Below are 57,045 nucleotides of genomic sequence, written 5' to 3' on the forward strand. Positions count from 1 at the left end.
ACCCTGGCGGTTGTTTCACCCGCCCCCCCACCCCCCTTTTAACCCCCGGGCCTTTCCCAAAACCCCCGCTCGCCCGGGGGGGCGGACGGCGGGAGTTTGACGACAGGCCCCTGAACACAGCGCACCCCATTGATCCATTAGGAGCCGTCGTGACCCAGCGCACCCTCGTCCTGCTCAAGCCCGACGCAGTCCGCCGTGGCCTGACCGGCGAGATCATCAGCCGTATCGAGCGCAAGGCCGGCTGGCAGATCACCGCGCTGGAGCTGCGCACGCTGGACCAGGACACGCTGGAGCAGCACTACGGCGAGCACAAGGGCAAGCCCTTCTACGAGCCGCTGGTTCAGTTCATGGCCTCCGGCCCGGTCGTCGCCCTGATCGTCGAGGGTGAGCGGGTGATCGAAGGCGTGCGGGCGCTGGCCGGACCGACCGACCCGATCGCCGCCGCCCCCGGCTCCATCCGCGGCGACTACGGCGTCATCGTCCGGGAGAACCTGATCCACGCCTCCGACTCCGAGGAGTCCGCGGAGCGCGAGGTGAAGATCTTCTTCCCTGGCCGCGCGTAACCCCCGCGGCAGCACGTCGGGAAGTTCGGTGTATTGTCCCCGGACTTCCTGCATATGCACCGGCGATCGAGGGAACGAGTGCCCCCGAACGCCCGTCTCCACAAGCGGAGCCGCGCATCATCTGCTGACAATGGCGAAGACCCTCCCGCAGTGTTCGCGAAGGCGCGTCTACGATGGAAGCCTTCACGTCACAGCACCCACTTCGCCTACCTGACAAGCCCTCAAAAGCTCCCAGGAAGGCCAGACGAATCCTGATGGGGAACTCAATGTCGTTCATCGGCCGTGACATGGCTGTCGACCTCGGGACCGCCAACACGCTGGTGTACGTCAGGGGTCGCGGGATCGTACTCAACGAGCCGTCCGTCGTCGCGATCAACACGAACACCGGTGGAATTCTCGCGGTCGGCGCGGAGGCGAAGAAGATGATCGGGCGCACGCCCGGCAACATCGTCGCCGTGCGACCGCTGAAGGACGGCGTGATCGCCGACTTCGAGATCACCGAACGGATGCTCCGCTACTTCATCCTGAAGATCCACAAGCGGCGGTATCTGGCCCGTCCGCGGGTCGTCGTCTGTGTGCCCTCGGGCATCACCGGCGTCGAGCGCCGCGCCGTCATCGAGGCGTCGTCCCAGGCCGGCGCCCGCCAGGTGCACATCATCGAGGAGCCCATGGCCGCGGCCATCGGCTCCGGCCTGCCGGTCCACGAGGCCACGGGCAACATGGTGGTGGACATCGGCGGCGGCACCACGGAGGTCGCGGTCATCTCGCTCGGCGGCATCGTCACCGCCCAGTCCATCCGCGTCGCGGGCGACGAACTGGACAACGCGATCATCCAGCACATCAAGAAGGAGTACTCCCTCCTCCTCGGTGAGCGGACGGCCGAGCAGATCAAGATCACGATCGGTTCGGCGTACGACCTGGACTCCGACGAGCACACCGAAATCCGCGGCCGGGACCTCGTCTCCGGGCTGCCCAAGACCGTCGTCATCTCGGCCGCCGAAGTGCGCAAGGCGATCGAGGAGCCGGTCAACGCCATCGTCGACGCCGTCAAGACGACCCTCGACAAGTGCCCGCCGGAGCTGTCCGGCGACATCATGGACCGGGGGATCGTCCTCACCGGCGGGGGCGCGCTGCTGCGCGGACTTGACGAAAGGCTTCGCCGCGAGACGGGCATGCCGATCCACATCGCCGAGGACCCCCTGGACAGCGTGGCGCTCGGCTCCGGCAAGTGCGTCGAGGAGTTCGAGGCGCTCCAGCAGGTCCTGGACGCCCAGCCGCGCAGATGACGTAACTCTTCGATTCCGCCGTACGAGATGATCTCCTCTCGTGCGGCGGATCGTTGATATAGAGGCATAAGCTCGCATAAGCCTCGGCATCACGAATACCTGAACACCCGCACATTCCTATGAGGAAGGCACGGCCGCCGCACGTGAGGGACACGAGAGAGAGCCGGCTGCTCCTGGTGCTGCTGATCGCCGTCGCGTTCGCGCTGATCACGGTGGACATCCGCGGCGGGGAGGACTCCCCGGTCGACGGTGCCCGACAGGCCGCCGCCACCGTCTTCGGGCCCATCGAGAACGGCGTGTCGTCAGCGGTCGACCCGGTCGGCAACGCCGTCTCCGCGATCCGCGACTCCGGCACCAAGCACGACCGGCTCGCCCGGCTGGAGCAGGAGAACGCGGCCCTCAAGGCCAAGCTGGGCAGCGACGACCGCAACGCCAGCCGGCTCAAACAGCTCGACAAGATGATGCGGATCGCCGGCGAGGGCCAGTACGGCATCAAGGGCGCCGAGGTCATCGCCATAGGGGCGGCCCAGGGCTTCTCCTGGACCATCACCATCGACGTCGGCGCCAACGACGGCATCAAGCGGGACATGACCGTGCTCAACGGCGACGGTCTCGTCGGCCGCGTCACCACCGTCGGCCCGAACACCTCGACCGTCCTCCTCGCCAACGACCCCGACTTCACCGTCGGCACCCGCATGGAGGCCAGCGACGAACTCGGCTTCGCCTCCGGCCAGGGCGACCGGCCGCTGCGCGTCGAACTCCTCAACGGCAAGGCCGACGTGAAGAAGGGCGACCGCCTGGTCACCTTCGGCTCCGAGGCCGACAAGCCCTTCGTGCCCGGTGTCCCGGTCGGCGTGGTCTCCCGCGTCGAGCCCTCCGAGGGCGGCCTGACCCGCACCATCTACGTCACGCCGTACGTCGGCTTCACCAAGCTCGACATCGTCGGCGTCGTCGTCGAGGCCCCGAAGAAGGACCCGCGCGACACAGTGCTGCCGCCCAAGCCCAAGCCGACCCCGACGCCGACGGTCACCGTCACGGTCACGCCCTCGGCGACCGCGTCCCTCGACGGCCAGACCCAGCAGCAGTAGGAGCTGAATCCCCATGCGCGTCAACCGGATCCTGCTCTCCTCGGCGCTGGTCGTCGTCGCCCTGGTGATCCAGGTGAGCGTCCTCGCCCGGCTCCATCTCCCGGGCGCCGTCCCCGACTTGCTGCTGCTGACCGTCCTCGGCCTGGCCATGGTGTACGGCCATGTGGGCGGCGCCCTCGTCGGCTTCGCCGCCGGTCTGCTCGCCGACCTCGCGCCCCCGGCCGACCACGCGGCCGGGCGCTACGCCCTGGTGCTGTGCGTCACCGGCTACCTCGCCGGGCTGATCAAACCGGAGAACGGCAGACTCAAGTCGGCCACCGGCCCCATGGTCGTCGTGGTCGCCGCGGCGATCGGCTCCACCCTGCTGTACGCCGGTGTCGGCGCCCTCGTCGGCGACACCGCCGCCCGCCATGTCGGCCTGGTCAGCCTGCTGTTCACGGCCGCCCTGTACGACCTGCTGCTCGCCCCGTTCGTGGTCCCCGGGATCATGGCGCTGGCCCGGCGCGCGGACAACGACCCGCTCGCCGAGACCTCCTCCGCCGGCAAGAAGGCCACCGACATCTCCACCGGCTGGATCTCCAACGGCACCGGCCTGAAGATCGGCGGCCAGCGCGGCGGCCTCGGCGCCCTGAAGACCCGGGCCCGGACCCGCACCGCGCGGGTGGGCCGCATCAAGGGGGTCAAGCGGCTGTGAGGGCGGCGGAGTTCCCGGCCGGCGTTCACAGCTCGGTCGGATATGACACACCTACACGCTGAGAGGGGGAGGCAGCCGCAGTGACCAACATTCCCGAGACGGGTCGGACCCCACGGGTCCAGATCAGGCTCGTCGTCATCCAGATCCTCGTCCTCTCCCTGCTCGGCACCCTCGGCGGCCGGCTGTGGTACCTGCAGATCCGGGAGGGCTCCCAGTACCAGAAGGAGGCGTCGGGCAACCACGTCCAGCAGGTCGTCCAGCCCGCCGTGCGCGGCTCGATCCTGGACGCGCGGGGCGTGCCCCTCGCGGACAACGAGACCCGGCTGGTCGTCTCCGCCTCCCGCACCGACCTGCTGAAGATGAAGGACGACGGCAGGGCCGTCCTCACCAAGCTGGCCGGGGTCCTCGGTATGAAGCCCGCGGAGGTCATGCAGAAGGTCCGGCTGTGCGACGCCAAGACGCCCCAGCCGTGCTGGAACGGCTCGCCCTACCAGCCGATCCCGATCACCGACGAGGCGACGCCCCGTCAGGCCCTGCAGATCCGTGAGCGCTCCGAGGACTTCCCCGGCATCACCGCCGAGCCCGAGGCCGTGCGCCGCTACCCCTCGCCGGGCAAGGCCAACACCGCCCAGGTCCTCGGCTACCTCTCGCCGGTCACCGACAACGAGATCCAGCAGGCCAAGAACACCGACTCGCCCTATCTGCGCTCCGACCAGGTCGGCCGCTCGGGCCTGGAGCGCGAGTACGACAAGGCGCTGCGCGGCAAGGCCGGCGTCACCCGCTACGAGGTCGACAACCTCGGCCGGGTCATCGGCAAGGCCAAGTCCGACGCCTCCGAGCCCGGTTCGAACCTGGTCACCAGCATCGACTCCCGCGTCCAGCGCGTCGCCGAGTACGAGCTGAACACCGCGATGAAGAAGGCCCGCGAGCAGTTCGACTCGATCACCGGCGAGAACTACAAGGCCGACTCCGGTGCCGTCGTGGTGATGGAGGCCAAGACCGGCCGTATCGTCGCCATGGCGTCCGCGCCGACCTACGACCCGAACGTCTGGGTGGGCGGCATCTCCGCCAGGGACTACAAGCAGCTCACCGGCAAGGACTCCGACTACCCGCTGCTCAACAGGGCCATACAGGGTCAGTCCGCGCCCGGTTCGACCTTCAAGGTGGTCTCCACGGCTGCCGCGGTCGAGGCCGGCTACGCATGGGACGGCGGCTACCCCTGCACCAGCTCGTACTCGGTGGGCGGCCAGGTCTTCAAGAACTTCGAGGGCGAGAACTTCGGCCCGATCTCCCTCGGCCGCGCCCTGGAGGTCTCCTGCGACACCGTCTTCTACGGCCTCGCCGACCAGCAGTGGAAGAAGGACGGCGGCATCAACCCCAGGAAGGGCCAGCCCAAGGACTACTTCTACAAGGCCGCCCACCAGTTCGGCCTCGGCAAGGAGACCGGCGTCGACCTGCCCAACGAGGTCACCGGCCGCGTCCCCGACCGCCAGTGGAAGGAGTCCTACTGGAAGGCCAACAAGGACGCCTGGTGCAAGTCCGGCAAGAAGGACGGCAGCTACGTCGAGAAGATCGCCTACGAGAACTGCCTCGAGGGCAACAAGATGCGCGAGGGTGACTCGATCAACTACTCCATCGGCCAGGGCGACACCCTCGTCACGCCGATCCAGGAGGCCATGATCTACGGCGCCCTCGCCAACGGCGGCACCGAGTACGTGCCCACCATCGGCAAGGCGGTCATCAGCGCCGACGGCAGGACCGTCCAGGAGATCAAGCCCAAGGTCAAGGCCAAGCTGCCCGTCACCCAGGCCACCCTCAAGGGCATGGACAAGGCCCTCGCCGGCGTCATCACCAGCGGTACCGCCGCCTGGAAGTTCCAGGGCTGGCCCCAGGACAGGATCGAGCTGCACGCCAAGACCGGTACCGCGGAGGTCTACGGCAAGCAGACCACCTCCTGGCTCGCCACCTACTCCAAGGACTACACGATCGTCATGACGATCGCCCAGGCCGGTACGGGTTCCGGCGCCTCCGGTGAGGCCGTGCGCAACATCTACAGCGCCCTCTACGGCGTCCAGCCCGACGGCTCGATCGACAAGGGCAAGGCGCTGCTGCCCACCCCGCAGAAGGGCCTGCCGAAGGTCAAGGCGGACGGCACGATCGCCTCCCCCAAGGTCGCCAAGGACCCCGTCAAGGACCTGCAGAAGGCCACCGAACAGAGCACCACCTCCCCGGACGGCACCCAGCCCGCCGGGACCACCCCCTCACCGACGGCCACCAACCGCACCACCCGCAGGCGACCTCGTAAGAGGGGGAGCCGGAGGATGCCGACATGACCGGAGCCAACAGCTTCTCCGTCTCCGGGTACGGGCCCCGGCCCGCGGGCTGGACCCGGCTGTTCGCCCGCGACTCGCTCACCCGCCGGCTGGACTGGCCGATGCTGCTGTCGGCCCTCGCGCTGTCCGGGATCGGCTCGCTCCTGGTCTTCTCCGCGACCCGCAACCGCACGGAGATCAACCAGGGCGACCCGTACTACTTCCTCATCCGGCACATCATGAACACCGGCATCGGGTTCGCCCTGATGGTCGGCACGATCTGGCTCGGCCACCGCACCCTGCGCAACGTCGTGCCCATCCTCTACGGCATCTCCCTGTTCGGCGTGCTGCTGGTGCTCACCCCGCTCGGCGCCACCATCAACGGCAGCCGCAACTGGATCGTCCTCGGCGGCGGCTTCTCCCTGCAGCCTGCCGAGTTCGTGAAGGTCTCGATCATCCTCGGCATGGCCATGCTGCTCTCGGCCCGGGTGGACGCGGGCGACCGGCCCTACCCCGACCACCGCACGGTCCTGCAGGCGCTGGGCCTGGCCGCCGTACCGATCATGATCGTGCTGCTCATGCCCGACCTCGGCACGGTCCTGGTCCTGGTGACGATCATCCTGGGCGTGCTGCTCGCCTCCGGTGCCTCCAACCGCTGGGTCTTCGGCCTGCTCACCGCCGGCATCGTCGGCTGCGTCGCCATCTGGCAGCTGCACATCCTGGACGAGTACCAGATCAACCGCTTCGCCGCCTTCGCCAACCCCAGCCTCGACCCGGCCGGTGTCGGCTACAACACCAACCAGGCCCGTATCGCGATCGGTTCGGGCGGACTGACCGGCGCCGGGCTCTTCCACGGCTCGCAGACCACCGGCCAGTTCGTCCCGGAACAGCAGACGGACTTCGTCTTCACGGTCGCGGGGGAGGAGCTGGGCTTCGTCGGCGCGGGACTGATCATCTTCCTGCTCGGCGTGGTCCTGTGGCGGGCCTGCCGCATCGCCCGCGACTCCACCGAGCTGTACGGCACCATCGTCGCGGCCGGGATCGTCGCCTGGTTCGCCTTCCAGTCCTTCGAGAACATCGGCATGACCCTGGGGATCATGCCGGTCACCGGCCTGCCGCTGCCCTTCGTGTCGTACGGCGGCTCATCCATGTTCGCGGTGTGGGTGGCCGTGGGACTGCTGCAGTCGATCAAGGTACAGAGACCCATGTCGGCATAGGACACCCAGGACACCCCGTGTTACCCCTGGGTCCACCCGGCATTCATGCCCCATGGGCCCTGCCGCCGGAAGCGGAATCCCACTAGATTCAGGTCATGGCGGACACAAAGCGCGAGATCGAGCGAAAGTACGAATCCGACGACAGTGGCCTGCCGGACCTGACCGGCGTGGCCGGTGTCGCGGCCGTCATCGACAAGGGTGTCGCCCACCTCGACGCCACCTACTACGACACCGCCGACGAGCGTCTCGCCCGGTCCTCCATCACCCTGCGCCGCCGCACCGGAGGCTCCGACGCCGGCTGGCACCTGAAGTTCCCCGTCGCCCCCGGCGTCCGCGACGAGATCCACGCCCCGCTGTCCGACACCGTCCCGCGCGCCATCGCCGGCCTGGTCCGCTCCCGGATCCGCGACGCCGAACTACTGCCAGTGGTCCGCCTGCGCTCCGACCGCGACCTGCGGGACCTCGTCGACGCCGACGGCCGCCTGCTCGCCGAGGTGAGCATGGACGCCGTACAGGCCGAACGGCTCACCGACGCCGGCGGCAGCGCCCAGTGGACCGAACTGGAGGTCGAACTCGCCGACGACGGCGACCCCGCCTTCCTCGACAAGGTCGACAAACGGCTGCGCAAGGCGGGCGTACGGCCCTCGAAGTCCGCCTCCAAGCTGGCCCGGGCGCTCGCGGATACGGCACCCGGCGGCAAGAAGAAGCGCAAGCAGGCCACGCCGCAGGCCCCCGTGACCGCCGGCGACCACGTCCTCGCCTACCTGCGCGAACAGCGGGACGCGATCGTCGAACTGGATCCGGCGGTACGGCAGGACGCGTACGACTCCGTGCACCGCATGCGCGTCGCCACCCGGCGCATGCGCAGCGCCTTCCGCTCCTACGGCAAGGTCCTCGACCGCGAGATCACCGGCCCACTCGGCGAGGAGCTGAAGTGGCTGGCCGGCGAACTCGGCGTGGACCGCGACCGCGAGGTGCTGACCGAGCGCCTCACCGCCGCCCTCGCCGAGGTGCCCCGCCCCCTGATCCACGGCCCCGTCCGCACCCGGATGCGCCTGTGGGCGAACGCCCGCCGCGGCGGCTCGCGCCGCAGGCTGACCGGCGTCCTGGACTCCAAGCGCTACCTCGCCCTGCTCGACGCCCTGGACGCGCTGGTCGACGCCCCGCCCCTGCTGAAGGCGGCCGCCGGCAAGCCCGAGAAGGTGATCTCCAAGGCCGTACGGAACGACTTCGGAAAACTCACCGAGCTCGTCGAACGGGCCGTGGCCCTGCCGCCCGGCCAGGACCGCGACCTCGCCCTGCACGAGGCCCGCAAGAAGGCCAAGCGGACCCGCTACTCGGCGGAGGCGGCCGTCCCCGCGCTCGGCGACCCGGCGACCGCCCTGCTGAAGTCGATGAAGTCCCTCCAGACCCTGCTCGGCGACCACCAGGACAGCGTCATGACCCGCCAGACCCTGCGCGAGCTGTCCGCCGTGGCGCACGCGGCGGGGGAGAGCTCCTTCACGTACGGCCTGCTGTACGGGCGAGAGGAGCGGCGGGCGGAGCTGGCGGAGACGGAGCTGCCGGGGATGTGGGCGTCGGTGAGGGACGGTGCGGAGGTCTGAACGTACGGAGGGATGCCCGGCCCGCGTTAGGCTAGATGGTCACCCCTGTCAGATCACTGCTGTCAGTCCAGTCAGTCCTGTCAGATCCGTCCGACCCACGAAGGTTCGCGAGATGCCTGCCGAAGTCACTGCGGCCGCCGAGTCTGTGTTCCCGCAGCTCGAAGCTCTGCTCCCGCACGTGCAGAAGCCGATCCAGTACGTCGGCGGAGAACTCAACTCCACGGTCAAGCCCTGGGAGTCCTGTGACGTCCGCTGGGCGCTGATGTACCCGGACGCCTACGAGGTCGGCCTGCCCAACCAGGGCGTCATGATCCTCTATGAGGTGCTGAACGAGCAGGAGGGCGTCCTCGCCGAGCGCACCTACAGCGTGTGGCCGGACCTGGAGGCGCTGATGCGGGAACACGGCGTCCCGCAGTTCACCGTGGACAGCCACCGCCCCGTGAAGGCCTTCGACGTGTTCGGCCTGTCCTTCTCCACGGAGCTCGGCTACACGAACATGCTCACCGCCCTGGACCTGGCCGGCATCCCCCTGGAGTCGAAGGACCGTACGCTCGACGACCCGATCGTCCTCGCGGGCGGGCATGCCGCCTTCAACCCCGAGCCGATCGCGGACTTCATCGACGCGGCGATCATCGGCGACGGCGAGCAGGCCGTCCTCGACATGACGAAGATCATCCAGGGCTGGAAGGCGGAGGGCCGCCCCGGCGGCCGCGAGGAGGTCCTCCTGCGCCTCGCGAAGACCGGAGGGGTCTACATCCCGGCGTTCTACGACGTCGAGTACCTCCCCGACGGCCGCATCGCCCGCGTGGTCCCCAACCGCTCGGGCGTGCCCTGGCGCGTGTCCAAGCACACGGTCATGGACCTCGACGAGTGGCCGTTCCCCAAGCAGCCCCTGGTCCCGCTGGCCGAGACCGTCCACGAGCGCATGTCGGTGGAGATCTTCCGCGGCTGCACCCGCGGCTGCCGCTTCTGCCAGGCCGGCATGATCACGCGCCCGGTCCGTGAGCGTTCCATCACCGGCATCGGCGAGATGGTGGAGAAGGGCCTGAAGGCGACGGGCTTCGAGGAGGTGGGCCTGCTGTCCCTGTCCTCGGCGGACCACTCGGAGATCGGCGACATCGCCAAGGGCCTCGCCGACCGCTACGAGGAAGACAAGATCGGCCTCTCCCTCCCCTCCACCCGCGTCGACGCCTTCAACGTCGACCTGGCGAACGAACTGACCCGCAACGGCCGCCGCTCCGGCCTGACCTTCGCCCCCGAGGGCGGCTCGGAGCGCATGCGCAAGGTCATCAACAAGATGGTCTCGGAGGACGACCTCATCCGGACCGTCGCCACGGCCTACGGCAACGGCTGGCGCCAGGTCAAGCTCTACTTCATGTGCGGCCTGCCCACCGAGACCGACGAGGACGTCCTGCAGATCGCCGACATGGCGACCAAGGTGATCGCCAAGGGCCGGGAGGTCTCCCGCTCCAACGACATCCGCTGCACGGTCTCCATCGGCGGCTTCGTCCCCAAGCCCCACACCCCCTTCCAGTGGGCGCCCCAGCTCTCCGCCGAGGAGACGGACTCCCGCCTCGAGAAGCTCCGCGACAAGATCCGCGGCGACAAGAAGTACGGCCGCTCGATCGGCTTCCGCTACCACGACGGCAAGCCGGGCATCGTCGAGGGCCTGCTCTCCCGGGGCGACCGCCGCATCGGCGCGGTCATCCGCGCCGTCTACGAGGACGGCGGCCGCTTCGACGGCTGGCGCGAGCACTTCTCCTACGACCGCTGGATGGCCTGCGCCGACAAGGCCCTGACCCCGCTCGGCGTCGACGTCGACTGGTACACCACCCGCGAGCGCTCCTACGAGGAGGTCCTCCCCTGGGACCACCTCGACTCCGGCCTCGACAAGGACTGGCTCTGGGAGGACTGGCAGGACGCCCTCGACGAAACGGAGGTCGAGGACTGCCGGTGGACGCCGTGCTTCGACTGCGGGGTGTGTCCGCAGATGGACACCCACATCCAGGTCGGCCCGACGGGCAAGAAGTTGCTGCCGCTGACGGTCAAGAAGGACGCTCCGACCAGCGGACACAGCCACTGAGGTGAAGCGAGGCTCTGGCGCGGATCGCTGACGCCCTGGCGGGGGCTAGCGAGGACGATGTGGCCGCAACGCTCGGGCCTCTCGGGGTCCTGAAGGCGCGGCCGGTTCCTCAGGACGTCCCGAGAACGCCGCTGCCGGGGCGTGGGAGCGGTGTGGGCATCCAGTCCTGGAGTGGGTTTAGCGGCGTGCTCTTCTGGCAGCGGCGCTCAGAGGCCGCCGTTGGATCTGATGTCTTGAGTCACCTGCTTCCAGTAGTCCGGGCAGTAGACGTTCACGGCCGTTACCAGTAGCTCGTTGGCGTCGGCCTGCTTCAAGCCCCAGTGCTGGCCAGCTGGGTACAGGTCGTCCCCGTGCAGATCAAAGAGATCTCCCACGCTGTGCCCTTGCGCCAGTCCGTTGCACCACTTCGGCGGGAAGTCGAGAAGCTCCTGATCCGTTGGCTTGCCCTCGGTGTACGGCATGTCTTGGGCTACCTTGAGGTAACGGTCCCCTTGGCTGGCGGTTGGCCTGCTCTTCGGGTGTGCGTCGTGGTGTCTGGCGTCGTCTCTGCTTCCGCAGGCGGTGAGACTGACGAGTAGGACGACGGTGAACAGCATGGCGGTGCGAGTCATAGGTCCCCCCAGATCTATTGATGCTGACGAGGATCATGCCGTGAAAGCGTCGCCTGGCACGAGTGACGAGAATGGTGCCGCTGGGCGAAGGCACCCCGGATCGAAGGCTGACGGCGTGCGTTGCCCCTTCCGGAATACCCCCCGCGCTGGGGGATTTCCCTAGCGCCGTGCCCGCAGATGGACCCGGCCCTACAAATCGGCCCGACCGGGAAGAAGCTGCTTCCGGTGACGGTCAAGAACGCTGGTCCGGCGCCTGCTTCGAGCGATCACACGCACTGGACCAGCCGGTTGCGGCGGTGATCTCGGGATTCAGCACAGGGAAGGCGTAGTAGACGATTCCCCAACTGGTGATCCGTGTGGCGCAGAGTGCCGGTAGGGCGGCGCCAGGCCGCGACCGGTTCCCCCGTACCGGCCGCGGCCTCAGCTCCGTGGACGTCCGTCATCGGCAGGTCGTCAGCAGCCACCGGAGGCGGTCGGTGCGCCGATGCCGATCTGGAGAGCGGCCGGGGCGGCGCAGCAGCCTCCGCCTTCACCGCTCCGGCCCGCGTCGGGGTCCTCGTAGAGACCCGCGCCGCCGCAGACCCCGGTTTCGGGCAGGGTCAGTTCGACGCGCTCAGCGGCTTCGGGGTCGCCGGCGATGGCGGCGGCGATGGAGCGGACCTGTTCGTAGCCGGTCATCGCGAGGAAGGTCGGGGCGCGGCCGTAGGACTTCATGCCGACCAGGTAAATGCCCTCTTCGGGGTGGGACAGCTCGTTCACGCCGTGCGGGTAGACGGTGCCGCAGGAATGGACGTTGGGGTCGATGAGCGGGGCCAGTGCGGTCGGGGCCTGGAGGCGCTCGTCGAGGCCGAGGCGGACCTCGGAGAGAAAGGACAGATCGGGGCGGAATCCCGTGAGCACGATGACCTCGTCGACCGGGTCGAGGCGGCGGCCGTCTTCGGCGACCAGGGCAAGCCGGTCACCGTCGCGCTCTACTGCCCGGGTGCGGAAACCCGTGACCGCGCTGGCGTGTCCGGCCTCGACTGCGGCCTTGGCGCGTAGGCCCAGGGCGCCGCGAGCGGGGAGCTGGTCGGCTTCGCCACCACCGTAGGTGTTCGCGCCGATGCCCCGACGCAAAATCCATGCGGTGTGCGTTCCCGGCTCCTCTGCGGCCAAGTCGGCGAGGTAGGCGAGTGCGGTGAAGGCAGAGGCACCGGAGCCGACGACGGCAATGCGTTTGCCTGTGTACCGGGCCCGGACCGCCGGGTCCCTGAGGTCGGGTACCCGGTAGGAGATCTGGGCGGTCGCCGCCTTCTCGCCGAGAGCGGGCAGGCCGTCGGCGCCCATGGGGCTGGGGACGCTCCAGGTGCCGGAAGCGTCGATGACAGCACGGGCCGTGATGCGTTCCTCGCCCCCGTCGGCCGTTTGGATGTGGACAGTGAACGGCTGCTGGTCGCGGTCGGCGTCGACGATGCGATCCCGCCCCGCGCGAGCCACGCCCGTGACGGTCGCACCGTAGCGGACCTTGTCGCCCAGGACATCGGCGAGAGGCTGGAGGTAGTGCTCCGCCCAGTCGCCGCCGGTGGGGTAGATGGCGCCGTCGGGGCGGGTCCAGCCGGTGGGGGCAAGAAGCTTTTCGGCGGCGGGGTCCGTGACCTCCGCCCACGGGGAGAACAACCGGACGTGCGACCAGTCGCGTACGGCGGTGCCGGCTGAGGGTCCGGCCTCCAGGACCAGCGGTTCAAGGCCGCGCTCGACGAGGTGAGCAGCAGCGGCCAGGCCGGCGGGGCCAGCCCCGATGACCACGACGGGTAGCTGATCGGTGGTGGGCGCGTTCACGGTGTCCCCCTTTGATTCGACGTCTGTCGATGTCTCGCTCGCCAAGGATGACACTTGCATCGATGAGCGTCAATATAGACATTCATCGAATCAGTGGCGAGCCGTGATCGCTCCATGTGGCCCTCACTGATTCGACATATGTCAACATAGAAGCATGTCGAACATGAAGGCGCTGCCGCTGCTTGAGCCCGAGGCGCCGGAGGGCGGGGCCCAGTGCTGTCCGCCACTGACCGAGCGTCCGTTCACTGCGGAAGAGGCGGAGACGGCCGCACGGATGTTCAAAGCGCTGGGTGATCCGGTGCGATTGCGGCTCTTCACCGCGGTCGCCTCGCATGAGGGAGGCGAGGCGTGTGTCTGCGATATTTCCGATGTCGGTGTCTCGCAGCCGACCGTTTCCCATCATCTGAAGAAGCTCAAGGATGCCGGGCTGCTGAGCTCCGAGCGGCGTGGCACCTGGGTGTACTACCGGGTTGAGCCCTCGGTGCTGGCGGCGATGGGCGCATTGCTGACGATCGCGCCGACAGCGGCTTGAGCGGCGGGGCGGGAGCCTGACCACAGTCAGTGGTGTTCAGCGCCGAGCGTGAGCTGAGCGCGGTGGAAGTCGTAATGCTGAGTGGGGTAGCGGTACAGGTCGGCGCGCGTCATCCAGCCCTGGAAGTACGGGTCCCAGCGGGGCGGGTAGGGCATGCCGTGCCGGAGCGTGGTTTCGTCCTCGCGGTCGAGACGCCGATGCAGCGCAGAGAGAGTGCGATCCATTTTTGCCCCCATGCGGCGGCGGTTGAAGTAGAGCGTGCCGAGCACGGAGGTGACGTAGTTGACGACATGAAATGGCTGGTCCGCGGCGTCCAGCAGACGGGCGAACGTCCTGCCAATTGCGCCTGGCAACCGTGTGAAGACGCCCACCAGGGACAGGAGAATGCGGACGAGCATGTAGCCGAAGAGCATGTGGAAGAGCAGCTGCTCGTTGGTCCACCGTGTCCCGTCCGTCGGACGCGACAGATCGGCGTGGCTCGCCTCTGTGAGGAGTCGGTGGAAGTCGACCCGCACACGTTCCCACTCGGCGCTGACGGCCTGCCGATCCAGTGGACACTCCTCGTCCATGGCTGCCACTTCCCCTTCGCTTCTCAGGCTCGGCCGCGCCGAGATACCTGGGAGAACGATGGTCCTCGCCTTCTGGCTCCTGAACCAGCTGCCGGACTCACGAGGAGCGATGGCGAGTACGGCTGGAGGTCTCCCCTCTTCGCATGTTTGCTGGGGGTCGTCTACAAGAGGGCATCGGCGATCTCGCGGGCTGCGTCACGCGCCGGTCGGCCGACGCCGACGAGGGTGGCGGAGGCGGGGCCGGTCCAGTCGCCGTAGCCGAGCAGGTGCAGGCAGGGCTCGTCCACTGCGCGCGTGCCGTCGGTGGCGATGTGGCCTCAATGATCGCGTCGGCCTCGGCTCTGGTCCCATCGGCCCACTCGACGTCTCCAGGGACGAGACGGGTGGGTATCGGGCTCGCGGTGAGCAGACGTCGGTCACGGGCTTCGCGGACGGGTGAGACGGCGACGATGTCGCGAGTCCCAGGTGTGCTGCCAGGCACCGCCGGCAGCACTCTGGGCGTCGAGGATTACGAAGTCGAGGCCCTGGCGGCGCAGTTAGTAGCCGGCGGCGAGCCCGGATTGGCCGCCGCCGATCACCAGCACCTGGGGCGCGCGTGTTACTCGGCGGTCTGCCGTGCGGGCGGGAAGATCAGAGCCGCCAATACCAGTCCGACCACGGCGCCGATCAACTGCATGCCGATGAAACCGACCAGGGAGCCGGGCGCGATGCCCGCGAAGGTGTCGCTGAATGTGCGGCCGATGGTCACAGCCGGGTTGGCGAACGACGTGGACGAGGTGAACCAGTACGCGGCGCCGATGTAGGAAGCGACGGCAATGGGGGCGAAGCGCAGTTGGTCGGTGCGGGCCAGGCCGAAGATCAACAGGATCAGGCCCGCCGTCGCCACCACCTCGCCCAGCAGCAGATGCCCGGCGGACCGGTCGTGCGTGGACCACTGCACCAGTGGTTTGCCGAACATCGCGTCCGCCAGGATCGCGCCTGCGATCGCGCCGAGGATCTGTGCGGGGACGTAGGCGGCTGCCTCGCGGATCGCCACACCTGCGCCGCCGCGTCGGGCGGTCCACCACTCGGCGAGTGTGACCACGGGGTTGAAGTGCGCGCCGGATACGGGGCCGAGCAGGAGAATCAGGACGCCGAGGCCGAAGACGGTGGCCAGGGAGTTGGCGAGCAGCTGCACTCCGACGTCCTTGGTCAGTTCGGTGGCCTGGACGCCGGAACCGATGACGACTGCGACGAGGGCCGCAGTGCCGATGAGTTCGGCGGCGGCGCGGGCAGTCAGCGGCCTGCGGGGCGGGGTGGCACCTGGCGCGGGCTGAGGTTCGGCGGCTGGTATCGGTGACTCGGCGGCGGCCTCGTGCGTGGCGGTCAACAGAACTCCTTCATGCAGTCGCCGACTGACGGCGAGGGATCAGGGGCAGGACCGCTTGTTCTCTGCGGCGGTACGGGCGGACTCGGCCAACTCGGCGAACTGGCCGGCGAGCGATGCGATGACATCCGCGCGCAGCTTGTAGTAAGTGAAACGGCCGCACGGCTCCGTCTCGACGATGCCCGCCTCGCGCAACACCTTCAGATGGTTGGAGAGATTGGTCTGCCGGGCACCGGTCTCCGCCACGAGGTGGGTGGTGCACAGCGTCTCTTTCGCGAGCAGGGTGACGATCTGAAGCCTGAGCGGGTCGGCCAGAACCCGGATCAGATCAGCGTCGACTGACGTCAGCATGCACTTATACTTACACATCAGTGGTGGCTGACATCACTGGGTGCTGATGTGTGAGTGCCCTTTTGTGCCGCCGTACAGGCGCGAGATCAAGAGAGACTCCTGATGTCCGACAAGCCCTCTGTGCTCTTTGTCTGTGTCCACAATGCCGGCCGCTCGCAGATGGCCGCGGCGTGGCTGAGCCACCTGGCCGGAGACCGCGTCGAGGTCCGCTCCGCTGGCTCCAACCCGGGCGATCAGGTCAACCCCGCCGCCGTAGCCGTCATGGCCGAGGTGGGCATCGACATCTCTGCCGAAACGCCGAAGATCCTTACTGTGGATGCGGTCAAGGAATCGGATGTCTGCATCACCATGGGATGCGGTGACACCTGCCCGGTCTTCCCTGGCAAGCGGTACTTGGACTGGCAGCTGGATGACCCGGCAAGTCAGGGCGTGGAGGCGGTCCGTCCCATCCGTGACGAGATCGAGCGCCGAGTCCGCGGCCTCCTCGAAGAACTCGACGTCCCGGCCGAGCGCTAACCCGTTGCGCCGTCTCGGAGCGGGCGGTGATGTCGAGACGAGACGGGCAACGGGCTATCCGTGCCTGGACGGGCGGGACTCTCTCGCGGCGAACGGGCGATCACCTCTCCCGGGTGATGCCGACGGCGCCGAGCCGCGGTCTCCTGAAGGTGCTGACACTGCCGCCCGGAAGGAGAGCGAACCATGGTGGAAGGCAAGACAGGGGCAGAGGGCGTGGCCGCCCTCGCTGAAGCCGACGCTCCGGTGTTCGAGACGCTCGTCCAGATGAACCTCGACACCTTCGAGCGTTCGGGACTGGACCAGGAGACGTATCTGCTGGCACGCATCGCGGCCCTGGTGGCCATGGATGCGTCCGCTCCCTCCTACCTCCTCAACATCGGCACCGCCGCGGAAGTCGGCGTGCCACTGGAGAGGATCCAGGGCACGCTCGTGGCGATCGCCCCCGTGGTGGGCAGCGCCCGGGTGGTCTCCGCGGCCCGCGCCATCGGCGAGGCCTTCGGGCTCGAACTCAGCGCCGAGGACGAGTAACCCCCACCAACCGCAGCGGCCCGTGAGCGCCTGCTCCTGGGCAGGACTCACGGTGTCGCGGCCTCAGCGATCTCAAGGCGACGACTCACAAGGGACAAGCGATGGGCGGCAACGTGTACCTGGCATACGACTACCCCGTTCTGGGGGCCTTCCTGACGATCATGTGGATCGCCCTGTGGATCCTGTGGTTCGTCCTGCTCTTCCGCGTCATCGTCGACATCTTCCGGGACGACCGTCTGAGCGGATGGGCCAAGACGGGATGGCTCGTCTTCACGGTCGTCCTTCCGTTCCTGGGCGTGTTCGTCTACCTCATCGCCCGGGGCAAGGGCATGGGCGAGCGCGAACTTGCCCATGCCAGAGCGCAACAGGAGCAGGCCGATCGCTACATCCGGGAGACGGCCCGCAGCACGGGCACCAGCGAGGTGGACGAACTCGCAAGGCTTTCCGAGATCCGCACCCGGGGCGACATCACCGACGAGGAATACCAGCGGGCCAAGGAGAAGATCCTCCACTGACTCGCGCGGTGGTCGGCCGGCGTCCCGCTCAGGGCTGCTCGGCGTCCCGCTCAGGGCTGCCGGCCACGCGAGCGTTCTAAGCGTCGGACGCGGAATGCCAGGCTTCCATGCCTGCTCGGGAGGCCTCCTTGGCCTGCCGCCACTTCATGGCCGCCTGCTGGGAGGGAGGCACGTCCATGTTGCGGATCATGCGTTTGCCTGCCGTGACCGCGGCGAATGTCATGACGGCCATGCCGGCGCCGGCCAGCAGGGCCCCGGCCGCCGTGAGTACGGCACCCATCGTGATGAGCCGGTTGTCGATCTGGAGCGCCTGCTCGGGCTGGTGGTGCGGGTTCATTCCTCCACCATTCACCGGAGGGGGCAACATCGCATTCCGGGCAACGTCGCACCATGTCAGGAACACCCGATTGGTTGAGCACACGGGGCTCTTGCGGTCGCGGTTGCCGGTGACGTCCTAGTGGAGTGAGGCTGCGCGAGCCCTTGTACCCGTCGCTGCCGCTGGACCACGGCGTGCCCGCCCTCCGAGCTGCCGTCCCCCGCGCTCCGTGCGACGCTGGATATGTGCTGGTCGCCGACCCTGTCGGGTCGACGGCGACGACCTTTGCAGAGGAGTCCACATGGCCACGCACACTCACCGCCACGACACGGCCGTTCGTGACAGCGCAGCGGCCACCGGCTGGACGGTCTTCGCCGGGATTGTGATGATCTTCGGTGGTGTCATGGCGATCTTCCAGGGGATAGCCGCCATCGCCAATGACGACGTCTTCGTCTCCACCCGCAACTACACGTTCCAGTGGAACCTGACGGGGTGGGGCTGGCTGCACCTCATTCTCGGTGTCGTCGTCGCTGCCGCGGGCTTCGCCCTGTTCCGAGGCATGACCTGGGCCCGTGTCGTCGGTATCACGGTGGCGGGTCTGTCGATGCTCGCCAACTTCGCCTGGCTCCCCTGGTATCCGCTGTGGGCCATCACGTTGATCATCGTGGACGGCTTTGTGATCTGGGCTCTGAGTGTCGGCCCCGCGAGGGGCGTGGAGACCTGATCCAGGGGGCTCTTCTGCGCCCTCAGGGCGTGAGGACGACCTTCTCGCAGTGGTCCTGCTTGTTCTTGAAGAGGTCGTAGCCGGTCGGTGCCTCGGTCAGGGGCAGCTGGTGGGTGATGATCCGGGTGGGGTCGATCTTGCCCTGCTCGATCAGGCCCAGCAGCGGCTTCATGTACTTCTGAACGTGGCACTGGCCGGTGCGCAGGGTGAGGGACCTGTTCATCCAGGCGCCCGCCGGGAATGTGTCGATCAGCCCGCCGTAGACGCCGATGACCGACACCACGCCACCGCTCCGGCAGGACAGGATGGCCTGGCGCAGGGCGTGCGGCCGGTCGGTCTCGGAGCGGACCGCCTGCTTGGCGCGGTCGTAGAGGTGGACGTGGGAGGCACCGTGTGTGGCCTCCAGGCCGACCGCGTCGATGCACTTGTCGGGGCCCCGGCCCCCGGTGAGTTCGAGGAGGGCGGACCGTACGTCGGTGTCCTCGAAGTTGACGGTGGTGTAGCCCTGGGCGGCTGCCATGTCGAGCCGGTAGGTCTCCTTGTCGATCGCGATGACCTTCTCCGCGCCCAGGACCCGGGCGCTGTCCATGGCGAACTGGCCGACCGGACCGGCGCCCCAGACGGCGACGACGTCACCGTCCTGGATGTCGCACATCTCGGCGCCCATGTATCCGGTCGGCAGGATGTCGGACAGGAACAGCACCTGCTCGTCGGTGAGGTCCGATTCGATCTTGAGGGCGTTGGTGTCGGCGAGCACCACGCGGGCGTACTCGGCCTGGCCGCCGGCGAAGCCGCCGGTGAGGTGGGAGTAGCCGTAGATGCCGGCGGTGGGATGGCCGAACATCTTCTCCGAGATACCGGCGTTGGGGTTGGTGTTCTCGCAGCACGAGTACAGCTCCGCGCGGCAGGACGCGCAGGCGCCGCAGGCGATGGGGAAGGGCACGACGACCCGGTCGCCGACGCGGAGTTTGCCGTCGCTGATGCCGGGGCCGACCTCGATGACCTCGCCCATGAACTCGTGGCCCATGATGTCGCCCTTTTGCATGGTGGGGACGTAGCCGTTGAGTAGATGGAGGTCGGAGCCGCAGATCGCCGTGGAGGTGATCTTCACGATGGCGTCGCGGTTGTTGAGGATCGACGGGTCCGGTACCTCCTGCACCTCGACCGAGTTGCGTCCCGTCCAGCAGTTCGCCTTCATGCCAGGGCCTCCTTCAGTTCGTCCTCGGTCAGCGGTCGGGCCGGGTGCTGCGGGAACTCGCCGCGGGCCCGCTTGCCGCCGGGTGCGCCCTCGGAGCGGACGACCTCCCCGATCTCCACGATCTGCTTGAAGCGGCGCAGGTCGTCGTCCAGTTGCTGGTGCGGTTCCTCGCCGAAGTAGCGCGCCGCGGCCTTGCCCAGCGCCCCGCCGGGCAGGTCGTAGCGCAGGGTCACCCGGATCTCCGTGCCCTGGCCGCCGGGGGCGGGCTCGAAGCGGACCTCGCCGGAGTTGTCGATGTCGGCGCCGTCCACCGACCGCCAGGCGATCAGCCGGCCGGGGATGTCCTGGGTGGTCTCGGCGTCCCATTCCACTGCCTTGCCGAACGGCGCGCCGGCCCGCCAGTGACTGGTGCGCGGACCGGTGACGCGCACCTCGTCCAGGTGCGCCATGAAGTCCGGCAGTCGCTCCACATCCCGCCAGAGGGCGTACACCTCATCCGGGGGCCGGACGACGGTGGTGGCCGCAGTCAGTTCCATGGGGCTGCTCCTACGGGTGCGGGTCACGGCCGCGTAGACGTCCGTGGCGGTGATGGCGGTGACCGCGGCGGTCGCGGCCACGGTGCGGCCCAGGCCGCGACCGTCGTGGTTCTTCAGGGCCCGGGTCAACATGGTCAGGTCCATGAGGTCGCCACCGACGCGGGCCCAGAGCCAGGCGGGATGCGGCCGCCCCAACAGCCCGGCCGCCGCCGTCAGTTCACGCACACCGACGGCGGTCGTGGCCGAGCGGTGCCGGAGGGCGTCGTCCACGCCCAGGGCCCGCGCGAAGCCGGCCGGGGCGGCGACCTGGGGCACGCCCAGGAGCGCACTGGCCCAGCCGAGGCCACGCACGAGCGGGTCGTGCCGGAGGCGGGAGGCGGAACGGGTGTGCGTCGTCATAGGTGCTCCCCACGGGGGGTCAGGTGACGGGTGGTCAGGTGAAGGGGTGAAGGGAAGGCGGGTTTACTCGGGTGAGAAGGTGGGGGGCGTATGGCGGTCAACGCCGGGGTTACCGCGTGGCCCGCGTTCAATCCTCAGCTCCTGCCACTGAACCGGCGGCGCGGTCGTCCGGTCGTGGCATGGACGGGAAGCGCGCCACGGCCTGTCAGATGTCAACCCCCAAGTCCGTGACCTGACTTCACGAGGGGGTGCGGCTCCGGTCTGGCCCGTGGGCGCGCGTCAGGCTGGGCGACGGGGTCAGCTGTCCGTTCTACCGGGCCGGGATCGGGCGATCGCCGCCGCCCAGGTATGACGGGAGGTCAGGCGACGGCTGCGCGTCCACCCCGGACCGAAGCCGGGGGTGGACGTCACCGGTCAGCCGGCCCGGTCCGGGAGCGGGCATGCCAACGTCTTTGGTCGCCTTACTGTTTGTGGCCGTTGCCGTGTCCGTTGGGATGCAGAACCACCTTGGTCCAGCCCTCGTCACGGGCGTCGAAGTGCTCGTAGGCGGTGGGGGCCTCGTCCAGGCTGAGTTCGTGGGAGACGACGAAGCTCGGCTTCGCCTTCCCGCCGGCGATCAGGTCTCGCAGCGCCCGGTTGTACTTCTTCACCGGCGCCTGTCCGGTGCCCATGCGCTGGCCCTTGAACCACATCCATCCGAAGTCGATCGGGATCTTTCCCTGCGCCTCCAGCTCCCCCTGGGCCTCCTCGCCGCCGGGGTCCTGGGGCAGGAACACGCCCACCACGCCGATGTCGCCCGTGAACCTGACCGAGTCGATGAGGCCGTTGAGCGTGAGGCCGGCGTCCTCTTTACCCTCGGGGTCGTGTGCCTGGTAGCCGACGCATTCGCAACCGTTGTCGGCGCCCAGACCGAGGGTGGCCTCCTTGACGACCTCCGCCGGGTTCTGCTCGGCGGTGTTGATGGGGATGGCCCCGATCTCCTCCGCCTTGCGCAGCCGGTCGGGCTGGTGGTCGGCCACCCAGACGCGGCCGGCGCCCTTGAGCAGAGCGGAGTAGGCCGCCATCAGCCCGACGGGACCGGCCCCGAAGACGATGGTCTGGTCGCCGGGTTTGACGTTGGCCATCTCGGTGGCGTGATAGCCGGTGGGGAAGATGTCGGCGAGCATCACGTAGTCGGTCTGCCGCTCGGCGGCGTCCTCGCCCAGGCGCAGCGCGTTGAAGTCGCCGTAGGGCACGCGCAGCAGTTCCGCCTGGCCGCCCTGGTAGGGGCCCATGTCGGCGAATCCGTAGGCGGCTCCCGCGAGAGCCGGTTCCGGCTGCATGGTCAGGCAGTAGTTGGTCAGACCCCGCTCGCACTGCTTGCAGAAGCCGCAGGCGATGTTGAAGGGCAGCACCACGTACTCGCCGACCTGGACCTTGCGGACGGCCGGGCCGACCTCCACGACCTGGCCCATGTTCTCGTGTCCCAGGGTGCGGCCGGGCTCGAAAGAGGTGCGGCCCTCGTACATGTGCAGGTCCGAACCGCAGATGTTGGTGGTGGTGATCTTGACGATGATGTCGCAGGGATGCTCGATCTTCGCGTCCGGTACGTCCTTCACCGTGACCGTACGCGGTCCTTCATATACCGCTGCTTTCATGATGACTTCCCTCGGTGCCGCGGCATGACGGCGGCACGGCGATGATGGGGCGCACAAAGAGCCGATTCTCGGAAGCGCCAGGACGGGGACGTGGCTCCGGCACGTCTCTGCGGGCCGTTCAACCGGGTCGGCGGAACGGTGGTTTGGGCCGCCGGCCCGCTGGGCCGAGCTTCAGCGCTCCGACGGCGTTGGGTGCGGGTCCCCATCGTCCTTCGACACGAAACGACCCTTTTTACACTGTCCGTCGGAAGGAAAGGCCGAGCCGGGGAGTGGCTGTCGCAGGTGGTCGCGGTGCACGCGCTGATTCTCTGCGCGCTACGTGGAACTGGTCCGCAACTGGGCCCGCATCAGCCGGGCACCGCCCTCACCTGACGCAGGCGGAGCCTTGCGCTTGATCGGTGAAGCATGCGCCGAGTCGGGGGACCGGCCGCCAGTAGCCTGCGGGGATGCCCGATTCATCGTCCTTCGGTGTCCCCACTCGCTACGCCGGCGCCTCCGACCGGGTCGCGGTCGTCGTTCCGGGGGTTGGTTACTCGCCCGCAAGGCCACTGCTGCACTTCGCTCGGGCCGTGCTGCTGAGCCACGGGTGGACGGTTCAGGAGGTGTGGTGGCGGATTCCCGGGGATTTCTCGGAGTTCAGCGTCGAGGAGCGGGTCGCGTGGGTGGAGGGGCAGGTCGCGGGGGCTGTCGAGGCGGAGGGCGGCGCCTGCGGGCTGCTGGTCGGGAAGTCCCTGGGCTCGCTCGGATCCGGTGTCGCGGCTGAGCGGAATCTTCCGGCGGTCTGGCTCACGCCCGTTCTGACGCTCGAGCATGTGGTGCGTTCCCTTCGGCGGACTCATGCGCCGACCCTCCTCGTCGGGGGGACCGCGGACAGGATGTGGGACTCGGGGGTCGCCGGCCGCTTGGCGCACGACGTGCTGGAAGTGCCCTCGGCGGATCACTCGCTCGAGCTCGGTGACGACGTCGCGGGATCGGTGGAGGTGCTGCGGCGGGTCGTGGCGCGGCTCGACGGGTTCGTCGGCTCGCTCGGGTCCGGGGTGGCGCCGCCGCAGTGAGGGCGATGTCCGTGGTCCGCCGAGACCGGCTGCATCCGTGGCGCGCCCGGGCGCGTCTACGCAGGTATGGATCTGGAGCAGCGGGCGCCGCAGTCTCGGGAACCCGAAGGCTGTCTCGTGGTGGCGCTTCGGGCGCCGGTGCGGATCGTCGTGTTCGTGCTGGTCGTGCCCCTGCGGATGGTGTGGGACGCGCTCGTCGTCGCCGGAAGGTTCCTGCGGGACACCGTGCTGCGGCCGGTCGGGCGGGTGCTGGCGTGGGTCGGTCGGGCCCTGTTCGTATGGCCCTTGGTGGGGCTGTGGCGATACGTCGTCGTGCCGGTCGGGCGGGTGCTCGGGTGGCTCGGGAACGTGATTGTCGTGGTGCCCATGGTGTGGCTGGGTCAGTCCGTGGTGGTTCCCCTCGGGCGGGCTGTGCGGGACGCCCTGGCGTGGGTGTACGCGCGCGGGCTGCTGCCTGTGCTGGTGCCGCTGGGACGGGCGGTCGTGTGGTGTGCGGCCGGGCTCGTACGAGGCCTGGGCCTGGTGCTTTCGGGGGTCGGGACCGTTCTGTACTGGGTCGGCCGGGTGCTGATCGTGCTGCCCGCCCTCGCGCTGTGGCGCTGGGTGCTCGCTCCCGTGGGCCGGGTCCTCGCCGTCGTCGGGCGTGAGGTGGGGGACGCGCTGGGGCACGCCTGGAGGGTCGCGGGGCGCGTCTCGCTCGCCGTGGGGCGTGCGCTCGGGACCCTCTTGCGGTGGATCTTCGTGGAGCCCGTGCGATGGTTCTGGCGGACCGTGCTCACACCCCTCGGACAGATCGTGCGGGACGTCGTGCTGCGGCCGGTCGCCGCGGTGGCCCGCGGTGTGGGACGGGTGGCGCGCGAAGCGCTGGCCTCGGCCCGCGAGTCGGTACGGCAGGCCCGGGCCGACGTCCGGCGGATGCTGTTCGGCGAGCGCGCGCGAATCCCCTCCGTGGACCGGCGGGAACCTCTGGGCGCCGAGACACGTACTCTAGGTAGCAGTACGACCGCTCTCACGAAGGACTGAACGACACTGGGCAAGCGACAGCCCGAAGGCCCGCCGCCCGCACCCGCGGTGCAGCGCATCCGACTGCGCTACACCAAGCGCGGCCGCCTCCGGTTCACCAGCCACCGTGACTTCCAGCGCGCTTTCGAGCGTGCGTTGCGCCGTGCCGAGGTGCCGATGGCGTACTCGGCGGGGTTCACGCCGCATCCGAAGGTGTCGTACGCCAATGCCGCACCCACCGGCACGGGCAGTGAGGCGGAGTATCTGGAGATCGCCCTCACCGAGGCGCGGGACCCGGAGAAGCTCAGGGTCCTGCTCGACGAGTCGCTGCCCGCCGGGCTCGACGTCGTCGACGCCGTCGAGGCGCGGACCTCCGGTCTCGCCGACCGGCTGACCGCTTCCGTGTGGGAGCTCAGGCTGGACGGCATACGGCCCGAGGAGGCCGAGCGGGCCGTCACCGCCTTCAACTCCGCCGGGGCCGTCGAGGTCCAGCGGACGACGAAGAACGGTGTGCGGACCTTCGACGCCCGCTCCGCGGTCGTACACCTCGAAACGCATAGTGATCCGGCTGATAGGCCGACCGACCAGCCCTGTGCGATACTGCGGCTGGTTGTTCGGCACGTGACGCCTGCCGTACGACCCGACGACGTCCTGTCCGGTCTCCGCGCCGTGGCCGACCTGGCGCCGCCGGTCCCCGCAGCGGTGACCAGGCTGGCGCAGGGGCTGCTCGATGAAGAGACCGGCACGGTGACCGACCCGCTCGCGCCCGACCGCGAGGCGGCGACGGCCCTGGTGGCCGATTCCGCTGCCGCCGCGAAGGCGCCGGCGTAAGGAAGGTCCCGCGAAGGACGGACGTCGTAGCGTCGCCCTCGTACTCGGGAGCCACCTGGGTCGGGCAGCGCACCGACCAGAAGACTTTCGCCAGGCCGTACCCAACAGGGTGTACGGAACCGGCGAGACAGGACACAGAGAGCTCCCGTGCGGCGCCCGCGCCCCGGACGGCGGCACCGCGCACAGCGCGAGCCGCGGACGTCAACGGCGATCGAGTCATCGACGCCGGGCCAGGCGCGGCGCCCGGGAGCCTGACGGGAGACAAGCCCGCATGCTCGAACCGACCGAACCCACCGAGGGTTCCGAAGACCTGAACACCCCCAGCGACACCCTGCCGCCGCGTCGTCGGCGCCGTGCCGCTTCACGCCCCGCGGGACCGCCGGTCGCGGCCGCCGGGACGCCGGAGGAGATCACCACGCCGGCCATACCGGCCGCCAGCACCGAGAACCTCGTGGCCGAAGAGGTCTCCGTGGCCGAAGAGGTCAAGGAGGGCGAGGAGGCCGCTGAGGTTGTCGAGGCGGCGGAGACCGCTGAGACTTCCGGCGCCGACGTGACCGCAGAGGAGCCCGAGGCTCCCGCGCCCGCCGCGCGTACGCGCCGCCGTGCGACCCGCCGTGCCTCCGCGCCTGCCGCAGCCCCCGCGTCGGCCGAGGCCGCCGAGACCGTGGTGCCCGCCGCTCCGGCGCCCGCTTCACAGGAGGCCACGGCTGCCGCCGCCGAGCAGTCCGAGGCCGTCGCGTCCGACGAGGACGCCGCCCCGCCGCGCACGCGTCGCCGTGCCACGCGCCGCGTGTCCGCGCCCGCCGGGGTGCCGACGTCCGCGGCGACGGCCCAGAGCGTGGTGCCGGCGGATTCCGCCGAGGGCGCCGGGGAGGCCGCCGCGGCAGCGCAGGAGAGCGAGCCCGTCGAGGCGCCGGCCCTTGCCGAGGTCGCCGAGACGCCCGCTGAGGACACGGCTCCGCGCCGTACCCGCCGTCGGGCCACCCGCCGCGTGTCCGCGCCTGACGCCGAAACGTCCGTTGCCGGTGGTACGGACGCCGAGACGTCCGCGGCCGCCGAGACGTCCGCGGCCGCCGAGACCGCCGAGACCGCAGAAAGCTCGGTCAGCGCGGACACCGCCGGTCAGGCCGCCGGAGGCTCCGCCGCCCCCGAGGCCGTCGCTGCTCCCGAGGGATCCGCCGCGCGTACCCCCGAGGCCCCCGCCGCCCAGGCCGACGACGACGCCTCCCCGCGCCGCGCCCGGCGTCGGGTGGTCCGGCGGGCCGCCGTTGGGTTCTCCGAGCCTGCCCGGTCCGGCGAGGCCGGTGAGGACGAGGGACCGCGCAAGCCCGCTCGCCCCGCCGTGGCCGTGTTCCAGGCGCCCGTGTTCACCGAGCCGCAGTTCCAGACCCCGCAGCGGGCCGCCGCTGCCGCTGCCGCGGAGGCCGCCGAGGCCGTCGAAGAGGTCGAGGAGCCTGCCGAGGAGCAGCCCGCCGGTACGCGCCGTCGCCGTCGCCGCCGGGGTGAGACCGCCGAGGTCGAGACGCCGGCCGTCGTCGAGGACGACGAGACGGAGGAGGCCGAGGAGTCGGCCGAGGGCGCCGGTGACGGTGAGGACGAGGCCGAGGAGACCGGGTCGCGGCGCCGTCGTCGGCGCGGTGGCCGTCGTCGCCGTCGCGGCGAGTCCGCCGAGGCCGGGGGCGAGGACGAGTCGGAGGAGTCCGACGAGCTCGCCGCCGAGCAGGCCGCGCAGGACGCCGAGGACACCGCCGAGCAGGAGGAAGAGGACGACGAGGCCCACGACGAGGCCGGCGGGTCCAGCGCCAGCAGCCGCCGTCGCCGTCGTCGTCGCCGTCGCGCCGGTGACTCCTCCGTCGACACCGAGCCCGGCGAGGGCGACCCCGAGCGCACCGTCGTCAAGGTACGCGAGCCCCGTAAGCCGTCGGAGCCGTCCGACGAGGTGCAGTCGATCAAGGGTTCGACCCGTCTCGAGGCCAAGAAGCAGCGGCGTCGCGAAGGACGGGAGCAGGGGCGCCGGCGCGTCCCGATCATCACCGAGGCCGAGTTCCTGGCCCGTCGTGAGGCCGTCGAGCGGGTGATGGTCGTCCGGCAGAGCGGTGAGCGCACGCAGATCGGCGTCCTGGAGGACGGCGTGCTCGTCGAGCACTACGTCAACAAGGAGCAGTCGACCTCGTACGTCGGCAACGTGTACCTGGGCAAGGTGCAGAACGTGCTGCCGTCGATGGAGGCCGCCTTCATCGACATCGGCAAGGGCCGCAACGCGGTGCTCTACGCCGGTGAGGTCAACTTCGAGGCGCTGGGCATGGCCAACGGGCCGCGCCGCATCGAGTCCGCCCTGAAGTCCGGGCAGTCCGTGCTCGTCCAGGTCACCAAGGACCCGATCGGGCACAAGGGCGCCCGTCTGACCAGCCAGGTCTCCCTCCCGGGCCGCTACCTCGTGTACGTCCCCGAGGGCTCGATGACCGGCATCAGCCGCAAGCTGCCCGACACCGAGCGCGCACGGCTGAAGACCATCCTCAAGAAGATCGTCCCCGAGGACGCGGGCGTCATCGTGCGCACCGCCGCCGAGGGGGCGAGCGAGGACGAGCTGCGCCGTGACGTCGAGCGGCTGCAGGCGCAGTGGGAGGACATCCAGAAGAAGTCGAAGAACGGCAACGCCCCGACGCTGCTGTACGGCGAGCCGGACATGACCGTCCGGGTCGTGCGGGACATCTTCAACGAGGACTTCTCCAAGGTCATCGTCAGCGGTGACGAGGCCTGGCAGACCGTCCACGGCTATGTGTCCCACGTGGCGCCGGACCTCGTCGAGCGGCTGCAGAAGTGGACCAGCGAGGTCGACGTCTTCGCCACCTATCGGATCGACGAGCAGCTCGCCAAGGCGCTGGACCGCAAGGTCTGGCTGCCCAGCGGCGGTTCGCTGGTGATCGACCGGACCGAGGCGATGGTCGTCATCGACGTCAACACCGGCAAGTTCACCGGTCAGGGCGGCAACCTCGAGGAGACGGTCACCAGGAACAACCTGGAGGCGGCCGAGGAGATCGTCCGCCAGCTGCGGCTGCGCGATCTCGGCGGCATCATCGTGATCGACTTCATCGACATGGTGCTGGAGTCCAACCGGGACCTGGTGCTGCGGCGCCTGCTGGAGTGCCTGGGCCGGGACCGTACGAAGCACCAGGTCGCGGAGGTGACCTCGCTGGGCCTCGTGCAGATGACCCGCAAGCGGGTCGGGCAGGGGCTGCTGGAGTCCTTCTCCGAGACCTGCGTCCACTGCAACGGCCGCGGTGTCATCGTCCACATGGAGCAGCCGTCCTCCGCCGGTGGCGGCGGCAAGCGCAAGAAGCGCGGCCGGGGTGGTGACGGGCACGAGCAGGAGCACGTGCACGAGACCGCCGCGGTGGTCGTGGAGAGCGGCGAGGCCGTCGAGCCGGAGATCGAGACCGCGGCGGAGATCGCCGCCGAGGCCGCCGAGCCGGTCGAGCTGCCCGCGCCGGTCTTCGAGCCGGACGAGGAGCTGTACAGCAGCGTCGCCGAGGCGGAGGCCGCGGTGTCCCGTGGTGGCCGCACCCGGCGCCGGACGAGCCGGCGGGCCTCGGCCCCGGCGGGCGCGCCGCAGGGTCGGACCCGCCCGGAGACGGAGCGGTCCGACGCGGCCGACGGCAAGGGCGCCGGGCGCGCCGACGCCGTCAAGGCCGCGTCCGACACCGAGGTGGCCGATGTGCCCACCGCCCAGGTCGTGCCGGCCGAGGTGGAGGCCGAGCGGCCCGTGCAGCCGGAGACGGCCGCCGAGGCGCAGGCCCGGCCCGTCGCCGCGGAGGACCCGGTGGTCGGCGCCGAGCCGGCCGAGGAGGCCGCGCCCAAGGGCCGTACCCGCCGTCGCGCCACCCGCAAGGTGTCGGCGCCCGCCGGTTCGCCGGCCGGGGCCGAGGCGGCGGTGGTGACCGTCAGCGAGACCGTGACCGTACCCGCGGCCGAGGCTCCCGCGGCTGCCGAGCAGGAGGCCGGGGCGCCCGCCGAGAGTGCCGCTCCGGCCCGTCCGCGCCGCCGTGCGGTGCGCAAGGAGACCGCGCCCACCGCGCCCGAGGAGACGGCCGTCGTGGTCGTTCCGTCGGCCACGGAGGCCCCGGCCGCCGAGGACGGCGCCCAGGACACGGCTCCGGCCAAGAAGACGGCCCGTAAGACGGCCAAGAAGGCCACCGCGAAGAAGGCCGCCACCAAGAAGACGGTGGCCAAGAAGACGGCTGCGAAGAAGACCGCCGCCAAGAAGACGACCGCCAAGAAGGCGGCGAAGAAGACGACGGCCGCCGAACAGCGGCCGGTGTCGTCCGTCTCCACGGCGGCGGACGAGGGCTGACAGCCCGGCCTGCCGACAACGCGATCCGTCCCCGGTCCTCGGACCGGGGACGGATCGCGTTTGGGTGGCTTCTGACGGCCCGGTCAGTACCCACGGTGAACCGGAGGAGTGCGGGCAAGGTTATGATGCTTCTCAAAGTTAACCTTAAATTCAGACAAGTTGGGCTTTTCGGTCCAGCGAAGAGTGCAGTGATGGGGACCAATAAGTGAAGGCTCTCGTGCTATCCGGGGGAGCGGGTACCCGTCTCCGTCCGATCACCCACACCTCGGCCAAGCAGCTGGTGCCCGTCGCCAACAAGCCGGTGCTGTTCTACGGCCTCGAGGCCATCGCCGAGGCCGGCGTCCGCGAGGTCGGCATCGTCGTCGGCGACACCGCGGACGAGATCCGCGAGGCGGTGGGGGACGGCTCCCGGTTCGGGATCGAGGTCACCTACATCCCTCAGGAAGCACCGCTGGGCCTCGCGCACGCCGTGCTCATCGCCCAGGACTTCCTCGGCGACGACGACTTCGTCATGTACCTCGGCGACAACTTCATCGTCGGCGGCATCACCGGCCTGGTGGAGGAGTTCCGCGCCGAGCGGCCCGACGCCCAGATCCTGCTCACCCAGGTGCCCAACCCCACCTCCTTCGGTGTCGCCGAGCTCGACGCCGATGGCCGGGTCGTGGGCCTGGAGGAGAAGCCGAAGGTGCCCAAGAGCGATCTGGCGCTCGTCGGCGTCTACCTCTTCACCCCGGCCATCCACGAGGCCGTCCGCTCCATCGAGCCCTCCTGGCGCGGCGAGCTGGAGATCACCCACGCCATCCAGTGGCTGATCGACGACAAGCGCGACGTCCGCTCCACCACGATCTCGGGCTACTGGAAGGACACCGGCAACGTCACCGACATGCTGGAGGTCAACCGCTCGGTCCTGGAGACCGTGGAGCCGGTGACCGAGGGCACGGTGAGCGATGACAGCGAGATCATCGGCCGGGTGCGGATCGAGGCCGGCGCGCGCGTCAGTGGCAGCCGGATCGTGGGCCCCGTCATCGTCGGCGCCGGTACGGTGGTGGAGAACGCGTACATCGGCCCCTTCACCTCCGTGTCCGAGGACTGCCGGATCGAGGACAGCGAAATCGAGTACTCCATTGTGCTGCGCGGCTCGTCCGTGACCGGCGTGCGCCGGGTGGAGGCCTCGCTCATCGGGCGGGACGTCGAGGTGACGCCCGCTCCCCGTAACCCTTCGGCCCACCGGCTCGTGCTCGGTGATCACAGCAAGGTGCAGATCTCTTCATGACATCCCCCGCCACCCGGATCCTGGTGACCGGCGGTGCCGGTTTCATCGGCTCGCACTACGTCCGTACGCTCCTCGGCCCCGAGGGCCCCGGTGACGTCGCGATCACCGTGCTGGACAAGCTGACGTACGCGGGCAACCCGGCCAACCTCGACGAGGTGCGCGAGCACCCCGGCTTCTCCTTCGTGCAGGGCGACATCTGCGACGTCGAGCTCGTCGGCAAGCTGATGGCCGAGCACGACCAGGTGGTGCACTTCGCCGCCGAGTCGCACGTGGACCGCTCCATCGACGGCGGCGCGGAGTTCGTCCGCACGAACGTGGTGGGCACGCACACGCTGATCGACGCCGCGCACCGCGCCGGGATCAAGACCTTCGTGCACATTTCCACGGACGAGGTCTACGGCTCCATCGACGAGGGCTCCTGGCCCGAGACGCACCCGCTCCAGCCCAACTCGCCCTATTCCTCCGCGAAGGCCTCCAGCGACCTGATCGCGCTGTCGTACCACCGCACCCACGGGCTGGACGTGCGGGTGACCCGCTGCTCCAACAACTACGGGCACCACCACTTCCCCGAGAAGGTCATCCCGCTGTTCGTGACCAACCTCCTCGACGGCAAGAAGGTCCCGCTGTACGGCGACGGCGGCAACGTCCGCGACTGGCTGCACATCGACGACCACGTCCAGGGCATCGAGCTGGTGCGCACCAAGGGCCGTCCCGGTGAGGTCTACAACATCGGCGGCGGCACCGAGCTGTCCAACCGCGAGCTGACCGAGCTGCTGCTGAAGGCGTGCGGCGCGGACTGGGACACCAGCGTCGAGTACGTCCAGGACCGCAAGGGCCACGACCGCCGCTACTCCGTCGACTGCACCAAGATCCGTGAGGAGCTCGGCTACGAGCCCCGCAAGAGCTTCGAGCAGGGCCTCGCGGAGACCGTGCAGTGGTACCGCGACAACCGCGCCTGGTGGGAGCCGCTGAAGGAGCGGGCGGCGCTGTGAGCGGCGACCGCACCTGGCTGGTCACGGGCGCGGGCGGGATGCTGGGCCAGGACGTCCTGGCCCGGCTGGCCGAGGCCGGGGAGACGGCCGTCGCGCTGGACCGGGCGGCCCTGGACCTCACCGACGCCGACGCCGTCATCCTGGCGCTCGAGGAGCACCGGCCCTCCGTCGTCGTCAACTGCGCGGCCTGGACCGCCGTCGACGACGCCGAGACCCGTGAGGACGAGGCGCTGCGGATCAACGGGGACGGCCCGCGCCACCTCGCCGAGGCCTGCGCCCGCAGCGGGGCCGTGCTGCTGCACGTCTCCACGGACTACGTCTTCGCCGGCGACGCCGACGAGCCGTACGCCGAGGACGCCCCCACCGCCCCGCGCAGCGCGTACGGCCGCACCAAGCTGGCCGGCGAGCAGGCCGTGCTGAAAAGCCTGCCGGAGCGCGGCTACGTGGTCCGCACCGCCTGGCTCTACGGCGCCGGCGGCCCCAATTTCGTCCGTACGATGATCAAGCTGGAGGGCGTCAAGGACACCCTCGACGTCGTCGACGACCAGCGCGGACAGCCCACCTGGAGCGCCGACCTCGCCGCGCTGCTGTACGAACTGGGCCGCGCCGCCCTGGCCGGCGTCGCACCGGCCGGGGTCTACCACGGCACCAGCTCCGGCGAGACGACGTGGTTCGGGTTCACCCGGGCCATCTTCGAGCGGCTCGGCGCCGACCCCGAGCGGGTCCGTCCGACCACCAGCGAGGCCTTCGTACGCCCGGCCCCCCGGCCGGCCTACAGCGTGCTGGGCCACGACCGGTGGGCCGCGGCCGGTATCACGCCGATCCGTGACTGGCGGGAGGCGCTCACCGAGGCGTTCCCCGCGCTGCTCAAGGCCGAGCGGGGCTGACCCTCTCCGTTCCTGTGCAACCTCGGACCGCTGTCGGCGGTCCGAGGTTGCATGAAAAGAGCGCTCGGCGTGGTCGCTGTCCTGCTCCTGCTGCTGTCCGCCTGCGGTTCCGGCGGCCCGGACGGGGGAAAGGCACGTCATCCGGGGGTCCGGTCCGACTTCGACGGGGACGGGTACGGCGATCTCGTGGTCGGCGACACGACCGCGACCGTGCACGGGAAGTACGCCGCCGGGTATGCGGCCGTCCTGCGCGGATCGGCGCACGGCCCCCGGACCGGGAAACCGCAGGTCGTCACCCAGGACGATCTGGGTTTCGGCAAGGCGGGCGAGGGCGGCGCCTTCGGCAGCCCGGGCACCACGGTGACCGCCGACCTCGACGGCGACGGGCGGGCCGATCTCGTCACCCAGGCGGGCCGGAAGACGCTCTTCGTCGTCTGGGGCAGCGACAAGGGGCTGTCCGGTGCCGCGGCGGCCCGGCTGACGGGTTCGGCGCCCCTCGCGGGGGACGTGAACGGCGACGGACACACCGATCTGGTCGTCGGTCCGGGGGAGGGGGCGCGTGGCGAGAACTCCTTCCGGCTCCTGCTGGGACCGTTCAGCCGCGAGGGCACACCGCGCCGTACGACCTCCCTCGACCTGACGCCGAGTGACCCGCAGTACCCCGTCGGGGTGCCCGCCGCCCTGGGGGACGTCACGGGCGACGGCAAGGACGACCTGCTGGTCAGCTGGTCCATCCTCGCGGACTACGCGCCGGTCGCCCGCGCCACCGTCCTGTACAGGGGGAGCGCTGACGGGAACCTGGTCAAGGGACCTCCGCTGCCCGACGGCTTCTACGGTTCCTCCCTGCGCACGGTGGACGTGAACCACGACGGCCACGACGACGTCGTGGCCGGACTCCCCTGCGAGATGCTCGGCGACGAGATGGTCCCGGAAGGGGGCAGCCGGCTGTCCGTCCTGTACGGCGGGACGCTGAAGACGTCACGCGTCACCGAGAAGACCGCCGGCCTGCCGGTCGGCGGCCCCTTCATGCCCTGCACGTTCGGCGCCGCACCGGCGGTCGGGGACACGGACGGCGACGGCTACGCCGACGTGGTGTTCTCGGTCCGGCCCCGGACCGGGCCGGAGGAGCTCATCGTGCTCAGGGGGAGCGCCGGGGGGCTGACAACCGAGGGGGCGGGGGCGGTGCCCGGCGGTTCGGCGGAGCTGCTGTACAACCACGGCGACAGAAGGGCCGAACTCGTGGTGGCGGACCGGGGACAGGTCCGGGTGTGGCGCGGCGGATCCCTGTTGCTCGCGTTCACCCCCTCCGCCCTGGATCTCGGGCCGGGTATCAAGAGCGGGTACGGCGGCGCCTGGCCGGTCGGCTGACACGCGCAGGGGGGCCTCGCGGACGGATCCGCGAGGCCCCCCTGGGGTGGCCGGCTCAGCCGCGCAGCTGCGCGTAGTAGGCCTGGCAGTCCTCGTACGACGGCAGCAGGCCCTGGGCCTCCGCCTCGGCCAGGGTCGGCGCCGCGGCGTCCTTGTCGGACAGGACGGGCGTCAGACCGGACGGCCACTCGATGCCGAGTTCCGCGTCGAGCGGGTGGATGCCGTGCTCGCGCTGCGGGGCGTACCCCTCGGAGCACAGGTAGACGACCGTCGCGTCGTCGCTCAGCGCCATGAAGGCGTGCCCGAGCCCCTCGGAGAGGTAGACCGCGTGGTGGTCCACGTCGTCCAGACGCACCGCTTCCCACTGCTTGTACGTCGGTGAGCCGACGCGGATGTCGACGATGACGTCCAGCACGGCGCCGCGTACGCACTTGACGTACTTCGCCTGGCTGGGCGGCACGTCCGCGAAGTGGATGCCGCGCAGCGTGCCGCGGCTGGAGACCGAGCAGTTGGCCTGGGCCAGGTTCAGCGGGTGGCCCAGGGCCTTCTCGAACTCGCCCCCCTTGAACCACTCGTGGAAGCTCCCGCGGGCGTCCGGAAAGATCTTCGGTTCGAGTATCCAGGCGCCGGCGATGCCGAGCTCCCGCATGGTGATCACATCCTCTTGCTTGTTCGCCGGGTCGAGACCGTGACGCCGGTCAGCCGACCAGCTTCTTCGCCAGTCCCCGGAGCTTCTTGCGGGCCGGCGAGGGCAGCCGGCGGACGACGGGGCCGCCCACGGCGCTCAGCCTGCGGCGGACGTTCTCCTTGCGCCGCCTGGCCAGCGCCGAGCGCACGAGCTCCGGGTCCACGACGGGCAGATCGCTGCTGATCTGCACCTTGCCGTTGCCGCGGACCGTCACCTCGCACAGGTCGAGCGCCTCGTTCTTCTCCCCGTCCAGCTTCGCCGAGAGGCTCCACTCCCCGGCGGGGACGCCCGCCGCCCGCTCGGGCAGCACGATGTGCCCGCGCTCCGCGACCGGACGGACCTCGCCGGGCAGCGTGTAGGAGCGGCCGCTGTCGGAGGTCAGGACCAGGTCGGTCTTGTACGGGGCGGTCACCGCGCGGGTGAACAGGTCGAGCCGCAGCTCCGGCCGCTCGCCGGGCATCCGCTGCACGGGGCGGTTCTCCAGGTACGTGGCCAGCCTCTTGCTGCGGCGGTCCACGTCGAGCGTGAGGTTGCCGTGCGGGTCGGTGAAGTACGGGATGACCGCGCGGGAGGGGGAGCCGAGGAGCGCCGGGCGGCAGTCCTGGTCGACGTGGGGCGCGCGGTCGGCGCCGAGGCGGGCCTTGCGGACCACGCCGAGGCCGCGGACCGGCACCCAGATGTCCCAGAAGCCGCGGGATACCGGACCGCGGCCCTTGACGCCCTGGGGGCTGACCTGGCCGGTGCCGCGCAGCACGACCTCGCACACACCGTCGCCCAGGTCCTGCACGGCGGCCGTGTACTTCGCGGCGCACGGCCACTCGACCGCGGTCTCCCGGTTGCGCAGCGACATCTCGGCCTTGAAGCCGTCCAACTCGTCGGTGACGTCGACCAGTTCGCCCTCCCTGAGGTAGCCCTCGGTGAGGTCGGGGTGCAGGTGGAGCCGGTCGTCGCGGCGCAGCAGCCGCAGCGGCTCGGCGTCGTCGCCGACGACCAGGCGGGCGCTGACGGTGACGGCGAACTTGCCGTCGTTCTGCCAGGCCACGTCCTCCAGGCGGGCCGCGCCCTTGATGGAGCTCATCAGCCGGGCGAAGCGCACCAGGCCCTGCCGGTCGTCGCGGCGCAGCAGGGTGGAGCGGACGCGGGCGAGCGCACCGAGCCCGTTGTGCACACCGTCGGTCATGTAGGTCTCGGCCAGCGGCTTCACGGCGTCGACCATCTCGTCGAGGTAGGCCTCGTCGTACTTCAGGACGCTGGGCTCGCTCAGCCGGCCGAGCATCTCCACCCGGTAGAAGCGCCGCAGCAGCAGGTCGCGGAAGTCGCCGGGCTCGGTGTTGGCGACGACGACGTCGAGGACCTCGCGGAGGTTGCCGTAGTAGCCGGAGGGGACGATGCGGGCCGAGCCGGCGTTGTTGCCGTCGTCACGCTTCGAGTAGTAGTAGCAGGTGTAGCTGCCGAGGATGGAGACGACCTTCGCGGGGAAGTAGGCCTCCATCATGTACAGCTGGTCCTCCAGGCGCCGCTTGCCCTCGGGGTAGGCGATCTTGTTCTCGCGCAGGAACTCCGTGCGGAACATCTTGTGCGGGGTGAGGCTGTCGTACAGCGGGGCGTTGTGGATGGTGCACTTCTCGCGGTCCACCCGGAAGACGCCGTGCGGGACGCCGCGGAAGTTGCTGGCCACCTTGCCGATGACGATGTCCGAGCCGTTGCGGTGGCCCATCTCGTAGAGCCGGCGCAGGGCGTCGGAGGCGAGGTAGTCGTCCTGGTCGAGGAACTGGACGTACTCGCCCTTCGCCTCGCCCACACCGATGTTCCTGGGTTTACCGGGCCAGCCGGAGTTCGGGATGCTTATGACCCGGAAGTGCGGGTGCTCCTTCGCGAGGGCCTCGAGCTTCTCCGGGGTGTCGTCGGTCGAGCCGTCGTTCACGAACAGGACTTCGAACTCGTCGGCGGGCAGGGTCTGCCGCACCAGCGAGTCAATGCAGGGCTGGATGTACTTTCCCGGGTTGTACACCGGGATGATGACGCTCACCTTGATCGACATCTGCTGTACCTGTCTCCTGTCCGGAAGCCCTGCGTAGTGTGGCCACGGTGTGTACGGCCGGTGGCCCGTGGGTGTATGTCTGGGGTCACAGCGTAACGGCAGCCGATCCGGGTAGACGCGGCGGCTTCCGGCCCCCCGGAACGCCGTCCTCCCGGCCTGTCCGGACCTGGTTTGACCGTCTCAGGCGCGTCCCCGTACTCTTGACCGTCGGCGTGTCTGTGGACAAGGCCACGCCACATCCCCGTAAACCTCTTCCTCTGTAGCACAGAGTGCCGCGGAGAGGCTGCCCGCGTGCCGGACGGCTGGACTGCGGGGGTGCCGTTCCCGAGCGAGAGAGTGAGATCCGCGTGTACGCCATCGTGCGCAGCGGTGGCCGCCAGCACAAGGTTGCTGTCGGCGACATCGTTGAGGTTGACAAGATTTCCACCGCCAAGGTTGGCGACACGGTCGAGCTCTCGACCCTGCTCGTTGTCGACGGCGACGCCGTGACCAGCGACCCGTGGGTGCTGGCCGGCATCAAGGTCCAGGCCGAGGTCGTGGACCACCACAAGGGCGTCAAGATCGACATCCTTCGCTACAAGAACAAGACGGGTTACCGCCGTCGCCAGGGCCACCGCCAGCAGTACACGGCGATCAAGGTCACTGAGATCCCCGCGGCTGCGAAGTAAGGGACTGAGGAGAGATGGCACACAAGAAGGGCGCATCGTCCACCCGGAACGGTCGCGACTCGAACGCCCAGCGGCTCGGCGTGAAGCGCTTCGGCGGTCAGGTCGTCAACGCGGGTGAGATCCTGGTCCGCCAGCGCGGCACCCACTTCCACCCCGGCGCCGGCGTCGGCCGTGGCGGCGACGACACGCTGTTCGCGCTGCAGGCCGGTGCGGTGGAGTTCGGTACCCACCGTGGCCGCAAGGTCGTGAACATCGTTCCGGTCGCCTGAGCCCAGGCTTGGACGCCCAGGCTTAGACGCAGACCGAACGCTTCGCGAGGCGGACCTCACTTCCCGTGCGGGAAGGCGGGTCCGCCTTTCGCGTGTTACGTAAGAGACATCCCCGTTCTTCTGGAGGCACCCCCCATGACCACCTTCGTGGACCGCGTCGAGCTGCACGTCGCCGCGGGTAACGGAGGCCACGGCTGTGCCTCCGTCCACCGTGAGAAGTTCAAGCCGCTCGGCGGACCCGACGGCGGCAACGGCGGACGCGGCGGCGATGTGATCCTCACCGTCGACCAGTCCGTCACCACGCTGCTCGACTACCACCACTCCCCGCACCGCAAGGCCACCAACGGCAAGCCCGGCGAGGGCGGCAACCGCTCCGGCAAGGACGGCCAGGACCTGGTGCTGCCCGTCCCGGACGGCACCGTCGTCCTCGACAAGGCGGGCAACGTCCTCGCCGACCTGGTCGGCCACGGCACCTCGTACGTAGCCGCCCAGGGCGGTCGCGGCGGGCTCGGCAACGCGGCGTTGGCGTCGGCCAGGCGCAAGGCGCCGGGGTTCGCGCTGCTCGGTGAGCCGGGGGACCTGCAGGACGTCGTCCTGGAGCTGAAGACGGTCGCGGACGTGGCGCTGGTCGGCTACCCGAGCGCGGGCAAGTCCTCGCTGATCTCGGTGCTCAGCGCGGCCAAGCCGAAGATCGCGGACTACCCCTTCACCACGCTGGTCCCCAACCTCGGTGTGGTCACGGCCGGTTCGACCGTCTACACCATCGCGGACGTGCCGGGACTGATCCCCGGAGCCAGCCAGGGCAAGGGCCTGGGCCTCGAGTTCCTGCGCCACGTCGAGCGGTGCAGCGTGCTGGTGCACGTCCTGGACACCGCGACGCTGGAGTCCGACCGTGACCCCGTCTCCGACCTCGACGTCATCGAGGAGGAGCTGAAGCAGTACGGCGGGCTCGACCGGCGGCCGCGGATCGTCGTCCTCAACAAGATCGACGTACCGGACGGCAAGGACCTCGCGGAGATGGTGCGGCCGGATCTGGAGGCCCGCGGATACCGGGTCTTCGAGGTGTCCGCGGTCGCCCATCTCGGCCTGCGGGAGCTGTCGTTCGCGCTCGCGGACCTGGTGGCGACGGCCCGGGCCGCGAAGCCCAAGGAGGAGGCGACGCGCATCGTCATCCGCCCGAAGGCCGTCGACGACACCGGCTTCACCGTCACCCGCGAGGACGAGGGACTGTTCCGGGTGCGCGGCGAGAAGCCCGAACGCTGGGTGCGGCAGACCGACTTCAACAACGACGAGGCCGTGGGCTACCTCGCGGACCGGCTCAACCGGCTCGGTGTCGAGGAGGAGTTGATGAAGGCCGGGGCCCGCGCGGGCGACGGCGTCGCCATCGGCCCCGAGGACAACGCGGTCGTCTTCGACTGGGAGCCGTCGATGACGGCCGGGGCGGAGATGCTGGGCCGGCGCGGCGAGGACCACCGCTTCGAGGCCCCGAGGCCCGCGGCACAGCGCCGCCGGGACCGCGACGCGGAGCGGGAGTTCGACGACTTCGAGCCGTTCTGAGCGAAGCCAGTGTGACCGGCGCCCGGGACTCATCCGCGTCCCGGGCCTCATCCGTGTCCCAGGCGTCATCCATGTCCCGGTCGGCTGCCGCGCATCGGGCCGCGCAAGACCGGGACCACCGCGATCCAGGGCGCGCTGTTCGCCGCGGAGGAGCAACTTTCCGCGTACGGCGGGGACTTCCCCGCGCACACCCGGCACCCCATGGAGGCCGCGCCGGCCGCCTGCTCCCGGCCCGCGTTCTTCGCCGACGCCGAGGACGACGCAACCGCCGCGCGGATCGTGGAGCAGCTCGGCGGCGACCGGGTGCACGTCCTGGTCACCCTGCGCCTGCTCGCGAAGATCATGCCCTCGCGGTGGGCCCGGGCGGCTGGGACCGAGCGGGTCACCGTCGTCGGGTCGACGACCGCGAGCGGGGTCCGGGAATCTGCTCCGGCCGGTCCCCGGCACCGCCCATCGGTCCCTCACCCTCGCCGAGACCGAAATGCTGCGGAATCTTAACAAGGAATTCCGCGGCAATGGCCTCCCGGACGGGCTGTATTCCAGACTCGTACGAAACGGGGCGGTGATGCATATGAAGAATTTGTGCAGCCCCACCCCGCTCGGTCGAGGCCCCCGTCGGGATCGGCGCCGAGACGGCGGCCCGGATCACCTGCATGGACGTATGGGTCCTGTGCCGTTACTCACAGCAATTCCGCGGGCGCTCTCGGCGGGGTTCCGGCGGTCACCAGCAGTGCAAGGTGAATGCCAGGTAGCGCGTACATATGCAGCGAAGGGCGCTCACCTTGCACTGCGGTAACCGCAAGTGGGACCATTTCCCCGTTCCCTGTCGCCCCAAGGTAGGTCCTCTGTGTCCCAGCACATAGCCAAGCCCCGTACCACCGCAGTGATCCTGGCCGGTGGTACCGGCCAGCGGGTGGGTCTTTCGATCCCCAAGCAGCTGCTGAAGATCGCCGGCAAGGCAGTCATCGAGCACACCCTGACCACCTTCGAGAAGGCGGACTCGATCGACGACATCATCGTGCTGATGGCGCCGGGCTACGTGCCCGACGTCGAGAAGATCGTCGCCAAGGCCGGGTTCACCAAGGTCAAGAAGATCATCGAGGGCGGTTCCACGCGGAACGAGACCACCGAGCGCGCCATCGAGGCCCTCGGCGAGGGTCTGGCGCAGGGCGAGGACCTCAACGTCCTCTTCCACGACGCCGTACGCCCGCTGCTCTCGCAGCGCGTCATCGACGACTGCGTGGTGGCGCTGGAGCGTTACGAGGCCGTCGACGTGGCCATCCCGTCCGCGGACACCATCATCGTGACCCGCACGCACGGCCAGGACGGCGAGTTCATCACGGAGATCCCGGACCGCTCCCGGCTGCGCCGCGGCCAGACCCCGCAGGCCTTCAAGCTCTCCACCATCCGCCGCGCCTACGAGGTCGCCGCCGGCGACCCCAACTTCCAGGCCACGGACGACTGCTCGGTCGTGCTCAAGTACCTGCCGGACGTGCCGATCCACGTCGTCGCGGGCGACGAGTACAACATGAAGGTCACCCAGCCGGTCGACGTCTTCATCGCCGACAAGCTCTTCCAGCTCGCCTCCACGGCGGCCCCCGAGCAGAACGGCGACGAGGCGTACCGCCAGCTGCTCACCGGCAAGACCGTCGTCGTCTTCGGTGGCTCGTACGGCATCGGCAAGGACATCTCCGAACTCGCCGAGTCCTACGGCGCCACGGTGTACCCGCTGGGCCGCTCCACCACCGGCACCCACGTCGAGAACCCGGAGGAGGTCGACGACGCGCTGTCCAAGGCGTACGCGGAGACCGGCCGGATCGACTACGTCGTCAACACCGCCGGTGTGCTGCGCATCGGCAAGCTCGCCGAGACCGACAACGCGACCATCGAGGAAGCGCTGAAGGTCAACTACCTGGCGCCGGTGCAGATCGCACGTTCGAGCTACAAGTACCTCGCCGAGACCAAGGGCCAGCTGCTGCTGTACACCTCCAGCAGCTACACCCGCGGCCGCGCCGAGTACAGCCTGTACTCCTCGACCAAGGCCGCGATGGTGAACCTCACCCAGGCCCTGTCCGACGAGTGGGCCGGTGACGGTGTCCGCGTCAACTGCATCAACCCGGAGCGCACCGCCACGCCGATGCGCACCAAGGCCTTCGGCCAGGAGCCCGCGGGCTCGCTGCTGTCCTCCGAGGCGGTGGCCCGCACCTCGCTGGACGTGCTCCTTTCCGAGCTCACCGGCCATGTCATCGACGTACGCCAGCAGGACCCGACGGCGGGTGCCGCCGAGGCCACCGGCTTCGACCAGGCGCTGGCCTCGGTGTTGGACCGTCAGGACGGCGTGTAATAATCGACCACAATTAGCCTTCCGTTATTCAGGCCTCTGCTTTCCGGCGTTAATGCAGTGCATTGACCGGCGTTCGCAGGGGCCTGAATCCGTAAAGAACAAAACCGGCACTTCCCCTCCCAGAGCAGGTTTTACGTGATATCCACCGCTATTCGCGTCGCCCGGGTGGGCAGCGCGTCGGAGCTGGCCGCAGCGGTCCTCCTGATGCTGGGCTTCCCGGCGATCATGGTGGCCGCGCTCATCCCGAGCGTCTACGCCTTCGCGGCAGCGGCCGCCGTGACGTACCTGGCCGACCACTACCTGCACCGCAAGGGCAGCTATCTGGTCAACCGGCTGAGCAAGGTGAGAGCCGGTCTCTCGATCCGCTTCCTGATCCGGGAGCTGCTGCTGATCCTGCTGCTGGCCCGGCTGGACCTCGCGAACAACCTGATCTACTACGGCGCGATCGGCTGCTTCATCGCGTTCTACGGCCTCCAGGCACCGCACGGCGCCGTGGTCACGCTGATCCGCAACCGCCGCCGGATGCCGGTCGCCACCCGCAACGTCGACCTGAAGTCGCGGATCAACATCCCGGACGCGCCGCCGCTGGGCCTGCTCGACCGGTCGGCCGAGAAGATGCTCCACCTCGACCTCGCGGCCGTCGTCGGCATACTGATCTCCGCCGAGGCGGGCTCCTCCGTGGCCGGCTTCATCGGCATCGGCCTCACCCTCGGCCTGGGCAGCCTGTACGTCCTGGCGCTCCTGCCGTACGTCCGCGGCGGCAAGATCCCGCCGAACGCCGACAAGGTCCTGGTGGCCGTCGACGACTGGCTGCGCGAGTACAAGCCGGAGACGGTGCTGTACTTCTCCGGCTCCAAGGACTCCGCCTACCAGGTCAACATGTGGCTGGAGACCATGGAGCAGCTGGACTCCCGGCCGCTGATCATCCTGCGCGAGCGGGTCATCCTGCAGAACCTCGCGCCCACCACGGTCCCCGTCATCTGCGTGCCCGGAGGGGTGCACCTGATGAACATGGACCTGTCCACGGTACGGGTCGCGCTGTACGCCGCGAACGTCGGCAAGAACATCCACCTGCTGCGCGTGCCCACCATGAAGCACGTCTTCATCGGTCACGGCGACAGCGACAAGCTGGCCAGTGTCAACCCGTTCAGCAAGGCCTACGACGAGGTGTGGACCGCCGGCCGCGCGGGCCGCGACCGCTACGCCATCGCCGACGTCGGCGTCCGCGACGAGGACATCGTCGAGGTCGGCCGCCCGCAGCTCGCGCCGATCCGGGGCTGGGAGGGCGTGCCGGAGGGCCGCGTCCCGACCGTGCTCTACGCCCCCACCTGGGAAGGCTGGGACGGTGACCCGGGCAACACCTCGATCATGCTCGCCGGCGAGAACATCGTGAAGAAGCTGATCAAGGCCGACCCGCCGGTGCGTGTCCTGTACAAGCCGCACCCCTTCACGGGCACGGTCCTGCCGAAGGCCGCCGCAGCCCACCGGCGCATCGTCGCCCTGGTGGAGAAGGCCGCCGCCGAGCGCGCCGCCGACTCCCGCTTCACCGCCGACGCGGCCGGGCAGGAGAAGGCGAAGGCCGACCTCGCTCGCATCGAGGCCCGGATCGCCGAGCTGGTCGGCGTCGGCGGCGACAAGGCCGACGAGGCCGAGGCCACCCGGGACGGCGTCGTCGACGTCGACCGGTACGAGGAGGTCGCCCGGCTGCGCGGCGAGTGGAACGAGGCCTACTGGCGCTCCTTCCCGGAGTGGGAGCACCGCGTCATCGAGGGCGCCGAGCCGCGCCTGTTCGACTGCTTCAACGTCTCCGACGCGATGGTCTCCGACATCTCCTCCGTCGTCTCCGACTTCATCGCGAGCGGCAAGCCGTACGCGGTCACCGACTCCGCCGAACTGGGCGTGGAGGAGTTCAAGCGGCAGAACACCGCCGTGCGCGCCGCGGTGATCCTCAACAACAAGGCCGCTCGGATGGGCGAGCTGCTGGCCGCCGTACGCGATCCGAAGGCGGACCCGCTGGCCGAGGACCGCAAGGAACTCAAGCAGTACCTCCTCGGTCCTGACGTGCCCACCTCCATCGAGCAGTTCAACACCGCGGTGAAGGAGCTGGCCCTCAAGGCCGACACCCGCAACCTCGGCCAGGAGTCCCGTGCCTCCGCGGCCGGAATCCCCGGCGCCGACGAACTCTCGGACGCGCTGTCCGCCCCACAGCCGGCCCCGCAGCCACCGACCGTGTGAAACAGGTGAGAAGGGCCCGGTTTTCGAGGAGTGATCCTCGAAAACCGGGCCCTTCTTACGTATGTCCAGGCAACCGCCCCGAGCGGTCGTCCGTCTAGAAGTTGACGAACGAGCCGACTGAGGGGGAACTTCCTGTGACAAGGGGGAAACGTGACCGTGGCGCAGCCTGATGTGAGCGTCGTCATCGGGGCCTACGAGGCGATGCCCTACCTGGTCGAGTGCCTCGCGTCCGTCGAGGCCCAGACCATCGGGGCTGAGCGGATCGAGGTCATCGCGGTCGACGACGGCTCGACGGACGGGACGGGGGACTACCTGGAGCGGTTCGCCGAGCGCGCGGCCATGCCGGTCACGGTGATCCGCCAGCAGAACTCCGGCGGCCCCAGCGGCCCGCGCAACGTCGGCCTCGGCAAGGCCGCCGGGCGGTACGTGTTCTTCCTGGACGCCGACGACCGGCTCGGTCCTGAGGCGCTCGAGCGGATGGTCGCGGCGGCCGACCGCAACGGCACGGACGTGGTCCTGGGCAGGATCGAGGGCATCAACCGCTCGGCGCCGCGGATCGCCTGGGAGACCCTGGAGCGCACCGACGTCTTCTCCTCCAGCATCAAGTTCACCCTGAGCGCGCAGAAACTCTTCCGCCGCGCGCTTCTGGAACGGCACGGGATGCGCTTCGACGAGTCGCTGTGGACCGGCGAGGACGCGCTGTTCACCATGGAGGCCTATCTACGGGCCGACGGCGTCTCCGTGGTCGGCGACCACACCTGCTACTACCTGGTGGGCCGCGACGACGGCAAACACGTGACGAAGACCGGGAGTTACACCCTGCGCTTCGACTCGGCGCGGGCCCTGATGAACCTGATCGCCGAGTTCGTGCCCGCGGGGGAGCGGCGTGACGCGCTCATGGTGCGGCCCTTCCTGATCACGCTGCTGCCGCAGTTCGGGCCGACGTACCTCAAGGACAGCGAGCAGGTCCGCGGGCACAAGTTCGAGCTGGCCGAACCGCTGATGAAGCGGTTCTGGACCAGCACGGTCGCCGGGCGCCTCAAGGTCGAGGAGCGAATACGGCTGCACCTCGTCGCCGAGCAGCAGCCCGAACTCCTCGCCGGGTTCCTGGAGTTCCTGAAGGCGAAGAAGCAGCCGGAGGCGGTCCTCGAACGCAGGGGCCACCACGTCTACTTCGCCTACCCCTACTTCCGTGAGGCCTCGCTCGGCATCCCCGACTCCCTCTACCGCGCCGCCCCCCGCGAGGCCCGAGCCGTACCCGGCTACCGGGAACACACCGCGACCTCCCTCCTGCGCCGAGCGGTGGGCAAGGCCCGCCGGGCGATGAGCCCCCGGCCCACCCCGGCCGAAACCCCCCGAACCCCGACGCCGGGCGGCACAGCGGCGGCGGCCTGACACCGGTCGTCCTCACCGCGTGGGTTCTGTCCGGGGACTGGACCGACGCGCGGCGTGCGGCCCCCTTCGCGTAGATTGCGTGGCGGGGAGACCCGAGTGCGCGAGGGGACGGACAAGCAGGTGGCAGGGGTAAGGCAGGGCGTGGCTCAGGCCCGCAGGATCGTCGTCAAGGTGGGCTCCTCGTCGCTGACCACCGCCTCCGGCGGCCTGGACGCCGACCGGGTCGACGCGCTCGTCGACGTCCTGGCCAAGAGCCGCAGCGGGGGAGAGAAGGAGATCGTCCTGGTCTCCTCCGGCGCCATCGCCGCCGGCCTCGCCCCCCTCGGCCTGCGCCGCCGCCCCCGCGACCTGGCCCGCCAGCAGGCCGCCGCCAGCGTCGGCCAGGGACTGCTCGTGGCCCGCTACACCGCCTCCTTCGCCCGCTACGGCGTCCGCGTCGGCCAGGTCCTACTGACCAGCGACGACATGAGCCGCCGCGCCCACCACCGCAACGCCTCCCGCACTCTCGACAAGCTCCTCGCGATGGGCGCGTTCCCGGTCGTCAACGAGAACGACACCGTCGCCACCGACGAGATCCGCTTCGGCGACAACGACCGTCTCGCGGCCCTGGTGGCGCACCTCGTCCACGCCGACCTGCTGGTCCTGCTCTCCGACGTCGACGGCGTCTACGACGGCGACCCGGGCAGAGCCGGCACCTCGCGGATCGCGGAGGTGCGGGGCCCGGAGGACCTCGCCGGAGTGGAGATCGGCAGCGCGGGCAAGGCCGGCGTCGGCACCGGCGGCATGGTCACCAAGATCGAGGCGGCCGGGATCGCCGCCGCGGCCGGCATCCCCGTGGTCCTCACCAGTGCCGTGCACGCCGCCGAGGCGCTGTCCGGCGGGGACACCGGGACCTACTTCCACATCACCGGCAAGCGCTCCGCGGACCGTCTGCTGTGGCTCCAGCACGCCTCCACCCCGCAGGGCTCGCTCACCCTGGACGACGGCGCGGTACGGGCGGTCGTCGAGCGCCGCAAGTCGCTGCTGCCGGCCGGAATCGCCGCCGTCGAAGGGGAGTTCGTCGCCGGGGACCCGGTGGAGCTGCGTGACGTCCAGGGGCGCGCGGTGGCCCGCGGGCTCGTCAACTTCGACGCCAAGGAGATCCCCCAGCTGCTCGGCCGCTCCACCCGGGAGCTCGCCCGCGAACTGGGCGCCGCGTACGAGCGCGAGGTCGTACACAGGGACGATCTGGTGCTCCTGCACCCGTAATTAGCCCGAAACGTCCTCCCCCGCTGGTGGACGTTCCGCAAAAGCGTCACGTGGCGGCTCCGGGCCTGCTCAACTTTGTCTCAGGGACACCTTCCGCACGAGCACTGCTCGACCCTGGGAAAAAGGAGGCCGTCGTGAGACGAGTGCGCCCTGGGACGACGTCCCGCGGTGGCACCGGCGGTACCGGGGGCGCCTCCTCCCGCGCGGCCGGCGAGGAGCGGGCCCTGACCAGCGTGGCGGCCGGCGAGCGGTACGAGGAACCGGCCGATCTGCCGCGCCTGTGGCATGTCACGCTCAGCGTCTCCGGCGCCGAGGCTCCCCTGGCGGAGGTCCGGCGCGGCCTGGAGCAGCTCGCCCACGACCATCCCTTCCTCCTGACCAGCAGGTATGCGGGCGACCACGCGGAGATCCGGTACTGGGAGGAGGCCCGCGACCTGCACGACGCGGCCGCGGTCGCCCTGCGGCTGTGGGGCGAGCACCGCCGCACCGCCCAGCTGCCGCCCTGGGAGATCGTGGGCCTGGAGGTCATCGACCGCGAGACCTACCACCAGCGCCTCGCGGAGGGCTACGGCCCGCCGCCGGCTTCTCCTGTCGGCGTGCATCCATTTTGAGCGACCATCCACCGTGACCATCAATTGAGGAACCCCCGCGGCGAGCAACCAGGTCCGCGAAAGCGGCGCCGGTTTAGGCGCAAAGGGCAGTCTCGGGGTTTGGGATAGAAGGTGGACGGGTCCGTCCGGCGCACTACCCTTCCCTCATGACCACGCTTTCGCCGTACGACTCCATGTCCCCGGTCACCCAGGCCGCCTACCGCGCCAAGGCCGCCGCCGCCGACCTCGCCCCGCTGCCGCGCGCGGTCAAGGACGACGCGCTGGGCGCGATCGCGGACGCCCTGGAGGTCCGTACGAGCGAGATCGTCGAGGCCAACGCCAAGGACATCGCCAAGGCGCGCGAGGCCGGCACCAGCGAGGCCATCATCGACCGCCTGACGCTCACCCCGGAGCGGGTGCGGGCCATCGCCTCCGACGTGCGTGACGTCATCGCGCTGCCCGACCCGGTCGGCGAGGTCGTCCGCGGCTCGACCCTGCCCAACGGCATCGACCTGCGCCAGGTCCGCGTGCCCCTCGGTGTCGTCGGCATCATCTACGAGGCCCGCCCGAACGTCACCGTGGACGCCGCCGCCCTGTGCCTGAAGTCCGGCAACGCGGTCCTGCTGCGCGGCTCGGCCTCCGCGTACGAGTCGAACACCGCCCTGGTGCGGGTCCTGCGGGACGCCGTGGGCGGGGCGGGGCTGCCCGCCGACGCCATCCAGCTCGTGCCCGGCGAGAGCCGCGAGAGCGTCCGCGAGCTGATGCGCGCCCGTGGCCTGGTCGACGTCCTCATCCCGCGCGGCGGCGCCTCCCTGATCCAGACCGTGGTCAACGAGTCCACCGTCCCCGTCATCGAGACCGGCACCGGCAACTGCCACGTCTACGTCGACGCGGCGGCGGACCTCGACATGGCGGTCGACATCCTGATCAACTCCAAGGCCCAGCGGCCCAGCGTCTGCAACGCGGCCGAGACCCTGCTGGTCCACCAGGACATCGCCCCCGAGTTCCTGCCGCGCGCCCTCGACGCCCTCGCGGAGGCCGGGGTGACCGTGCACGCCGACCCGCGGGTGCTGGCGTACGCGAAGGACACGAAGGCCACCGTCGTCGAGGCCACGCCGGACGACTGGGACACCGAGTACCTCTCCTACGACATCGCGGCCGCCGTGGTGGACTCCCTCGACAAGGCCGTCGAGCACATCCGGCTGTGGTCGTCCGGTCACACCGAGGCGATCGTGACGACCTCGCAGCAGGCCGCCCGCCGCTTCACCCAGCTGGTCGACTCCACCACCGTCGCCGTGAACGCCTCGACCCGCTTCACCGACGGCGGCCAGTTCGGCTTCGGCGCGGAGATCGGCATCTCCACGCAGAAGCTGCACGCCCGCGGCCCCATGGGCCTGCCGGAGCTGACCAGCACCAAGTACATCGTCACCGGCGACGGGCACATCCGCCGCTGAGGGAGCGGGCACCCTCCGGCGGTGCATATGCGCCCGGCACGCGACCGCGCCGCATGAGAGCCGTCTCACCCAGCGGATGAATTTCCCTACCGTCTGCCCAAATTGACCCCCCAGGTCTACTCTGGATCCGTGCCGGAGGACGTGGGGGGCACGCCGTTCCCTGACGGCTGGGATCCCGACGACGACCACGACCGCGGGGTGTCGGACGAAGAGTTCGCCTCCGTGGTATTCGACGAGGCCTTCGTACGGGCGGCCGTGGTGCACGAGCCGACCGCCGTCGAACGCCTCCTGGCCGCCGCCCAGGCCCGAGCCGAGGCCTCCGAGGCGGAGGCCCGCCGTGCCCACGCCCGCGGGGAGCGCTACGAGGACGGGTACGACCCCTCCGGTTTCGGCCCCGATCCCGACTTCGACGACCTGGACGACACCGACGTCCTCGAAGGCCGCTACGGCGCCCCGGGGACGTACGGCAAGAAGGTCAACTGGCACCGTCCGGTCGCCTGGATGCTGGCCATCGTGATGGGCGTCGGCATGGTCGCGCTGGCCTTCACCGCGGTCTACCGGGGCGCCTCCTCCAGCAACCGGGACCAGGTGCCGCCGCCTGCCTCGACGGGCCTGGAACAGGGCAGCGCCGCTCCGCCCTCCGCTTCCGCCGACACCTCCCCGCCCGCGGTCTCGGTGATCCCGCGCACTCCCTGAGCGGCCGCTTCGCGGGCTCCGCCGGTTCTGGTGAGAACCTGTCAGAAGTTGTCGCGCACCAGGGCGTTTACCGGGGCTTCCCAAGACCTACCCTGAAGGTATGGGAGGGCCTGGAGACCCACCTGAGGGGACACCCGAGGGCGCCCCCGGGGGTGGAGAGGACGAGTACCGATCCGTCGTCTTCGACGAGTCGTTCGTCCGCGCTGCCCGCCTCCAGGAGTTCTCCGCGCAGGAGCGCATGGCCGACCACGCGCCCGCCGTACGGCGCCGCCCGCCCCTCCACCGGGGCCTGTCCCGGCAGGCCCTGATCCTGGTTCTGCTGATCGCCGTCGCCTTCGGGACGGCGATCTACATGGGTGTACGACACCCTTACCAGACGCCCGCAGACCGCCGGCCGGTCGAGCCCCTGCGGATGACGGTCATACCGCTCTCCCCGCAGGGCAAGGTGCCCGGGGCGGCCGATCCCGAGTACCTGTTCGCGCACAGCCCCGCCGCGCAGTTCCGGGTCGGCGCCGAGGGCATACCGCTGCCGCCCACGCGCCGTACCGCGCACTTCTCCGACAGCCAGGTGGTCGCCGCCCTGACCACCGCGAAGGACTACATCGTCCGCTCCTCGCTCTACCCCGAGGTGATCGGCGGCCAGGACGTCCGCTCCGTGCGCGTCATGCTCGACGGCGACCAGCTCGACCAGTTCGACCAGAGCTTCGCCCGCCCGACCGCCGACGGGCGCCATCAGCCGACCGGCTGGCTGGTCCGCTTCGACCAGACCCGCGCCGAGCTCGCCGACCCCAGGATCCGCGTCGAGGGCAGCCTGCAGGCCGCCGAGACCGACTCCGCCACCCTCGAGGTGACCGCCGACCACACCTTCGTCTATGCGCTGAAGCCGACCGGCTCCGCCGCGAAGGCCCCGGCGTCCCTGTTCACCGTCCGGCGCGAGCTGCACTTCCGCTTCGACCGCGACGACCTGCGGCTGCACCAGGCCCAGCTGACCGTCTCCTACGTCCAGGCCGGGCCGCTGTCCTGCGCCGAGGACTCCACCAACCACCTCCACCCGCTGCTGGCCGGCCAGACGGCGAAGTCGGGCGGTCCGGCCGGCACCGACCCGTACGCGACGGGCGGCACGACGGCCCTGTGCGGCACGCTCGCGACGAGCGCACAGCCCAGGGTCTGAGCGAGATGTGAACGGCCGACGGGGAGTCTCCGCCCCGTCGGCCCCTCCGGTCCGGTCAGTCCTCGGTGCGCGGCGGAGTGTCCGTCGGCGGCTCGTCCTGCGGCCGGTCCTCGCCCGCTGCCGGGCTCGTGAAGCCGTCGAAGCCGCGCCGCACGCGGCCGCCCAGGCCCCCCGCCCCGCCGGCGATGTCGCTGACCAGCTTCATCAGCGGGTCCTTGGAGCTCTTCACATTGCTGGCGTAGCTCGCCGCCGACTCACGGAAGGAGTCGGAGACCGAGGTGTCCTTGTCCTCGTCGCGGCGCGGGTAGTGGCCGTCCATGATCCGCTGGTAGTCCCGGGTCTCGGACCACTTCTTCAGCTCGGCCGCCCGGATGGTGGTGAACGGGTGGGAGCGCGGCAGCAGGTTCAGGATCTTCAGCACCGAGTCGCGCAGATCGCCGCCCGCCTCGTACTCGTCGGCCTGCTTCAGGAACGCGTCCACGTTCATCTCGTGCAGGTGGTTGCCGCCCGCGATCTTCATCAGACCGCGCATCGAGGCCTTCAGGTCCTGCCCCACCAGCAGCCCCGCCCGGTCGGCGGACAGCTCCGACTTGCGGAACCACTCCCGCAGCGCCGTCACGATCGCCATGATCGCCAGCGTGCCCAGCGGGATCCAGGCGACCCGGATCGCCAGGTTGGTCAGGAACAGCAGGATCGTGCGGTACACCGCGTGCCCGGACAGCGCGTGGCCCACCTCGTGGCCGATGACCGCCCGCATCTCCTCCTCGTCCAGCAGCTCCACGAGCCCGGTGGTGACGACGATGATCGGCTCGTCCAGGCCGATGCACATGGCGTTGGGCTGCGGGTCCTGGTTGACGTACATCGGCGGGACCTTCTCCAGGTCCAGGATGTAACAGGCGTCCCGCAGCATGTCGTTGAGGTGGGCGAACTGCTGGTCGGACACGCGCACCGAGTCGGACAGGAACAGCAGCCTCAGACTGCGCTCGGGCAGCAGCCCGCTGAGCGCCTTGAAGACCGTGTCGAAGCCGCTCAGCTTGCGCAGCGCCACCAGCGCGCTGCGGTCCGCCGGGTGCTCGTACGCACGGGAGGAGATCCCCGGGAAGCGCCGGCGCTGCCTGCTCGGTACGTGCTCGTGTCCGTTGTGCTCGTGGCCGTCGTCGGACATGTCTTCCCCCACATGCGTGTAGTGGCCCTTTGCGGACCCTTGTGCGGCCCTTTGCGCCCCCGAAGCAAGGCCCAGCCTAGGCGGAGTTACCGTGGACGGGCACTACACCGAAGGAGAGTCCCGCACCATGGAGCACATCCCAGCAGCCGCCTGGCTCGCCGCGGCCGCCAGCGCCCCCCAGCACCAGGGATCGGGGTATCTGCTCCGGGTCGTACTGGTGGTGATGATCCTGGGCTGCGCGTTCACCGGGTGGTTCCTGCTGCGGGGCTACAAGCGGAAAGACGACTGAGGACCGTCCGGAGTTCCCCGACGGAGGAGTCGGTGTGATCGCCGCCACGGCCCCCGCTTACGATGGGCCGACATCTTTATCCCCGCCTACCGGATAGGTCCCGCCGAAGATGAGCCTCCACAGCACCGCCGCGCACCTGGCCACCCTCGCCGAAGAGGGCGGCAACCACGACAGCCTCAACCCGGCGATCACCGGCGGCGGCGCACTCGTCGTCCTGCTGCTCCTGCTGTGGATCACCACTCGCTTCAACCGCGACCGCTGAAGCCGTCGTCCCCCCGAAGCGGGGCATCCCGGGCATCCGCCGAACGAGGCGCTCAGGTCGGGCCGGTAGGGTCTGCACGCATGGGAGAGCAGGACATGCCTACCGGTCCGGCGAAGGACACGTCGAGCGGCACCGAGACCCGTCGGCCGAGCGGACCGGTCATCGGACCGTCGAACCCCGGCAAGCGCCGCCTCGGTGTCATGGGCGGAACGTTCGACCCGATCCACCACGGGCACCTCGTGGCGGCCAGTGAGGTCGCCGCGCAGTTCCACCTGGACGAGGTGGTGTTCGTCCCGACCGGTCAGCCCTGGCAGAAGACCCACCGCACGGTCTCCCCGGCCGAGGACCGCTATCTGATGACGGTCATCGCCACCGCCGAGAACCCGCAGTTCTCGGTCAGCCGCATCGACATCGACCGCGGCGGCCCGACCTACACCGTGGACACCCTGCGCGACCTGCGGGCCCTCAACCCCGACACCGACCTCTTCTTCATCACCGGCGCCGACGCCCTCGGCCAGATCCTCACCTGGCGCGACTCCGAGGAGCTGTTCTCCCTCGCGCACTTCATCGGCTGCACCCGCCCCGGCCATCCCCTGACCGACCACGGCCTCCCGGAGGGCGGCGTCTCGCTGGTGGAGGTTCCCGCGCTGGCCATCTCCTCCACGGACTGCCGTGCGAGAGTCGCCAAGGGCGACCCCATCTGGTACATGGTGCCGGACGGCGTCGTGCGCTACATCGACAAGCGCGAGCTGTACCGCGGCGAGTGAACCGAGAGGGGCACCGGTGAACGACCGATACGACGCGGGCTACGGCGGCGACCAGGACAACCAGTACGAGCTCGTGGGCTACGACGAGTACGGCCGGCCCGTGTACCGGCAGGTCGCCCCGCAGCAGGCGCCCCAGCAGCCCTACGACCCGTACGCGCAGCAACAGGGCTACGGCTACGACCCGTACGCCACCGGCCCACAGCAGCAGCCCCCGGCCTACGACCCCTACGGCACCGGCCGGCAGCCGTACGCCCCGCCCTACGACCCGTACGGCGCCGGTACGGCCCAACCGGCCGAGCCCGCCGCCCCGTACGACCCCTACGGGCAGAGCGCGAGCAGCGGCCGGCAGCCGCGGGTCGCCGAGCAGACCGCCCACATCCCGCAGCAGGCCGGCCCGGCGGAACACGAACGGGACGACACCGAGGCCCCCGCCGAACGGGACTACCGCACCGAGCAGTTCGCCTTCGTCGAGCAGCCCGACGGTGACTCCGAGGACGTCATCGACTGGCTGAACTTCACCGAGAACCGCACCGAGCGCCGCGAGGAGGCCAAGCGCCGCGCCCGCAGCCGCCTCGTCGCCCTCGTGGTGGCCCTGGCCCTGGTCGCGGTCGGCGGCGTCGGCTACCTCTGGTACGCCGGGAAGCTGCCCGGGCTGTCCAAGTCCGGCGCCAAGAAGGGCACGGCGACGGCCGCGGGCGCCCAGAACCGTGACGTGATCGTCGTCCACCTGCACAACACCGCGAAGGGCGGCACCTCCACGGCGCTGCTCGTCGACAACACCACCACCAAGCAGGGCACCACCGTGCTGCTGCCCAACTCCCTCTCCCTGACGGACGACACGGGCAACGCGACCACACTCGCCAAGTCCGTCGAGGACGACGGCTCCTCCGGCACCCGCGACGCCCTCGACACGGTCCTGGGCACCAACATCGAGGGCACCTGGCGGCTGGACACGCCCTATCTGCAGAACCTGGTCGACCTCGTCGGCGACATCGACATCGACACCGACGCGGACGTTCCCGACCCGAGCGCCAAGAAGAAGGGCAGCGCACCCCTCGTCCACCGCGGCAAGGACCAGACCCTCAGCGGCAGGATGGCCGTCGCCTACGCCACCTACCGCGCCTCCGGGGAGGCCGAGAACGCCCAGCTGGAGCGGTTCGGGCAGGTCATGCAGGGCGTGCTGCGCAAGATGTCCTCCGACCCCTCGGGCGCCACGACGACCGTCCAGACCCTCGCGCAGATCCTCGACCCGTCGCTGACCGACAAGGACCTGGGCACCTTCCTCGCCAAGCTCGCCGACCTCGCCAAGGAGGGCGACTACAAGACCGCCCTGCTGCCCGTGCAGAACGACGGCACGCTCAGTGCCCAGGCGAGCGCCGGCGTGGTCAAGGACGTCCTCGGCGGCACCGCCAAGAGCCCCGACCAGGGCTCCGCCGTCCGGGTCTCCGTGCAGAACGCCAGCGGCGTGAAGGACAACACCGAGAAGACCCGCGTGACGCTCGTCAACGGCGGCTTCACCTTCATCGACGGCGGCACCTCCGCCAGTGCCTCGGCCACGTCCAAGGTCGTCTACTCCGACACCGCCGACAAGGACAACGCCACCGAGGTCGCCAAGACCCTGGGGCTGCCCACCAGCTCCGTGAGCAAGGGCCGAACCGGCGCGAACGCCGACGTCTCGGTGGTCCTCGGCAAGGACTACAAGCCGTCGTCGGCCTCCTAGGGCGCCCCACGTGATCCCTTAATCACGTGGGGTGCGCCCCGCGGTCCGTGAGACCCTTGGTGTCAAGTGACCGCCGACCGAAAGCCACGTAGTGACCGCCACCGACCGCTCCATCGAACTCATCCACACGGCCGCCCAGGCGGCCGCCGACAAGCTCGCGCACGATGTCATCGCCTACGACGTCAGCGACGTCCTGTCGATCACGGACGCCTTCCTGCTGGCATCCGCGCCCAACGACCGCCAGGTCAAGTCGATCGTCGACGAGATCGAGGAGCGGCTGCAGAAGGAACTCGGCGCCAAGCCGGTGCGCCGCGAGGGCGACCGCGAGGCCCGCTGGGTACTGCTCGACTACGTCGACATCGTCGTCCACGTCCAGCACAGCGAGGAGCGTGTCTTCTACGCCCTGGAGCGGCTGTGGAAGGACTGCCCCGAGCTGGAGCTGCCCGCCGACGCCAAGGCCACCCGCGGCAAGGGCCAGGAGCACGCCAAGCTGCAGGCTGCCGAGGAGGCGGCCGACCTCGGCGGTGAGTGGTGATGAGCGCCACCGGTGAGGTGTCCGTCGGCCGCCCCGGGCGGGGCCGCCGCGTCATCCTGTGGCGGCACGGCCAGACCTCGTGGAACGTGGAGCGCCGCTTCCAGGGCACCACGGACGTGCCGCTGACCGAGTCCGGGCTGGCCCAGGCCCGCCGGGCCGCCCGGCTGCTCGTCGCCCTCGAGCCGGACGCCATCGTCGCCTCCGACCTCCAGCGCGCGGCCCACACGGCGGCCGAGCTCGCCGCGCTCACCGGCCTGGAGGTCACCCACGACGAGGGCCTGCGCGAGACCTACGCGGGCGTCTGGCAGGGGCTGACGCACGAGGAGATCATCGAGCGGTACGGCGAGCAGTACGCCGCGTGGAAGCGCGGTGAGCCGGTCCGCCGGGGCGGCGGCGAGCTGGAGACCGAGGTGGCCGACCGGGCCGCCCCCGTGGTGCTCCGGCACGCCGAGAAGCTCCCCGACGACGGCACGCTGGTCGTGGTCAGCCACGGCGGGACGATCCGCACCACCATCGGGCGCCTGCTCGGTCTGGAGTCCCACCACTGGGAGAGCCTCGGCGGTCTCTCCAACTGCAGCTGGTCGGTCCTGGGCGAGGGCGCCCGCGGCTGGCGGTTGCTCGAGCACAACGCCGGCACCCTGCCGGAACCGGTGCTCGGTGACGACGACTGAGCGGATTTCACTTTCCGGCAGGTCGCAGGCTAAAGTTCTTCTTGTTCGCCCCGCCGAGCGGGGCGAACGAGGGAACACGGGGCTATAGCTCAGTTGGTAGAGCGCCTGCATGGCATGCAGGAGGTCAGGAGTTCAATTCTCCTTAGCTCCACAAGCTCCACACCGGGATCCCGCCTCCATCAGGAGGCGGGATTTCTCGTTGGCCACACCCGCTCGCTGCGCTCCCGGAGCAGCGCCACCTTCGCCCGTGCCGCCTCGTCCTCGGGCGTGTAGACGACGATGCGGCACTCCGGCATCCCGTCGATCTGCAGCGACTGCGAGGCCATCCGCAGTTCGCCCACCGCCTCATGACGGAACGTCTTCACCCGCGGCCCCGGAGGTGTCACCTCGCCGCTCGCCCACAGCCGGGCGAAGTAGGGGCTGGCCTCCGACAGTCCGCTGATGAACCCCTCCCAGGCCGGCTCGCCCACATGGCGGCCGTACCAGGACCGCAGCGTCGCCACCATCAGCGGCAACTCCCGGTCGCGGTACACCACCGGGCAGACCTCCTCCGGCAGCGTGAACAGCGTCCACAGCACGTTCGGTACGCCGATCCGGACCGTTTCCGGCACCAGGAACAGGGCGCGGTAGGCGGCGTTGGTGGCCAGGACGTCGTACCGCGAGCTGTAGACCACCGCCATGAGCGGGTCGAGGGCGTCGATGATGCCCTGCACCTCCGGCCCGACGGACCGCGTCAGCCGCTCCGGGACCGGTTCGAAGGGCACCTCCGCCAGCCGGTACAGATGCTCCCGCTCCGGCGGGTCCAGCCGCAGTGTGCGCGCCACCGCGTCCAGGACCTGCGCGGAGGCGTTGATCGGGCGGCCCTGCTCCAGCCAGGTGTACCAGGTCACGCCGACGCCGGAGAGCTGGGCGACCTCCTCGCGGCGCAGGCCCGGTGTTCGGCGTCTGAACCCCGGGGGCATGCCGACGTCCGCCGGAGTCACCCGGGCCCGCCTCGTGCGCAGGAAGGCGGCCAGCTCCGGCCGCTTGCGATGTGTCGTCGTCATCGTCACGTCCCC

The 57,045-nt window shown here is 70.0% G+C and carries 52 protein-coding genes, 1 tRNA gene and 1 pseudogene; 40 read left to right on the forward strand and 14 right to left on the reverse strand.

Going from position 1 to position 57,045, the window contains the following annotated elements; all coding sequences use genetic code 11:
* Positions 1 to 149 precede the first annotated feature (149 nt).
* From ndk to ABZ453_RS01325, 8 genes are all read left to right on the forward strand, one after another.
* Positions 150 to 563, forward strand: coding sequence for a nucleoside-diphosphate kinase (gene ndk, locus ABZ453_RS01290; RefSeq protein WP_133040996.1), 414 nt, complete (start codon positions 150 to 152; stop codon positions 561 to 563).
* A 266-nt stretch (positions 564 to 829) separates the two neighbouring features.
* Positions 830 to 1,849, forward strand: a complete 1,020-nt coding sequence (locus ABZ453_RS01295) for a rod shape-determining protein (protein WP_004001297.1) — start codon at positions 830 to 832, stop codon at positions 1,847 to 1,849.
* A gap of 143 nt (positions 1,850 to 1,992) precedes the next feature.
* A complete protein-coding gene (mreC, locus tag ABZ453_RS01300) occupies positions 1,993 to 2,937 on the forward strand; it encodes a rod shape-determining protein MreC (RefSeq protein WP_359010333.1) in 945 nt (314 codons plus the stop codon).
* Positions 2,938 to 2,950: 13 nt separating this feature from the next.
* Positions 2,951 to 3,631: a rod shape-determining protein MreD gene (gene mreD, locus ABZ453_RS01305; RefSeq protein ID WP_359010335.1), complete on the forward strand. Its 681-nt coding sequence runs from the start codon at positions 2,951 to 2,953 to the stop codon at positions 3,629 to 3,631.
* Positions 3,632 to 3,711: 80 nt separating this feature from the next.
* On the forward strand, positions 3,712 to 5,964 hold the full coding sequence (mrdA, locus tag ABZ453_RS01310) for a penicillin-binding protein 2 (protein ID WP_359010337.1): 2,253 nt from the start codon (positions 3,712 to 3,714) through the stop codon (positions 5,962 to 5,964).
* Entirely contained in the window at positions 5,961 to 7,160 is a 1,200-nt protein-coding gene (gene rodA / locus ABZ453_RS01315; protein WP_359010339.1) for a rod shape-determining protein RodA, read from the forward strand. Before mrdA ends, rodA begins: the two co-directional genes overlap by 4 nt.
* Positions 7,161 to 7,255: 95 nt before the next feature.
* Positions 7,256 to 8,764, forward strand: coding sequence for a CYTH and CHAD domain-containing protein (locus ABZ453_RS01320; protein WP_359010340.1), 1,509 nt, complete (start codon positions 7,256 to 7,258; stop codon positions 8,762 to 8,764).
* A 112-nt stretch (positions 8,765 to 8,876) separates the two neighbouring features.
* Positions 8,877 to 10,847 carry a TIGR03960 family B12-binding radical SAM protein gene (locus ABZ453_RS01325; protein ID WP_359010342.1) on the forward strand — a complete coding sequence of 657 codons (1,971 nt, stop codon included), beginning with the start codon at positions 8,877 to 8,879 and terminating at the stop codon, positions 10,845 to 10,847.
* A 206-nt stretch (positions 10,848 to 11,053) separates the two neighbouring features.
* Here ABZ453_RS01325 and ABZ453_RS01330 read toward each other — a convergent pair whose 3' ends face one another.
* Both ABZ453_RS01330 and ABZ453_RS01335 read right to left on the reverse strand, forming a co-directional pair.
* Positions 11,054 to 11,443 (reverse strand): hypothetical protein, encoded by a 390-nt coding sequence (locus ABZ453_RS01330; RefSeq protein WP_359010344.1) that lies wholly within the window; start codon positions 11,441 to 11,443, stop codon positions 11,054 to 11,056.
* 468 nt (positions 11,444 to 11,911) lie between these two features.
* The gene (locus ABZ453_RS01335; protein WP_359010346.1) at positions 11,912 to 13,276 is read right to left on the reverse strand and encodes an FAD-dependent oxidoreductase; all 1,365 of its coding nucleotides are present in this window, start codon (positions 13,274 to 13,276) and stop codon (positions 11,912 to 11,914) included.
* 154 nt (positions 13,277 to 13,430) lie between these two features.
* On the opposite strand from ABZ453_RS01335, the gene ABZ453_RS01340 reads away from it, so the two are divergent.
* A complete protein-coding gene (locus tag ABZ453_RS01340) occupies positions 13,431 to 13,808 on the forward strand; it encodes a metalloregulator ArsR/SmtB family transcription factor (protein WP_359010348.1) in 378 nt (125 codons plus the stop codon).
* A 26-nt stretch (positions 13,809 to 13,834) separates the two neighbouring features.
* On the opposite strand, the gene ABZ453_RS01345 is transcribed toward ABZ453_RS01340, so the two are convergent.
* From ABZ453_RS01345 to ABZ453_RS01360, 4 genes and pseudogenes are all read right to left on the reverse strand, one after another.
* Complete coding sequence (locus tag ABZ453_RS01345; RefSeq protein WP_359010350.1) at positions 13,835 to 14,377, reverse strand: DinB family protein; 543 nt, start codon at positions 14,375 to 14,377, stop codon at positions 13,835 to 13,837.
* A 161-nt stretch (positions 14,378 to 14,538) separates the two neighbouring features.
* Positions 14,539 to 14,831 (reverse strand): annotated as a pseudogene (locus tag ABZ453_RS01350) (pyridine nucleotide-disulfide oxidoreductase); the annotation flags it as partial.
* 144 nt (positions 14,832 to 14,975) lie between these two features.
* Positions 14,976 to 15,746: an MIP/aquaporin family protein gene (locus ABZ453_RS01355; RefSeq protein WP_359010352.1), complete on the reverse strand. Its 771-nt coding sequence runs from the start codon at positions 15,744 to 15,746 to the stop codon at positions 14,976 to 14,978.
* 39 nt (positions 15,747 to 15,785) lie between these two features.
* The gene (locus tag ABZ453_RS01360; RefSeq protein WP_359010354.1) at positions 15,786 to 16,094 is read right to left on the reverse strand and encodes a metalloregulator ArsR/SmtB family transcription factor; all 309 of its coding nucleotides are present in this window, start codon (positions 16,092 to 16,094) and stop codon (positions 15,786 to 15,788) included.
* 102 nt (positions 16,095 to 16,196) lie between these two features.
* On the opposite strand from ABZ453_RS01360, the gene ABZ453_RS01365 reads away from it, so the two are divergent.
* From ABZ453_RS01365 to ABZ453_RS01375, 3 genes are all read left to right on the forward strand, one after another.
* Positions 16,197 to 16,610: an arsenate reductase ArsC gene (locus tag ABZ453_RS01365; RefSeq protein ID WP_359010356.1), complete on the forward strand. Its 414-nt coding sequence runs from the start codon at positions 16,197 to 16,199 to the stop codon at positions 16,608 to 16,610.
* A 183-nt stretch (positions 16,611 to 16,793) separates the two neighbouring features.
* Positions 16,794 to 17,138, forward strand: a complete 345-nt coding sequence (locus tag ABZ453_RS01370) for a carboxymuconolactone decarboxylase family protein (RefSeq protein WP_359010358.1) — start codon at positions 16,794 to 16,796, stop codon at positions 17,136 to 17,138.
* Between the two features lie 101 nt (positions 17,139 to 17,239).
* Positions 17,240 to 17,653 (forward strand): SHOCT domain-containing protein, encoded by a 414-nt coding sequence (locus ABZ453_RS01375; protein WP_359010360.1) that lies wholly within the window; start codon positions 17,240 to 17,242, stop codon positions 17,651 to 17,653.
* A 76-nt stretch (positions 17,654 to 17,729) separates the two neighbouring features.
* On the opposite strand, the gene ABZ453_RS01380 is transcribed toward ABZ453_RS01375, so the two are convergent.
* Positions 17,730 to 17,990, reverse strand: a complete 261-nt coding sequence (locus ABZ453_RS01380; protein ID WP_359010362.1) for a hypothetical protein — start codon at positions 17,988 to 17,990, stop codon at positions 17,730 to 17,732.
* Between the two features lie 280 nt (positions 17,991 to 18,270).
* Between ABZ453_RS01380 and ABZ453_RS01385 the strand changes: the two genes are divergently transcribed.
* Positions 18,271 to 18,693: a hypothetical protein gene (locus ABZ453_RS01385; protein WP_359010364.1), complete on the forward strand. Its 423-nt coding sequence runs from the start codon at positions 18,271 to 18,273 to the stop codon at positions 18,691 to 18,693.
* Between the two features lie 22 nt (positions 18,694 to 18,715).
* Here ABZ453_RS01385 and ABZ453_RS01390 read toward each other — a convergent pair whose 3' ends face one another.
* The 3 genes from ABZ453_RS01390 to ABZ453_RS01400 form a co-directional block, all read right to left on the reverse strand.
* Positions 18,716 to 19,891 carry a zinc-dependent alcohol dehydrogenase gene (locus ABZ453_RS01390; RefSeq protein WP_359010366.1) on the reverse strand — a complete coding sequence of 392 codons (1,176 nt, stop codon included), beginning with the start codon at positions 19,889 to 19,891 and terminating at the stop codon, positions 18,716 to 18,718.
* Entirely contained in the window at positions 19,888 to 20,826 is a 939-nt protein-coding gene (locus tag ABZ453_RS01395) for an SRPBCC family protein (RefSeq protein WP_359010368.1), read from the reverse strand. The genes ABZ453_RS01390 and ABZ453_RS01395 overlap by 4 nt, the downstream gene beginning before the upstream one ends.
* A gap of 461 nt (positions 20,827 to 21,287) precedes the next feature.
* Positions 21,288 to 22,463: a glutathione-independent formaldehyde dehydrogenase gene (locus tag ABZ453_RS01400; RefSeq protein ID WP_359010370.1), complete on the reverse strand. Its 1,176-nt coding sequence runs from the start codon at positions 22,461 to 22,463 to the stop codon at positions 21,288 to 21,290.
* Positions 22,464 to 23,032: 569 nt separating this feature from the next.
* Here ABZ453_RS01400 and ABZ453_RS01405 point away from each other — a divergent pair.
* The 8 genes from ABZ453_RS01405 (at position 23,033) to ABZ453_RS01440 (ending at position 34,222) form a co-directional block, all read left to right on the forward strand.
* Positions 23,033 to 23,518 (forward strand): alpha/beta hydrolase, encoded by a 486-nt coding sequence (locus tag ABZ453_RS01405; protein WP_359010372.1) that lies wholly within the window; start codon positions 23,033 to 23,035, stop codon positions 23,516 to 23,518.
* Positions 23,519 to 23,584: 66 nt separating this feature from the next.
* Positions 23,585 to 24,541 carry a hypothetical protein gene (locus ABZ453_RS01410; RefSeq protein WP_359010374.1) on the forward strand — a complete coding sequence of 319 codons (957 nt, stop codon included), beginning with the start codon at positions 23,585 to 23,587 and terminating at the stop codon, positions 24,539 to 24,541.
* Positions 24,542 to 24,589: 48 nt separating this feature from the next.
* A complete protein-coding gene (locus ABZ453_RS01415) occupies positions 24,590 to 25,351 on the forward strand; it encodes a TIGR03936 family radical SAM-associated protein (RefSeq protein ID WP_359010376.1) in 762 nt (253 codons plus the stop codon).
* Between the two features lie 271 nt (positions 25,352 to 25,622).
* Positions 25,623 to 29,702, forward strand: coding sequence for an Rne/Rng family ribonuclease (locus ABZ453_RS01420; protein WP_359010378.1), 4,080 nt, complete (start codon positions 25,623 to 25,625; stop codon positions 29,700 to 29,702).
* A 205-nt stretch (positions 29,703 to 29,907) separates the two neighbouring features.
* Positions 29,908 to 30,975 (forward strand): glucose-1-phosphate thymidylyltransferase, encoded by a 1,068-nt coding sequence (locus ABZ453_RS01425; RefSeq protein WP_356768151.1) that lies wholly within the window; start codon positions 29,908 to 29,910, stop codon positions 30,973 to 30,975.
* On the forward strand, positions 30,972 to 31,967 hold the full coding sequence (gene rfbB / locus ABZ453_RS01430) for a dTDP-glucose 4,6-dehydratase (RefSeq protein WP_133041010.1): 996 nt from the start codon (positions 30,972 to 30,974) through the stop codon (positions 31,965 to 31,967). Before ABZ453_RS01425 ends, rfbB begins: the two co-directional genes overlap by 4 nt.
* Positions 31,964 to 32,854: a dTDP-4-dehydrorhamnose reductase gene (rfbD, locus tag ABZ453_RS01435; protein ID WP_359010381.1), complete on the forward strand. Its 891-nt coding sequence runs from the start codon at positions 31,964 to 31,966 to the stop codon at positions 32,852 to 32,854. Before rfbB ends, rfbD begins: the two co-directional genes overlap by 4 nt.
* Before the next feature lie 51 nt (positions 32,855 to 32,905).
* On the forward strand, positions 32,906 to 34,222 hold the full coding sequence (locus ABZ453_RS01440; protein WP_359010383.1) for a VCBS repeat-containing protein: 1,317 nt from the start codon (positions 32,906 to 32,908) through the stop codon (positions 34,220 to 34,222).
* 55 nt (positions 34,223 to 34,277) lie between these two features.
* Here the strand turns inward: ABZ453_RS01440 and rfbC are convergent, their stop codons facing one another.
* Positions 34,278 to 34,871, reverse strand: coding sequence for a dTDP-4-dehydrorhamnose 3,5-epimerase (gene rfbC, locus ABZ453_RS01445; RefSeq protein WP_359010385.1), 594 nt, complete (start codon positions 34,869 to 34,871; stop codon positions 34,278 to 34,280).
* A 49-nt stretch (positions 34,872 to 34,920) separates the two neighbouring features.
* Positions 34,921 to 36,951, reverse strand: coding sequence for a glycosyltransferase family 2 protein (locus tag ABZ453_RS01450; RefSeq protein ID WP_359010387.1), 2,031 nt, complete (start codon positions 36,949 to 36,951; stop codon positions 34,921 to 34,923).
* A 347-nt stretch (positions 36,952 to 37,298) separates the two neighbouring features.
* Between ABZ453_RS01450 and rplU the strand changes: the two genes are divergently transcribed.
* From rplU to ABZ453_RS01510, 12 genes are all read left to right on the forward strand, one after another.
* Entirely contained in the window at positions 37,299 to 37,619 is a 321-nt protein-coding gene (gene rplU, locus ABZ453_RS01455; RefSeq protein ID WP_007381993.1) for a 50S ribosomal protein L21, read from the forward strand.
* A gap of 14 nt (positions 37,620 to 37,633) precedes the next feature.
* Positions 37,634 to 37,888, forward strand: coding sequence for a 50S ribosomal protein L27 (gene rpmA, locus ABZ453_RS01460; protein ID WP_023550764.1), 255 nt, complete (start codon positions 37,634 to 37,636; stop codon positions 37,886 to 37,888).
* A 135-nt stretch (positions 37,889 to 38,023) separates the two neighbouring features.
* On the forward strand, positions 38,024 to 39,445 hold the full coding sequence (obgE, locus tag ABZ453_RS01465) for a GTPase ObgE (protein ID WP_359010389.1): 1,422 nt from the start codon (positions 38,024 to 38,026) through the stop codon (positions 39,443 to 39,445).
* Between the two features lie 201 nt (positions 39,446 to 39,646).
* Positions 39,647 to 39,943 carry a hypothetical protein gene (locus ABZ453_RS01470; protein WP_359010391.1) on the forward strand — a complete coding sequence of 99 codons (297 nt, stop codon included), beginning with the start codon at positions 39,647 to 39,649 and terminating at the stop codon, positions 39,941 to 39,943.
* 349 nt (positions 39,944 to 40,292) lie between these two features.
* Positions 40,293 to 41,789 carry a bifunctional cytidylyltransferase/SDR family oxidoreductase gene (locus ABZ453_RS01475; RefSeq protein WP_359010393.1) on the forward strand — a complete coding sequence of 499 codons (1,497 nt, stop codon included), beginning with the start codon at positions 40,293 to 40,295 and terminating at the stop codon, positions 41,787 to 41,789.
* Positions 41,790 to 41,924: 135 nt separating this feature from the next.
* A complete protein-coding gene (locus ABZ453_RS01480) occupies positions 41,925 to 44,024 on the forward strand; it encodes a hypothetical protein (RefSeq protein ID WP_359010395.1) in 2,100 nt (699 codons plus the stop codon).
* Between the two features lie 150 nt (positions 44,025 to 44,174).
* A complete protein-coding gene (locus ABZ453_RS01485; RefSeq protein WP_359010397.1) occupies positions 44,175 to 45,419 on the forward strand; it encodes a glycosyltransferase family 2 protein in 1,245 nt (414 codons plus the stop codon).
* A gap of 141 nt (positions 45,420 to 45,560) precedes the next feature.
* A complete protein-coding gene (gene proB / locus ABZ453_RS01490) occupies positions 45,561 to 46,667 on the forward strand; it encodes a glutamate 5-kinase (RefSeq protein ID WP_359010582.1) in 1,107 nt (368 codons plus the stop codon).
* 134 nt (positions 46,668 to 46,801) lie between these two features.
* Complete coding sequence (locus ABZ453_RS01495) at positions 46,802 to 47,278, forward strand: hypothetical protein (RefSeq protein ID WP_359010398.1); 477 nt, start codon at positions 46,802 to 46,804, stop codon at positions 47,276 to 47,278.
* Between the two features lie 146 nt (positions 47,279 to 47,424).
* Entirely contained in the window at positions 47,425 to 48,711 is a 1,287-nt protein-coding gene (locus tag ABZ453_RS01500) for a glutamate-5-semialdehyde dehydrogenase (protein ID WP_359010400.1), read from the forward strand.
* A gap of 102 nt (positions 48,712 to 48,813) precedes the next feature.
* On the forward strand, positions 48,814 to 49,407 hold the full coding sequence (locus tag ABZ453_RS01505; protein ID WP_359010402.1) for a hypothetical protein: 594 nt from the start codon (positions 48,814 to 48,816) through the stop codon (positions 49,405 to 49,407).
* 100 nt (positions 49,408 to 49,507) lie between these two features.
* The gene (locus ABZ453_RS01510) at positions 49,508 to 50,578 is read left to right on the forward strand and encodes a hypothetical protein (protein WP_359010404.1); all 1,071 of its coding nucleotides are present in this window, start codon (positions 49,508 to 49,510) and stop codon (positions 50,576 to 50,578) included.
* Positions 50,579 to 50,633: 55 nt separating this feature from the next.
* On the opposite strand, the gene ABZ453_RS01515 is transcribed toward ABZ453_RS01510, so the two are convergent.
* A complete protein-coding gene (locus tag ABZ453_RS01515; RefSeq protein ID WP_356768122.1) occupies positions 50,634 to 51,743 on the reverse strand; it encodes a M48 family metallopeptidase in 1,110 nt (369 codons plus the stop codon).
* Between the two features lie 91 nt (positions 51,744 to 51,834).
* On the opposite strand from ABZ453_RS01515, the gene ABZ453_RS01520 reads away from it, so the two are divergent.
* The 7 genes from ABZ453_RS01520 to ABZ453_RS01550 all read left to right on the forward strand — a co-directional run bounded on the left by ABZ453_RS01520 (position 51,835) and on the right by ABZ453_RS01550 (position 56,138).
* On the forward strand, positions 51,835 to 52,032 hold the full coding sequence (locus tag ABZ453_RS01520) for a hypothetical protein (protein WP_359010592.1): 198 nt from the start codon (positions 51,835 to 51,837) through the stop codon (positions 52,030 to 52,032).
* Positions 52,033 to 52,141: 109 nt separating this feature from the next.
* The gene (locus ABZ453_RS01525; RefSeq protein WP_359010407.1) at positions 52,142 to 52,294 is read left to right on the forward strand and encodes a hypothetical protein; all 153 of its coding nucleotides are present in this window, start codon (positions 52,142 to 52,144) and stop codon (positions 52,292 to 52,294) included.
* Positions 52,295 to 52,374: 80 nt separating this feature from the next.
* Entirely contained in the window at positions 52,375 to 53,061 is a 687-nt protein-coding gene (gene nadD, locus ABZ453_RS01530) for a nicotinate-nucleotide adenylyltransferase (protein ID WP_359010409.1), read from the forward strand.
* A 16-nt stretch (positions 53,062 to 53,077) separates the two neighbouring features.
* Entirely contained in the window at positions 53,078 to 54,781 is a 1,704-nt protein-coding gene (locus ABZ453_RS01535; protein ID WP_359010411.1) for an LCP family protein, read from the forward strand.
* A gap of 91 nt (positions 54,782 to 54,872) precedes the next feature.
* Positions 54,873 to 55,316, forward strand: coding sequence for a ribosome silencing factor (rsfS, locus tag ABZ453_RS01540; RefSeq protein WP_359010413.1), 444 nt, complete (start codon positions 54,873 to 54,875; stop codon positions 55,314 to 55,316).
* Positions 55,316 to 55,987 (forward strand): histidine phosphatase family protein, encoded by a 672-nt coding sequence (locus ABZ453_RS01545; RefSeq protein WP_359010415.1) that lies wholly within the window; start codon positions 55,316 to 55,318, stop codon positions 55,985 to 55,987. The genes rsfS and ABZ453_RS01545 overlap by 1 nt, the downstream gene beginning before the upstream one ends.
* Positions 55,988 to 56,065: 78 nt before the next feature.
* Positions 56,066 to 56,138, forward strand: a tRNA-Ala gene (locus tag ABZ453_RS01550).
* Positions 56,139 to 56,166: 28 nt separating this feature from the next.
* Here the strand turns inward: ABZ453_RS01550 and ABZ453_RS01555 are convergent.
* The gene (locus ABZ453_RS01555; RefSeq protein WP_359010417.1) at positions 56,167 to 57,033 is read right to left on the reverse strand and encodes a helix-turn-helix transcriptional regulator; all 867 of its coding nucleotides are present in this window, start codon (positions 57,031 to 57,033) and stop codon (positions 56,167 to 56,169) included.
* Between the last annotated feature and the right edge of the window lie 12 nt (positions 57,034 to 57,045).

The organism is Streptomyces sp. NPDC005799, assembly GCF_040630525.1.
In the GTDB taxonomy this organism is placed as follows: domain Bacteria; phylum Actinomycetota; class Actinomycetes; order Streptomycetales; family Streptomycetaceae; genus Streptomyces; species Streptomyces griseorubiginosus_B.

What these genes read in the sequence shown, in the direction of transcription:
- ABZ453_RS01360 (WP_359010354.1), bottom strand. Translation starts at nt 16,094, where the DNA reads ATGCTGACGTCAGTCGACGCTGATCTGATCCGGGTTCTGGCCGACCCG.
- rfbB (WP_133041010.1), top strand. Translation starts at nt 30,972, where the DNA reads ATGACATCCCCCGCCACCCGGATCCTGGTGACCGGCGGTGCCGGTTTC.
- ABZ453_RS01470 (WP_359010391.1), top strand. Translation starts at nt 39,647, where the DNA reads ATGGAGGCCGCGCCGGCCGCCTGCTCCCGGCCCGCGTTCTTCGCCGAC.
- ABZ453_RS01450 (WP_359010387.1), bottom strand. Translation starts at nt 36,951, where the DNA reads ATGTCGATCAAGGTGAGCGTCATCATCCCGGTGTACAACCCGGGAAAG.
- ABZ453_RS01400 (WP_359010370.1), bottom strand. Translation starts at nt 22,463, where the DNA reads ATGAAAGCAGCGGTATATGAAGGACCGCGTACGGTCACGGTGAAGGAC.
- ABZ453_RS01345 (WP_359010350.1), bottom strand. Translation starts at nt 14,377, where the DNA reads ATGGACGAGGAGTGTCCACTGGATCGGCAGGCCGTCAGCGCCGAGTGG.
- ABZ453_RS01375 (WP_359010360.1), top strand. Translation starts at nt 17,240, where the DNA reads ATGGGCGGCAACGTGTACCTGGCATACGACTACCCCGTTCTGGGGGCC.
- ABZ453_RS01410 (WP_359010374.1), top strand. Translation starts at nt 23,585, where the DNA reads ATGGATCTGGAGCAGCGGGCGCCGCAGTCTCGGGAACCCGAAGGCTGT.
- ABZ453_RS01365 (WP_359010356.1), top strand. Translation starts at nt 16,197, where the DNA reads ATGTCCGACAAGCCCTCTGTGCTCTTTGTCTGTGTCCACAATGCCGGC.
- ABZ453_RS01370 (WP_359010358.1), top strand. Translation starts at nt 16,794, where the DNA reads ATGGTGGAAGGCAAGACAGGGGCAGAGGGCGTGGCCGCCCTCGCTGAA.
- nadD (WP_359010409.1), top strand. Translation starts at nt 52,375, where the DNA reads ATGGGAGAGCAGGACATGCCTACCGGTCCGGCGAAGGACACGTCGAGC.
- ABZ453_RS01515 (WP_356768122.1), bottom strand. Translation starts at nt 51,743, where the DNA reads ATGTCCGACGACGGCCACGAGCACAACGGACACGAGCACGTACCGAGC.
- ABZ453_RS01330 (WP_359010344.1), bottom strand. Translation starts at nt 11,443, where the DNA reads ATGCTGTTCACCGTCGTCCTACTCGTCAGTCTCACCGCCTGCGGAAGC.
- obgE (WP_359010389.1), top strand. Translation starts at nt 38,024, where the DNA reads ATGACCACCTTCGTGGACCGCGTCGAGCTGCACGTCGCCGCGGGTAAC.
- mreD (WP_359010335.1), top strand. Translation starts at nt 2,951, where the DNA reads ATGCGCGTCAACCGGATCCTGCTCTCCTCGGCGCTGGTCGTCGTCGCC.
- ABZ453_RS01380 (WP_359010362.1), bottom strand. Translation starts at nt 17,990, where the DNA reads ATGAACCCGCACCACCAGCCCGAGCAGGCGCTCCAGATCGACAACCGG.
- ABZ453_RS01340 (WP_359010348.1), top strand. Translation starts at nt 13,431, where the DNA reads ATGTCGAACATGAAGGCGCTGCCGCTGCTTGAGCCCGAGGCGCCGGAG.
- rpmA (WP_023550764.1), top strand. Translation starts at nt 37,634, where the DNA reads ATGGCACACAAGAAGGGCGCATCGTCCACCCGGAACGGTCGCGACTCG.
- ABZ453_RS01320 (WP_359010340.1), top strand. Translation starts at nt 7,256, where the DNA reads ATGGCGGACACAAAGCGCGAGATCGAGCGAAAGTACGAATCCGACGAC.
- rfbC (WP_359010385.1), bottom strand. Translation starts at nt 34,871, where the DNA reads ATGCGGGAGCTCGGCATCGCCGGCGCCTGGATACTCGAACCGAAGATC.
- ABZ453_RS01500 (WP_359010400.1), top strand. Translation starts at nt 47,425, where the DNA reads ATGACCACGCTTTCGCCGTACGACTCCATGTCCCCGGTCACCCAGGCC.
- ABZ453_RS01555 (WP_359010417.1), bottom strand. Translation starts at nt 57,033, where the DNA reads ATGACGACGACACATCGCAAGCGGCCGGAGCTGGCCGCCTTCCTGCGC.
- ABZ453_RS01395 (WP_359010368.1), bottom strand. Translation starts at nt 20,826, where the DNA reads ATGACGACGCACACCCGTTCCGCCTCCCGCCTCCGGCACGACCCGCTC.
- ABZ453_RS01390 (WP_359010366.1), bottom strand. Translation starts at nt 19,891, where the DNA reads ATGAAGGCGAACTGCTGGACGGGACGCAACTCGGTCGAGGTGCAGGAG.
- ABZ453_RS01440 (WP_359010383.1), top strand. Translation starts at nt 32,906, where the DNA reads ATGAAAAGAGCGCTCGGCGTGGTCGCTGTCCTGCTCCTGCTGCTGTCC.
- ABZ453_RS01420 (WP_359010378.1), top strand. Translation starts at nt 25,623, where the DNA reads ATGCTCGAACCGACCGAACCCACCGAGGGTTCCGAAGACCTGAACACC.
- ABZ453_RS01385 (WP_359010364.1), top strand. Translation starts at nt 18,271, where the DNA reads ATGGCCACGCACACTCACCGCCACGACACGGCCGTTCGTGACAGCGCA.
- ABZ453_RS01545 (WP_359010415.1), top strand. Translation starts at nt 55,316, where the DNA reads ATGAGCGCCACCGGTGAGGTGTCCGTCGGCCGCCCCGGGCGGGGCCGC.
- ABZ453_RS01295 (WP_004001297.1), top strand. Translation starts at nt 830, where the DNA reads ATGTCGTTCATCGGCCGTGACATGGCTGTCGACCTCGGGACCGCCAAC.
- ABZ453_RS01510 (WP_359010404.1), top strand. Translation starts at nt 49,508, where the DNA reads ATGGGAGGGCCTGGAGACCCACCTGAGGGGACACCCGAGGGCGCCCCC.
- rodA (WP_359010339.1), top strand. Translation starts at nt 5,961, where the DNA reads ATGACCGGAGCCAACAGCTTCTCCGTCTCCGGGTACGGGCCCCGGCCC.
- ABZ453_RS01325 (WP_359010342.1), top strand. Translation starts at nt 8,877, where the DNA reads ATGCCTGCCGAAGTCACTGCGGCCGCCGAGTCTGTGTTCCCGCAGCTC.
- ABZ453_RS01525 (WP_359010407.1), top strand. Translation starts at nt 52,142, where the DNA reads ATGAGCCTCCACAGCACCGCCGCGCACCTGGCCACCCTCGCCGAAGAG.